This is a genomic window from Streptomyces sp. H39-C1 (genome assembly GCF_027158125.1).
Taxonomy (GTDB): Bacteria; Actinomycetota; Actinomycetes; order Streptomycetales; family Streptomycetaceae; genus Actinacidiphila; species Actinacidiphila fildesensis.
In genome coordinates this window covers 1-57,333 of record NZ_JAPVLS010000051.1, presented here as the reverse complement: position 1 = coordinate 57,333, position 57,333 = coordinate 1, and the positions used below count along the sequence as shown (strand labels likewise).

Annotated in this window: 49 protein-coding genes and 2 tRNA genes (1 of these 51 only partly in view); 19 read left to right on the top strand and 32 right to left on the bottom strand. The window is 70.6% G+C overall.

Annotated elements, in window-relative coordinates:
- The 8 genes from mrdA to O3W51_RS29270 all read right to left on the bottom strand — a co-directional run.
- On the bottom strand, positions 1–1,605 hold the 5' portion of the coding sequence (gene mrdA, locus O3W51_RS29305; protein ID WP_164295732.1) for a penicillin-binding protein 2. Its footprint begins 609 nt before the window's first position; 1,605 of the gene's 2,214 nt are visible here — the first part of the coding sequence; its start codon is at positions 1,603–1,605; its stop codon lies beyond the left edge, outside the window.
- Positions 1,606–1,680: 75 nt separating this feature from the next.
- Positions 1,681–2,310 carry a rod shape-determining protein MreD gene (mreD, locus tag O3W51_RS29300; protein WP_198357359.1) on the bottom strand — a complete coding sequence of 210 codons (630 nt, stop codon included), beginning with the start codon at positions 2,308–2,310 and terminating at the stop codon, positions 1,681–1,683.
- Positions 2,311–2,312: 2 nt separating this feature from the next.
- Complete coding sequence (gene mreC / locus O3W51_RS29295) at positions 2,313–3,260, bottom strand: rod shape-determining protein MreC (protein ID WP_138357753.1); 948 nt, start codon at positions 3,258–3,260, stop codon at positions 2,313–2,315.
- Between the two features lie 128 nt (positions 3,261–3,388).
- Positions 3,389–4,414 carry a rod shape-determining protein gene (locus O3W51_RS29290; RefSeq protein ID WP_138357776.1) on the bottom strand — a complete coding sequence of 342 codons (1,026 nt, stop codon included), beginning with the start codon at positions 4,412–4,414 and terminating at the stop codon, positions 3,389–3,391.
- A gap of 310 nt (positions 4,415–4,724) precedes the next feature.
- Complete coding sequence (ndk, locus tag O3W51_RS29285) at positions 4,725–5,138, bottom strand: nucleoside-diphosphate kinase (protein ID WP_138357754.1); 414 nt, start codon at positions 5,136–5,138, stop codon at positions 4,725–4,727.
- 50 nt (positions 5,139–5,188) lie between these two features.
- A complete protein-coding gene (locus O3W51_RS29280) occupies positions 5,189–5,524 on the bottom strand; it encodes a DUF4233 domain-containing protein (RefSeq protein ID WP_138357755.1) in 336 nt (111 codons plus the stop codon).
- Between the two features lie 9 nt (positions 5,525–5,533).
- Positions 5,534–7,021 carry a bifunctional tetrahydrofolate synthase/dihydrofolate synthase gene (gene folC, locus O3W51_RS29275; protein WP_232485012.1) on the bottom strand — a complete coding sequence of 496 codons (1,488 nt, stop codon included), beginning with the start codon at positions 7,019–7,021 and terminating at the stop codon, positions 5,534–5,536.
- Between the two features lie 189 nt (positions 7,022–7,210).
- Positions 7,211–9,841 carry a valine--tRNA ligase gene (locus O3W51_RS29270; protein ID WP_138357757.1) on the bottom strand — a complete coding sequence of 877 codons (2,631 nt, stop codon included), beginning with the start codon at positions 9,839–9,841 and terminating at the stop codon, positions 7,211–7,213.
- Positions 9,842–9,961: 120 nt separating this feature from the next.
- Here O3W51_RS29270 and O3W51_RS29265 point away from each other — a divergent pair, with 120 nt between their 5' ends.
- Positions 9,962–10,888, top strand: a complete 927-nt coding sequence (locus O3W51_RS29265) for a hypothetical protein (protein WP_138357758.1) — start codon at positions 9,962–9,964, stop codon at positions 10,886–10,888.
- 89 nt (positions 10,889–10,977) lie between these two features.
- On the top strand, positions 10,978–11,775 hold the full coding sequence (locus O3W51_RS29260; RefSeq protein ID WP_138357759.1) for a hypothetical protein: 798 nt from the start codon (positions 10,978–10,980) through the stop codon (positions 11,773–11,775).
- 82 nt (positions 11,776–11,857) lie between these two features.
- On the opposite strand, the gene clpX is transcribed toward O3W51_RS29260, so the two are convergent.
- The 5 genes from clpX to O3W51_RS29235 all read right to left on the bottom strand — a co-directional run bounded on the left by clpX (position 11,858) and on the right by O3W51_RS29235 (position 16,607).
- Positions 11,858–13,141 (bottom strand): ATP-dependent Clp protease ATP-binding subunit ClpX, encoded by a 1,284-nt coding sequence (gene clpX, locus O3W51_RS29255; RefSeq protein ID WP_138357760.1) that lies wholly within the window; start codon positions 13,139–13,141, stop codon positions 11,858–11,860.
- A gap of 174 nt (positions 13,142–13,315) precedes the next feature.
- Positions 13,316–13,954, bottom strand: coding sequence for an ATP-dependent Clp protease proteolytic subunit (locus tag O3W51_RS29250; RefSeq protein ID WP_138357777.1), 639 nt, complete (start codon positions 13,952–13,954; stop codon positions 13,316–13,318).
- Between the two features lie 106 nt (positions 13,955–14,060).
- Positions 14,061–14,666: an ATP-dependent Clp protease proteolytic subunit gene (locus O3W51_RS29245; RefSeq protein WP_164295743.1), complete on the bottom strand. Its 606-nt coding sequence runs from the start codon at positions 14,664–14,666 to the stop codon at positions 14,061–14,063.
- Positions 14,667–14,927: 261 nt separating this feature from the next.
- Positions 14,928–16,337 carry a trigger factor gene (gene tig / locus O3W51_RS29240; protein ID WP_138357762.1) on the bottom strand — a complete coding sequence of 470 codons (1,410 nt, stop codon included), beginning with the start codon at positions 16,335–16,337 and terminating at the stop codon, positions 14,928–14,930.
- Between the two features lie 193 nt (positions 16,338–16,530).
- A tRNA-Pro gene (locus O3W51_RS29235) sits at positions 16,531–16,607 on the bottom strand.
- A gap of 159 nt (positions 16,608–16,766) precedes the next feature.
- Between O3W51_RS29235 and O3W51_RS29230 the strand changes: the two genes are divergently transcribed.
- Both O3W51_RS29230 and O3W51_RS29225 read left to right on the top strand, forming a co-directional pair.
- A tRNA-Gly gene (locus O3W51_RS29230) sits at positions 16,767–16,837 on the top strand.
- A 263-nt stretch (positions 16,838–17,100) separates the two neighbouring features.
- Positions 17,101–17,472, top strand: coding sequence for an arsenate reductase family protein (locus O3W51_RS29225; protein WP_138357639.1), 372 nt, complete (start codon positions 17,101–17,103; stop codon positions 17,470–17,472).
- Between the two features lie 22 nt (positions 17,473–17,494).
- On the opposite strand, the gene O3W51_RS29220 is transcribed toward O3W51_RS29225, so the two are convergent.
- Entirely contained in the window at positions 17,495–17,947 is a 453-nt protein-coding gene (locus O3W51_RS29220) for an Lrp/AsnC family transcriptional regulator (protein ID WP_138357640.1), read from the bottom strand.
- 117 nt (positions 17,948–18,064) lie between these two features.
- On the opposite strand from O3W51_RS29220, the gene O3W51_RS29215 reads away from it, so the two are divergent.
- Positions 18,065–19,078 carry an asparaginase gene (locus tag O3W51_RS29215; protein WP_138357669.1) on the top strand — a complete coding sequence of 338 codons (1,014 nt, stop codon included), beginning with the start codon at positions 18,065–18,067 and terminating at the stop codon, positions 19,076–19,078.
- Here the strand turns inward: O3W51_RS29215 and O3W51_RS29210 are convergent.
- Together O3W51_RS29210 and O3W51_RS29205 are read right to left on the bottom strand one after the other, a co-directional pair.
- A complete protein-coding gene (locus O3W51_RS29210) occupies positions 19,043–19,237 on the bottom strand; it encodes a hypothetical protein (protein ID WP_138357641.1) in 195 nt (64 codons plus the stop codon). The two genes, O3W51_RS29215 and O3W51_RS29210, sit on opposite strands and share 36 nt — an antisense overlap.
- A 229-nt stretch (positions 19,238–19,466) precedes the next feature.
- Entirely contained in the window at positions 19,467–20,609 is a 1,143-nt protein-coding gene (locus O3W51_RS29205) for a PP2C family protein-serine/threonine phosphatase (RefSeq protein WP_269287729.1), read from the bottom strand.
- Between the two features lie 112 nt (positions 20,610–20,721).
- On the opposite strand from O3W51_RS29205, the gene O3W51_RS29200 reads away from it, so the two are divergent.
- The 3 genes from O3W51_RS29200 to tgmB all read left to right on the top strand — a co-directional run bounded on the left by O3W51_RS29200 (position 20,722) and on the right by tgmB (position 23,301).
- Positions 20,722–21,954: a GNAT family N-acetyltransferase gene (locus O3W51_RS29200; protein ID WP_138357643.1), complete on the top strand. Its 1,233-nt coding sequence runs from the start codon at positions 20,722–20,724 to the stop codon at positions 21,952–21,954.
- Between the two features lie 200 nt (positions 21,955–22,154).
- A complete protein-coding gene (gene tgmA, locus O3W51_RS29195) occupies positions 22,155–22,346 on the top strand; it encodes a putative ATP-grasp-modified RiPP (RefSeq protein ID WP_138357644.1) in 192 nt (63 codons plus the stop codon).
- 13 nt (positions 22,347–22,359) lie between these two features.
- A complete protein-coding gene (tgmB, locus tag O3W51_RS29190; RefSeq protein WP_138357645.1) occupies positions 22,360–23,301 on the top strand; it encodes an ATP-grasp ribosomal peptide maturase in 942 nt (313 codons plus the stop codon).
- A 126-nt stretch (positions 23,302–23,427) separates the two neighbouring features.
- Here the strand turns inward: tgmB and O3W51_RS29185 are convergent, their stop codons facing one another.
- Both O3W51_RS29185 and O3W51_RS29180 read right to left on the bottom strand, forming a co-directional pair.
- Positions 23,428–24,249 carry an Fpg/Nei family DNA glycosylase gene (locus O3W51_RS29185; RefSeq protein ID WP_138357646.1) on the bottom strand — a complete coding sequence of 274 codons (822 nt, stop codon included), beginning with the start codon at positions 24,247–24,249 and terminating at the stop codon, positions 23,428–23,430.
- A 7-nt stretch (positions 24,250–24,256) separates the two neighbouring features.
- A complete protein-coding gene (locus O3W51_RS29180; RefSeq protein ID WP_269287728.1) occupies positions 24,257–24,742 on the bottom strand; it encodes a ribose-5-phosphate isomerase in 486 nt (161 codons plus the stop codon).
- Between the two features lie 148 nt (positions 24,743–24,890).
- On the opposite strand from O3W51_RS29180, the gene O3W51_RS29175 reads away from it, so the two are divergent.
- A complete protein-coding gene (locus tag O3W51_RS29175) occupies positions 24,891–26,336 on the top strand; it encodes an amino acid permease (RefSeq protein WP_138357648.1) in 1,446 nt (481 codons plus the stop codon).
- A gap of 56 nt (positions 26,337–26,392) precedes the next feature.
- Here the strand turns inward: O3W51_RS29175 and O3W51_RS29170 are convergent, their stop codons facing one another.
- Complete coding sequence (locus O3W51_RS29170) at positions 26,393–26,995, bottom strand: biotin transporter BioY (protein WP_138357649.1); 603 nt, start codon at positions 26,993–26,995, stop codon at positions 26,393–26,395.
- 337 nt (positions 26,996–27,332) lie between these two features.
- On the opposite strand from O3W51_RS29170, the gene O3W51_RS29165 reads away from it, so the two are divergent.
- Positions 27,333–28,733: an amino acid permease gene (locus tag O3W51_RS29165; protein WP_269287725.1), complete on the top strand. Its 1,401-nt coding sequence runs from the start codon at positions 27,333–27,335 to the stop codon at positions 28,731–28,733.
- 84 nt (positions 28,734–28,817) lie between these two features.
- Positions 28,818–29,459, top strand: coding sequence for a superoxide dismutase (locus tag O3W51_RS29160; protein ID WP_138357651.1), 642 nt, complete (start codon positions 28,818–28,820; stop codon positions 29,457–29,459).
- An 88-nt stretch (positions 29,460–29,547) separates the two neighbouring features.
- Here the strand turns inward: O3W51_RS29160 and O3W51_RS29155 are convergent, their stop codons facing one another.
- Positions 29,548–29,940 (bottom strand): VOC family protein, encoded by a 393-nt coding sequence (locus tag O3W51_RS29155; protein ID WP_138357652.1) that lies wholly within the window; start codon positions 29,938–29,940, stop codon positions 29,548–29,550.
- On the bottom strand, positions 29,940–30,578 hold the full coding sequence (locus O3W51_RS29150; RefSeq protein ID WP_269287724.1) for a mycothiol-dependent nitroreductase Rv2466c family protein: 639 nt from the start codon (positions 30,576–30,578) through the stop codon (positions 29,940–29,942). The genes O3W51_RS29155 and O3W51_RS29150 overlap by 1 nt, the downstream gene beginning before the upstream one ends.
- 151 nt (positions 30,579–30,729) lie before the next feature.
- On the opposite strand from O3W51_RS29150, the gene pepN (O3W51_RS29145) reads away from it, so the two are divergent.
- From pepN (O3W51_RS29145) to O3W51_RS29135, 3 genes are all read left to right on the top strand, one after another.
- On the top strand, positions 30,730–33,306 hold the full coding sequence (pepN, locus tag O3W51_RS29145) for an aminopeptidase N (protein WP_269287723.1): 2,577 nt from the start codon (positions 30,730–30,732) through the stop codon (positions 33,304–33,306).
- A gap of 248 nt (positions 33,307–33,554) precedes the next feature.
- Positions 33,555–34,562, top strand: a complete 1,008-nt coding sequence (locus O3W51_RS29140) for a hypothetical protein (RefSeq protein WP_138357655.1) — start codon at positions 33,555–33,557, stop codon at positions 34,560–34,562.
- A 155-nt stretch (positions 34,563–34,717) separates the two neighbouring features.
- Complete coding sequence (locus O3W51_RS29135) at positions 34,718–38,035, top strand: S8 family serine peptidase (RefSeq protein WP_232484966.1); 3,318 nt, start codon at positions 34,718–34,720, stop codon at positions 38,033–38,035.
- A gap of 80 nt (positions 38,036–38,115) precedes the next feature.
- Here O3W51_RS29135 and O3W51_RS29130 read toward each other — a convergent pair whose 3' ends face one another.
- Positions 38,116–40,644 carry an FtsX-like permease family protein gene (locus O3W51_RS29130; protein WP_269287722.1) on the bottom strand — a complete coding sequence of 843 codons (2,529 nt, stop codon included), beginning with the start codon at positions 40,642–40,644 and terminating at the stop codon, positions 38,116–38,118.
- Positions 40,641–41,510, bottom strand: coding sequence for an ABC transporter ATP-binding protein (locus tag O3W51_RS29125; protein WP_138357657.1), 870 nt, complete (start codon positions 41,508–41,510; stop codon positions 40,641–40,643). Before O3W51_RS29125 ends, O3W51_RS29130 begins: the two co-directional genes overlap by 4 nt.
- A 185-nt stretch (positions 41,511–41,695) precedes the next feature.
- Here O3W51_RS29125 and pepN (O3W51_RS29120) point away from each other — a divergent pair, with 185 nt between their 5' ends.
- Positions 41,696–44,275, top strand: a complete 2,580-nt coding sequence (gene pepN, locus O3W51_RS29120; protein WP_138357658.1) for an aminopeptidase N — start codon at positions 41,696–41,698, stop codon at positions 44,273–44,275.
- Positions 44,276–44,409: 134 nt separating this feature from the next.
- A complete protein-coding gene (locus O3W51_RS29115) occupies positions 44,410–45,831 on the top strand; it encodes an ATP-binding protein (RefSeq protein WP_138357659.1) in 1,422 nt (473 codons plus the stop codon).
- Here the strand turns inward: O3W51_RS29115 and O3W51_RS29110 are convergent.
- Positions 45,815–46,756 carry a DMT family transporter gene (locus O3W51_RS29110; RefSeq protein WP_198357355.1) on the bottom strand — a complete coding sequence of 314 codons (942 nt, stop codon included), beginning with the start codon at positions 46,754–46,756 and terminating at the stop codon, positions 45,815–45,817. The genes O3W51_RS29115 and O3W51_RS29110 overlap by 17 nt on opposite strands.
- A 96-nt stretch (positions 46,757–46,852) precedes the next feature.
- Here O3W51_RS29110 and O3W51_RS29105 point away from each other — a divergent pair, with 96 nt between their 5' ends.
- Positions 46,853–47,527, top strand: a complete 675-nt coding sequence (locus tag O3W51_RS29105; RefSeq protein WP_203218435.1) for a class I SAM-dependent methyltransferase — start codon at positions 46,853–46,855, stop codon at positions 47,525–47,527.
- A gap of 658 nt (positions 47,528–48,185) precedes the next feature.
- Here O3W51_RS29105 and O3W51_RS29100 read toward each other — a convergent pair.
- Genes O3W51_RS29100 through O3W51_RS29090 form a run of 3 tightly spaced genes read right to left on the bottom strand, consistent with a single transcriptional unit; the run spans position 48,186 to position 49,464 of the window.
- Positions 48,186–48,386 (bottom strand): DUF397 domain-containing protein, encoded by a 201-nt coding sequence (locus O3W51_RS29100; RefSeq protein WP_138357661.1) that lies wholly within the window; start codon positions 48,384–48,386, stop codon positions 48,186–48,188.
- 9 nt (positions 48,387–48,395) lie between these two features.
- On the bottom strand, positions 48,396–48,602 hold the full coding sequence (locus tag O3W51_RS29095; RefSeq protein ID WP_187144880.1) for a DUF397 domain-containing protein: 207 nt from the start codon (positions 48,600–48,602) through the stop codon (positions 48,396–48,398).
- Between the two features lie 10 nt (positions 48,603–48,612).
- Positions 48,613–49,464, bottom strand: coding sequence for a helix-turn-helix domain-containing protein (locus O3W51_RS29090; RefSeq protein WP_187144881.1), 852 nt, complete (start codon positions 49,462–49,464; stop codon positions 48,613–48,615).
- 192 nt (positions 49,465–49,656) lie between these two features.
- On the opposite strand from O3W51_RS29090, the gene O3W51_RS29085 reads away from it, so the two are divergent.
- The gene (locus O3W51_RS29085; protein ID WP_198357354.1) at positions 49,657–50,127 is read left to right on the top strand and encodes an ATP-binding protein; all 471 of its coding nucleotides are present in this window, start codon (positions 49,657–49,659) and stop codon (positions 50,125–50,127) included.
- On the opposite strand, the gene O3W51_RS29080 is transcribed toward O3W51_RS29085, so the two are convergent.
- Together O3W51_RS29080 and O3W51_RS29075 are read right to left on the bottom strand one after the other, a co-directional pair.
- Positions 50,013–50,969 (bottom strand): EamA family transporter, encoded by a 957-nt coding sequence (locus tag O3W51_RS29080; RefSeq protein ID WP_269287721.1) that lies wholly within the window; start codon positions 50,967–50,969, stop codon positions 50,013–50,015. The two genes, O3W51_RS29085 and O3W51_RS29080, sit on opposite strands and share 115 nt — an antisense overlap.
- 231 nt (positions 50,970–51,200) lie before the next feature.
- Positions 51,201–52,496, bottom strand: coding sequence for an MFS transporter (locus O3W51_RS29075; RefSeq protein ID WP_269287720.1), 1,296 nt, complete (start codon positions 52,494–52,496; stop codon positions 51,201–51,203).
- 116 nt (positions 52,497–52,612) lie between these two features.
- Between O3W51_RS29075 and O3W51_RS29070 the strand changes: the two genes are divergently transcribed.
- Positions 52,613–53,167 carry a MarR family winged helix-turn-helix transcriptional regulator gene (locus O3W51_RS29070; protein WP_138357666.1) on the top strand — a complete coding sequence of 185 codons (555 nt, stop codon included), beginning with the start codon at positions 52,613–52,615 and terminating at the stop codon, positions 53,165–53,167.
- Between the two features lie 45 nt (positions 53,168–53,212).
- On the opposite strand, the gene O3W51_RS29065 is transcribed toward O3W51_RS29070, so the two are convergent.
- The 3 genes from O3W51_RS29065 to O3W51_RS29055 form a co-directional block, all read right to left on the bottom strand.
- Positions 53,213–53,398: a hypothetical protein gene (locus O3W51_RS29065; RefSeq protein WP_232485007.1), complete on the bottom strand. Its 186-nt coding sequence runs from the start codon at positions 53,396–53,398 to the stop codon at positions 53,213–53,215.
- Between the two features lie 179 nt (positions 53,399–53,577).
- Complete coding sequence (gene malQ, locus O3W51_RS29060; protein ID WP_138357668.1) at positions 53,578–55,644, bottom strand: 4-alpha-glucanotransferase; 2,067 nt, start codon at positions 55,642–55,644, stop codon at positions 53,578–53,580.
- Positions 55,645–55,735: 91 nt separating this feature from the next.
- On the bottom strand, positions 55,736–57,142 hold the full coding sequence (locus O3W51_RS29055) for an amidase (protein WP_269287719.1): 1,407 nt from the start codon (positions 57,140–57,142) through the stop codon (positions 55,736–55,738).
- Positions 57,143–57,333 lie beyond the last annotated feature (191 nt).

Sequence of the window (57,333 nt, the reverse complement as noted above, 5' to 3'; positions counted from 1 at the left end):
CGAGTAGATCCGCGCCATCTGGACCGGGGTGACGAGGGTGTCACCCTGGCCGATCGCGAAGTTCACCGAGTCACCGGCGCGCATCACATTGCCGTCGACGCAGTTCTCGCGGGCGATCTGGGTCGCGTAGTCCTGCTTGTTGGTCTTCCCCTCCCGGCACCAGTAGTCCACGTTGGCCTCGAAGTAGGCCTGCTTCCACTGGCGGTCCGGGACCCGGCCCTTGACCTCGCCCGGCAGGTCGATGCCGGTCTTGGCGCCCAGGCCGAACTGGTGGGCGGTCTTGTAGAAGAAGTCCTTGGGGTTCTTGGGCTTGGTGCCGCCGTCCGCGAGCCACTGGTTGTACGAGAGCCCGTAGAAGACGGTGTCGCAGGAGATCTCCAGCGCCTTGCCGAGGTTGATCGCGCCGAAGCTCTCGCCCTCGAAGTTCTTGAACACACGGCCGCCGATGGTCATCGACGAGGTGCAGGGGTAGGCGCCGTCGAGCGGGTATCCGGCGTTGACGGCGGCCGACGTGGAGATCACCTTGAAGGTCGAGCCGGGCGCCGACAGGCCCTGGATGGCCCGGTTCAGCAGCGGGTAGTTCGAGTCCTTGCCGGTCAGCTGCTTGTAGTCGGCCGGCGAGATGCCGCCGACCCACGCGTTCGGGTCGTACGTCGGGGCGCTGGCCATCGCGATGACCTGGCCGGTGTGCACGTCCATGACCGTGACCGCGCCCGAGTCGGCCTTGTAGTTGGTGCCCGTGACGGTGTCGAAGGTCTTGCGGGCCTCCACCATCGCGTCGTTCAGCTCCTTCTCGGCGACGGCCTGGACGCGCGAGTCGATGCTGGTCACCAGATTGGCGCCGGGTTCCGCGGGCGTGTCACCGGCCCGGCCGATCACCCGGCCGAGGTTGTCCACCTCGTAGCGGGTCACGCCCGCCGTACCGCGCAGCGCCGCGTCGTACTGGCGCTCCAGGCCGGAGCGGCCGACCTGGTCGGAGCGCAGCAGCGGCGTGCCGTTCTTCTGCGAGGAGGCGATCTCGTCGTCCGTGACGGGCGAGAGGTAGCCGAGCACCTGTGCGGCGTTGGCCTTGCTCGGCGCCGGGTAGCGGCGGACGGCGGTCGGCTCCGCGGTCACACCGGGGAAGTCCTCGCGGCGCTCCATGATCTGCAGCGCCTGCTGGGTGGTGGCCTTGTCGGTGATCGGGATCGGCTGGTACGGCGAGCCGTTCCAGCAGGGCTGGGGGGTCTTGGCGTCGCAGAGCCGGACCTTGGCGATGACGTCGGCGGGCGGCATGGCCAGCACCGCGGCGAGCCGGGTGAGGACGGCCTTGCCGTCGTCCTTCTGCTTGAGCAGCTCGGTGCGGCTGGCGGATACCACCAGCCGGGTCTCGTTGTCGGCGATGGGCACACCGCGCGCGTCCAGGATCGCCCCGCGGACCGCGGGGGTCACGACCTGCTGGATGTGGTTGCTGGCGGCCTTCTCGGTGTACTCGTCACCGTTGCGGATCTGCAGGTACCACAGGCGTCCGCCGAGGGTGAGCAGCAGGGAGAAGACGAGGATCTGCAGGATGACCAGGCGGATCGTGACGCGGGAGGTGCGGCCGGTCTCGGGAATGTTAGACATCGGCGCGCGGCGCCTTCCTCGCGGGATTCGTGGCGGTGGGGTTCCCCGTGCCGGAGGCCAGGGGAGGGCGGGCGCTCACAGCCTGCGGCCTCCCTTGGCGATGGAGCCGACCCGGCTGCCGCGGCCGACCCGGCCGAGCAGGCCGGCGCGCTGGCTGCCGATGCGGCTGCCGTAGCCGCCGGCCGCGTCCTCGGCGAGCGGGTCGTGGTCGAAGCGTCTGGCCAGTGCCATGACCAGCGGGACGATGAACGGGGCGAGCAGCAGGTCGTAGACGGCCGCGGTGAAGATCAGCTTGGCGAGACCCACATGGGCCCCGGCGGTGTCGCCGACCAGGGCGCCGACGCCCGCGTAGAGCAGGGTGCCGCCGATGGCCGCCGCGACGACGACGAGCATCGGCATGGCGGCGGTCCGCAGCTGCCCGGTCTCGGGCTTGGCGAGGCCCGCCAGATAGCCGATGACGCACAGCACGAGCGCGTACCGGCCGACGGCGTGGTCGGCGGGCGGTGCCAGGTCGGCGAGCATGCCGGCGCCGAAGCCGACGAGTGAGCCGCCGACGTGGCCGTAGGTCAGCGCGAGGCCGAGCACGGTGAGCAGCAGCAGGTCGGGTACCGCGCCGGGCAGGTGCAGCCTGGCGAGCACGCTGACCTGGACGACCATCGCGACGACGACCAGGACGGTGGAGAGCAGGATCCGGTTGAGTCGCATGGTCAGCTCCTGGTGGTGGGCGCACCGGAAGGGGTGGCGCCCGGTTTCCGCGCCGGCGGGGCGACCTTGGCCGCGGTGGGCGACGGCGTGGGCTTCGGCGGCAGCACACTGTCGCGCGGGTCCGTGCGCGGGCCCTCGACGACGACGCCGACGATGTCGAGCCGGGAGAAGCCGACGTACGGCTCGACCTGGACCGTACGGGTGAGGCTGCCCGCGGACGGGTCGATCGCGACGACCCTGCCGACCGGGACGCCGGGTACGAACGGCTTGCCGGCCTGCGAGCCGAAGGTGACCAGCCGGTCGCCCTTCTTCACCTTGGCCTTGCCGTTGAGCAGCTGGACGCGCATCGGCCGGTCGCCCTGGCCGGTCGCGAAGCCCAGTTCCATCGAGCCCTCCATCCGGGTCCCGACGGTGAAGTCCGGGTCGTTGGCGAGCAGCACGGTGGAGGTGGAGGGTCCGACGGTGGTGACCCGTCCGACCAGGCCTTCGCCGTTGATGACGGTCTGGTCGCGGAGGACGCCGTCAGCGCTTCCGGCGTCGATGGTGACCGTCCAGGAGAATCCCTGGGCGGCTCCTATGGCGATGATCTGAGCGCCCTTGATCGCGTACTGGCCGGCTCCCGCGGTCTTCAGGAGCTGGTCCAGTTCACGGGCCTTGTTGCGGGTGATGTCCTTGCTGCCGAGCTGCTGCTTGAGCTCCGCGTTCTCGCGTTCCAGGCGGCTGATCGTGCTGTGCCGTCCCCCGGAGTCGCGCACCGCGGAGATCGCGTTGCCGACCGGGTCGACGGCGGACGCCACACCCTTTTCGACAGGTCCGAAGGCCGAGGCCGCCGCCTGTCGGGGGCCGTCCATCGGTGACTGTTCGCCGCCGCGGATGTCCACGGTGATCAGTGCGAACGCGATCGCGATCAACAGCACCAGCAGAAGCCGGCTCTCTCGTGTGTCCCTCACGGGCGCCAGTCCGTGCCTTCCTCGAACGGACCGGTCGGCTGCGGTCCCCGGCCGGTCGAAGTGTGTGACGCAGTGAGAACGATCCCGCGTGCCGGCGGGCAGTCACCCGCACGCAGGACCTTGCGAACTCATCTGCGCGGCTGGGCGTCCAGAACCTGCTGCAACGCCTCGAACTCCTCGACGCACTTGCCGGCGCCGAGCGCCACGCAGTCCAGCGGGGATTCCGCGATGTGGATCGGCATTCCGGTCTCGTACCGCAGTCGCTCGTCCAGCCCGCGGAGCATCGCTCCTCCGCCGGCCAGCACGATGCCACGGTCCATGATGTCGCCGGAGAGTTCGGGCGGGCACTTGTCGAGCGTCGTCTTGACCGCGTCGACGATCGCGTTGACCGGCTCCTCGATGGCCTTGCGGACCTCGGCGGCCGAGATCACCACCGTCTTGGGCAGGCCACTGACCAGGTCACGGCCACGGATCTCGGTGTGCTCGTCCTTCTCCAGCTTCGGGTCGAAGGCCGACCCGATGGTGAGTTTGATCTGCTCCGCGCTGCGTTCGCCGAGCAGGAGGCTGTACTCCTTCTTGATGTGCTGGATGATCGAACTGTCCAGCTCGTCGCCGGCGACCCTGATGGACTGCGCGGTGACGATGCCGCCGAGTGAGATCACGGCGACCTCGGTGGTGCCGCCGCCGATGTCGACCACCATGTTGCCGGTGGCCTCGTGGACCGGGAGCCCGGCGCCGATCGCGGCGGCCATCGGCTCCTCGATGATGTGCACCTGGCGGGCGCCGGCCTGGGTGGTGGCCTCGATGACGGCGCGTCGCTCGACCCCGGTGATGCCGGAGGGCACGCAGACGACGACGCGGGGGCGGGCCAGATAACGACGCTTGTGGATCTTGAGAATGAAGTAGCGCAGCATCCGCTCGGTGATCTCGAAGTCGGCGATGACGCCGTCCTTCAGCGGGCGGACCGCGACAATGTTTCCCGGGGTGCGGCCGATCATCTTCTTGGCCTCGGCGCCGACCGCCAGGATGCCGCCGGTGTTCGTGTTGATGGCGACGACCGAGGGCTCGTTGAGGACGATCCCGCGACCCCTGACGTACACCAGCGTGTTGGCAGTCCCGAGGTCGACAGCCATGTCACGGCCGATGAACGACATGTTGTTCGCCATGTGGATACGTCTGGCCTTCCCGAGCTTGAGCGGAGATTCCATCGTAGTCGCGCCCCACGGGGCACGGGGTCCGGGGTTCCGACGTCATTGTCATCAGAACACACAGCGTCCGCTGGTAATGGTGACGACGTGCCGGAGAGATTGGTTCCCGATAAAGCGTTGCATATGCCGGAGGCGACCGGATTTCCCCGGTCGCCTCTGAGCTGATTGGGCGTCAGTCGACGAGCCTTCACCGCAGTTCAGAAGGGGTACAGCCGGTCAGCGCATACACCCGGAAGCGGGACGGCGGGCCGATTGTTCAGACCAGGCCCGGGAAGAAGAGCTTGATCTCCCGCTCGGCGGACTCCGGGGAGTCCGAGGCGTGGATGAGGTTCTCGCGCACGATGCTGCCGAAATCCCCGCGAATGGAGCCGGGGGCGGCGGCGATCGGGTCGGTGGGGCCGGCCAGCGCCCGTACGCCCTCGACGACGCGCTCGCCCTCGACGACCAGCGCCACGGACGGGCCCGAGGCCATGAACTCCATCAGCGGCTCGTAGAACGGGCGGCCGACGTGCTCGGCGTAGTGCTGCTCCAGGGTGCCGAGATCGAGCGTGCGCAGTTCGAGGGCGCCGATCGTCCAGCCTGCCTTGCGCTCGATCCGGCCGATGATCTCGCCGATCAGGCCGCGGCGGACGGCGTCCGGCTTGAGAAGGACAAGGGTGCGCTGGCTCACGGTACGGCTCCTACTGACGGTGACGGGTATGACGACATTACAAGGCGTGGTCAGGCCACCTGCGCCGAGTGCCTCGCCTTGGCCTCGTCGATCTTCCGGCCGTAGTGGACGGAGGCCCACCACAGGGCCGCGAAGACCACGCCCAGGAAGTACATCGTCCCGACCCAGTAGCCGCTCACGACCAGAGCGATCTGCAGCGCCCAGCCGACCGCGAGGGCCCCGGGGCGGGACAGCATGCCGCACAGCAGCACGCACAGCAGCATCCCTGCGCCGCACACCGCCCACACCGTGCCGGCCGTCAGATCGTCCTGCTTCATCGCGACGAGACCGGCGAAGCCGATCACGAAGAACTCACCGATCAGGGTGCTCGCGCACAAGGTCCGCATCGTGCCGCCTCACTTCCGGCCCAGCAGCAGCCGGGCCTCTCCCACGGTGAACACCGATCCGGTGACCAGCACGCCCGCCCCCGAGTACGCGCCCTCGTCCTCGGCGAGGGTGATCGCGGCCTCGATGGCGTCGTCCAGCCGCGCCTCGACCTGCACCCGGTCGTCCCCGAAGACCTCGACGGCCAGCGCCGCCAGCGCGTCCACGTCCATCGCCCGGCTGGTCGAGTTCCGGGTCACCACGATCTCCGCGAGCACCGGCTCGAACGCCTCCAGCAGCCCGCGGACGTCCTTCTCCGCACTCGGACCGACGACCCCCACCAGATGGGTGAAGTCGAAGACCTCGCTGACCGCGGCAGCCGCCGCCCGCGCGCCGGCCGGGTTGTGCGCGGCGTCCAGGACGACGGTCGGGCTGCGCCGGATGATCTCCAGACGGCCCGGCGACGTGACGGACGCGAAGGCACCGCGGATGGTGTCGATGTCCAGCGAGCCGACCCGTGTGGTGCCGATGCCGAAGAACGCCTCGACGGCCGCCAGCGCGACCGCGGCGTTCTGCGCCTGGTGCTCGCCGTGCAGCGGCAGGAAGATCTGCTCGTACTCGCCACCGAGGCCGCGCAGTGTCAGCAGCTGGCCGCCGACCGCGATCTCGCGGTGCACGACACCGAACTCCATGCCCTCGCGGGCCACCGTCGCGTCGACCTCGACGGCGTGCTTGAGCAGCACGGTCGCGGCGTCGACGGGCTGCTGGGACAGCACGACGGTCGCGTCCTTCTTGATGATCCCGGACTTCTCCACGGCGATCTCGCCGGGCGTCGTGCCGAGCCGGTCGGTGTGGTCGAGCGCGATCGGGGTGACGACGGCGACCGAGCCGTCGATCACGTTGGTGGCGTCCCAGCTGCCGCCCATGCCGACCTCGACGACCGCGACATCGACGGGCGCATCGGCGAAGGCCGCGTAGGCCATCGCGGTGAGCACCTCGAAGAACGACAGCCGGTGCGGCTGCGCGTCGTCCGTCATCTCGATGTACGGCTGGATGTCGCGGTACGTCTCGATGAACTTCTCGGCGCTGATCGGCTGCCCGTCCAGGCTGATCCGCTCGGTCATCGCCTGCACGTGCGGGCTGGTGTAGCGGCCGGTGCGCAGATGGAAGCCGAGCAGCAGCTGCTCGACCATGCGGGCGGTGCTGGTCTTGCCGTTGGTCCCGGTGATGTGGATGGCCGGGTAGGTGCGCTGCGGCTCGCCCAGGATGTCCATGAGTGCGGTCATCCGGTCGAGCGACGGCTCCAGCTTCGTCTCGGGCCAGCGCCCGGTCAGCTCCCCCTCGATCTCCCGCAGCTCACGCTCGGTCGCGGGGTCCTTGGGCGGGGCCGGTACGCCGTCGTCCGGCGTGAGCGGGACGGGCGTGCGCAGGGTACGGCTGCCTGCCTCGATCACCGCCATGTCGGCTTCCCGGACGGGCCCGCCGTCGGGGGCGTCGTCGTCCGGGGTCTCGTCGAACAGGTTTGCTGCCGCGTCGTCGTTCTGGGGGTGCTCGCTCACGCCGCCCAGTCTACGGAGCCGGTGCGGGTCCACATGCCCGGGTGAGCGGGCGGCGCACCGCGCGCGCCCCGGAGAACGCGACGGACGCGGGGGCCGGCCCGTGGCGAACGGGCCGGCCCCCGCGTCCCGAGGTCCGGGTGGTGCCGCGGGTCAGCCCTGCGGCAGGCCGTCCAGCTGGGCGGTGATGCGGGCGATGTCCGCCTCGGCCGTCGCCAGCCGGGTGCGGAGCTTGTCCACGACGTGCTCGGGCGCCTTGGCGAGGAACGCCTCGTTGCCGAGCTTGCCCAGCGCCTGCGCCTTCTCCTTCTCGGCCAGCCCGATGTCCTTGGTCAGCCGCTTGCGCTCGGCCTCGACGTCGATCGTGCCGGACAGGTCCATCGCGACGGTGCCGCCGGCGACCGGGAGGGTCGCGGTGGCGCTGAAGCCGGCACCGGCCGGCTGCAGGCGCAGCAGCTGCCGGATCGGCGCCTCGTGGGCCGCCAGCGCGCCCGGCAGCGTGAGCTGCGCGGGGACCTTCTGGCCGGGCTGCAGGCCCTGGTCGGCGCGGAACCTGCGGACCTCGGTGACCACCTGCTGAACGCCGGCGATCTCCTTCTCGGCCGCCGCGTCCCGGAAGCCGCTGTCCTTCGGCCAGTCGGCGACGACGACCGACTCGGCGCCGGTGAGCGTGGTCCACAGCGTCTCGGTGACGAACGGGACCACCGGGTGCAGCAGCCGCAGCAGCACGTCCAGCACCTCGCCGAGCACCCGGCCGGAGACCTCGGCGCCGCGGCCGCCCGCGAAGAAGGTGGTCTTCGACAGCTCGACGTACCAGTCGAAGACCTCGTCCCACGCGAAGTGGTAGAGCGCCTCGGAGAGCTTGGAGAACTGGTAGTCCTCGTAGAGCGCGTCCACTTCGGCGACGACCGCGTTGAGCCGGGACAGCACCCAGCGGTCGGTGGCCGACATCTCCTCGACGGGCGGGAGTTCACCCTCGACCGTCGCGCCGTTCATGAGCGCGAAGCGGGTCGCGTTCCAGATCTTGTTGGTGAACTTGCCGGAGGCCTGGACCCAGTCCTCGCCGATCGGCACGTCCACACCGGGGTTGGCGCCGCGGGCCAGGGTGAAGCGGACGGCGTCGGAGCCGTACTTGTCCATCCATTCCAGCGGGTTGACCGCGTTGCCGAAGGACTTCGACATCTTCTTGCCGAACTGGTCGCGGACCATGCCGTGCAGGGCGATGGTGTGGAACGGCGGGGTGCCGTCCATCGCGTACAGGCCGAACATCATCATCCGGGCGACCCAGAAGAAGAGGATGTCGTAGCCGGTGACCAGCACCGAGTTGGGATAGAACTTCTCCAGCGACTCGGTCTGTTCGGGCCAGCCCAGCGTGGAGAACGGCCACAGGCCCGACGAGAACCACGTGTCGAGCACGTCGGTGTCCTGCGTCCAGCCCTCACCGGTGGGGGGCAGTTCGTCGGGGCCGACGCAGACGACCTCGCCGGCCGGGCCGTACCAGACCGGGATGCGGTGGCCCCACCAGAGCTGGCGCGAGATGCACCAGTCGTGGAGGTTGTCGACCCAGCTGAAGTAGCGGGACTCCATCTCCTTGGGGTGGATCTTCACCCGGCCGTCGCGGACCGCGTCACCGGCGGCCTGGGCCAGCGGGCCGACCTTGACCCACCACTGCAGCGACAGCCGCGGCTCGATGGTCGTCTTGCAGCGCGAGCAGTGCCCCACCGAGTGCGAGTACGGGCGCTTCTCGGCGACGATCCGGCCCTCGGCGCGCAGGGCCGCGACGATGGCGCTGCGGGCTTCGAGCCGGTCCAGGCCCTCGAAGGGGCCCGGGACGGTGATGATCGCCCGCTCGTTCATGACGCTGAGGTTCGGCAGGTCGTGCCGGCGGCCGATCTCGAAGTCGTTCGGGTCGTGCGCCGGGGTCACCTTGACGGCGCCGGTGCCGAACTCCGGGTCCACGTGCTCGTCCGCGACGATCGGGATCCGGCGCCCGGTGAGCGGCAGTTCGATCTCGGTGCCGACCAGGTGCGCGTAGCGCTCGTCGTCCGGGTGGACGGCGACGGCGGTGTCACCGAGCATCGTCTCGGCGCGGGTGGTGGCGACGACGATGGCGTTGTCGCCCTCGCCGTAGCGGATCGAGACGAGCTCGCCGTCGTCGTCCTGGTACTCCACCTCGATGTCCGAGATGGCGGTCAGACAGCGCGGGCACCAGTTGATGATGCGCTCGGCGCGGTAGATCAGCTCGTCGTCGTAGAGCTTCTTGAAGATGGTCTGGACGGACTGCGAGAGGCCTTCGTCCATGGTGAAGCGCTCACGCGACCAGTCGACGCCGTCGCCGAGGCGGCGCATCTGGCCGGAGATCTGGCCGCCGGACTCTTCCTTCCACTGCCAGACCTTCTCGACGAACGCCTCGCGGCCCAGGTCGTGGCGGGACTTGCCCTCCTTGGCCAGCTCGCGCTCGACGACGTTCTGGGTGGCGATGCCGGCGTGGTCCATGCCGGGCTGCCACAGCGTCTCGTACCCCTGCATGCGCTTGCGGCGGGTCAGCGAGTCGATGATCGTGTGCTCGAAGGCGTGCCCCAGGTGCAGGCTGCCCGTGACGTTCGGCGGCGGGATGACGATCGTGTAGGGCGGCTTGTCGCTCTTGGCGTCGGCCTCGAAGTACCCACGCTCCACCCAGCGCTCGTACAGCTTCCCCTCTACCTCGGCCGGCACGTACGCGGTCGGCAGTTCGGGGGTGCTGTTCGGCCCGCCATGGGGGCTGCGCTGAGAGTTGTCGGTCACCCCGTCATTCTACGGGCGCCCCGCACCGCTCGTTACGAAGCCGTAGCGGGCCCGGCGTAAGCGGCGGGTAAGACATCCGGAAGGATGGGTGCACGGTCGTTTACGGAGGGGACGAGTCACATGAGCTACAACCAACCGCCGCCCGATCCCGGCTACGGCGGGCAGCCGAACCCCTACGGGCAGCAGCCGCAGCAGCCCGGCGGATACGGCCAGCCCCAGCAGGGCGGCTACGGACAGCAGCCTCAGCAGCCCGGGTACGGCTACCCGGCGCAGGTCCCCCCGCAGACCGGCCCGTACGGACAGCAGCCGCAGCAGGGCTTCGGCGGCTATCCGCCGCAGCCGCCGCCCGGCAAGAAGAACACGGTGTGGATCGTCATCGCCGCCGTGGTCGTCGTCGCCGCGATCGGTGGGGGCGCCTTCGCGCTCTTCCATGGCGGGGACGCGGACAAGGGCACGGTCAGCAGCAGCAGCGGCACCACCGGCGGCAACAAGGGCAGCGGAAGCGACGACGGCAAGAAGTACAAGCTGACCGCTCCGCAGACCGTCGCCGGTGACTTCCAGCTCAAGGACCCGCTGGACGACGACAGCAAGACCGAGATGAAGGACGTGCCCGGAGTCGTCAACCCGGAGCCGGCGGGCGGCAGTTACGAGAACAGCACCAAGAAGAAGATGCTGTTCAGGGGCGTGTGGGGCACGGTCGCCGATCCCGGGCGGGAGGTAGACGCGCTCTTCGTCAGCGGCACGAAGGACATCACCAAGGAGGGTGACGCCGAGCTCGTCGGGACCCCGGAGAAGGTCACGCCGGACGGGCTCGACGGCGGCGCCGTCATGAAGTGCCAGATCGTCAGGTTCAAGGCGCCCACCACCAGCACCTCACCGGTGAAGAGCGCGGATGTGCCGCTGTGCATCTGGTCCGACCGCAGCACCGTGGCCATGGTCATGGTCGTCGACCCGATCGCCGCCCTCACCGGCAGCGGCCCCAGCATCAGCGACACCGCGGCCACCACAGCGAAGGTGCGCAAGGACGCCCGCGTCGAGATCAAGTAGACCGACGCAGCAGGCCGTGACCACCTAGCGGTACGCGGTCACGGTCACACGAAGCAAGACGTACGTTCCACGAGGGGAATCACCCACACATGAGCTACAACCAGCCGCCGCCGGGTTACGGCCAGCCGCAGCAGCCGCCTCAGCAGCCCTACGGCCAGCCGCAGCCCCAGCCCGGATACGGCGGCTACCCCCAGCAGCCGCAGCAGCCCCAGCAGGGCTGGCCGCAGCAGCAGGGTTACCCGCAGCAGCCCCAGCAGCCGCAGCAGGGCTGGAACGGCCAGCAGCCCGGCCAGCAGCCGGGTTACCCGCCGCAGCCGCCCCAGGGCAGGAGCAAGACCGTCGGCGTGGTCATCGGTGTCGTGGTGCTCGCCGCCATCGGCGGGGGCATCTACTTCGCCACCAGCGGCGGTTCCAGCGGCAGTGGCGGCGGCTACAAGATCGCCTTCCCGGAGAAGATCGCCGACGGCAAGTACACCAAGTCGTCGGAGAACATCGGCACCCCCGAGACGGGCAAGTCGGACGCCGGCATCACCGACCCGACCAGCGTGCGGGGCACGTACAAGTCGGACAAGGAGACGGTCTCCCTCTCCGGCGGCGAGGGCAATGTCACGGACCCCAAGGCCGCGGTCGACAAGATCCTTTCGAGCGGTCTCAGCAAGAGCGGCGCCGAGGCCACCGAGCAGCACCCCGCCGGATTCGACGGCGCCGTGATGAAGTGCGCCGGCGGCGGCTCGTCCATGCCCTACTGCGTCTGGGGCGACGACAGCACCGTGATGATCTCGATGTACATCAACATCGACCTCAGCGGTACGTCCACGCCGCCCTCCGCCTCCGAGTGGGCGAACACCACGGCCAAGATCCGCAGCGAGATCCGCGTCAAGAAGTAGCCGCACCCGTGCGGTAGCCGTACAAAGCGAAGGGGGCGCCCCGCAGTTGCCGGGCGCCCCCTTCGATGTCAGCCGGTGAGCGCTATGCGCTCTTCTGCTCGCCCTTGCCGATGATGCGCGGCTCGCGCGGCACCAGGGTCGGGTTGACGTTGGAGTGCACGACCTCGTCGGTGATGACGACGCGGGCGACGTCCTTGCGGGACGGCACCTCGTACATCACGGACATCAGCACCTCCTCCATGATGGCGCGCAACCCGCGCGCGCCGGTCTGGCGGAGGATCGCCTGGTCGGCGATGGCTTCCAGCGCGCTGTGCTCGAACTCCAGCTCCACACCGTCGAGTTCGAAGAGCTTCTGGTACTGCTTCACCAGGGCGTTCTTCGGCTCCACGAGGATCTGCAGCAGCGCCTCACGGTCCAGGTTGTGGACGGAGGTGATGACCGGCAGCCGGCCGATGAACTCGGGAATCATCCCGAACTTCACCAGGTCCTCCGGCATGATCTCCTGGAACTGGTTCGCGGCCTGGATCTCGCGCTTGGAGCGGATCGTCGCGCCGAAGCCGATGCCCTTGGCGCCGGCCCGCGATTCGATGATCTTCTCCAGGCCCGCGAAGGCACCACCCACGATGAACAGCACATTCGTGGTGTCGATCTGGATGAACTCCTGGTGCGGGTGCTTGCGCCCGCCCTGCGGCGGCACCGAGGCCGTCGTGCCTTCCAGGATCTTCAGCAGCGCCTGCTGAACGCCCTCACCGGACACATCCCGCGTGATCGAAGGATTTTCACTCTTGCGAGCGACCTTGTCGATCTCGTCGATGTAGATGATCCCGGTCTCGGCCTTCTTGACGTCGTAGTCGGCCGCCTGGATCAGCTTGAGCAGGATGTTCTCGACGTCCTCGCCGACATAGCCCGCCTCGGTGAGCGCGGTGGCGTCGGCGATGGCGAACGGCACGTTCAGCATCCGGGCGAGGGTCTGCGCGAGCAGCGTCTTGCCGGAGCCGGTGGGGCCGAGGAGCAGGATGTTGGACTTGGCGAGCTCGATCGCGTCGTCGTGGCCCCGGCCGTTGTTCTCACCGGCCTGCACCCGCTTGTAATGGTTGTAGACCGCGACCGAGAGAGCCTTCTTCGCCGGCTCCTGGCCGACGACGTAGCTCTCCAGGAACTCGTAGATCTCCCGAGGCTTGGGCAGATCCTCCCACCGCACTTCGGAGGACTCGGCCAGCTCCTCCTCGATGATCTCGTTGCAGAGATCGATGCACTCATCGCAGATGTACACACCAGGCCCTGCGATGAGCTTCTTCACCTGCTTCTGGCTCTTGCCGCAGAACGAGCACTTGAGCAGGTCGCCGCCGTCACCGATGCGTGCCACGAGGTGTTTCCCCTTCGCCTGGGATCCGCCTAGTCCAACGGAACCTGGTGCTTCTCTCATCGACGGTACCTTGCCGCGCCCCCCGTGCGGGCCCCCCTTGGACCTACTCAGTCCAAGGAGGGCGGTAACGCTTCCGCACTGCGGTACCCCCATGGGGGTACCGCGATCCCTCCGTCAGACCGACGCGGAGGTCTTACGGGTGGAGACGATCTGGTCGACCAGACCGTACGCGAGGGCTTCCTCGGCGGTCAGGATCTTGTCGCGCTCGATGTCCTCGCGGATCTGCTCGATCGGCGTGGTGGAGTGCTTGGAGAGCATCTCCTCCAGCTGCGCGCGCATCCGGATGATCTCGTTGGCCGCGATCTCCAGGTCGGAGACCTGACCCCGGCCGGTCTCGCTGTACGGCTGGTGGATCAGGATCCGCGCGTTCGGCAGCGCCATCCGCTTGCCGGGGCTGCCGGCCGCGAGCAGCACGGCCGCGGCGGAGGCCGCCTGGCCCATGCAGACCGTCTGGATGTCCGGCTTCACGAACTGCATGGTGTCGTAGATGGCCGTGAGGGCCGTGAACGAGCCACCGGGCGAGTTGATGTAGACGGAGATGTCGCGGTCCGGGTCCATCGACTCCAGGCACAGCAGCTGCGCCATGACGTCGTTGGCCGAGGCGTCGTCGATCTGCACACCGAGGAAGATCACGCGCTCCTCGAAGAGCTTCGCGTACGGGTCGTACTCGCGCACGCCCTGCGAGGTGCGCTCGACGAAGCGCGGAATGATGTAGCGGGCCTCGGCGCCGAGCACACCAGGCGCCTCGGCCATCGTGCGCTCGTAGAGGCCGCTACCGGGGAAATTCAGGGAGTTCACTTTCACCGTCCTGGTGATGAGCAGTGGGCTGGGCGGGTTCGGCGGAGGGGGCCTGAGGTGCTCAGACAGCCCCGGTGCCGCCACCGCCCGGAACGCCGGAGGCGGTGAGCATGACCCCGTCCAGCAGGCCGTAGGCGGTGGCCTCCTCGGCCGAGAACCAGCGGTCGCGGTCGGAGTCCTTGGTGATCTGCTCGACGCTCTGGCCGCTGTGCTGCGCGATGAGCTCGGCCATCCGCCGCTTGGTGTGCAGCAGCTGCTCGGCCTGGATCTTGATGTCGGTGGCGGAGCCACCCAGACCCGCGGAGGGCTGGTGCATCAGGATCCGGGTGTTCGGCAGCGCGAAGCGCTTGCCGGGCGTGCCCGCGGTGAGCAGGAACTGGCCCATCGAGGCGGCGAGGCCCATGGCGATCGTCACGACGTCGTTCTTGATGAACTGCATCGTGTCGTAGATCGCCATGCCGGCCGTCACGGAGCCGCCGGGCGAGTTGATGTAGAGGTAAATGTCCTTGTCCGGGTCAGCGGCGAGAAGGAGCAGCTGCGCGGTGATCTTGTTGGCGATATCGTCGTCGACCGCCTGGCCGAGGAAGATGATCCGCTCGTTGAGCAGTCGGTTGTAGACCTGGTCGCCGAGTCCACCGATGGTCGGCTCGCCGGCGGCGGAAGGCATCGGAGTCGTCACGTATCCACCTGCTCGTTGTCGGACGGCCCGGGGCCGTCTCAGCGTCTTCGTCTTCGCGTCTTCGCGTCTTCGGGTGTTCTCGGGCGGCTCGGGGGTCAGTCCCCCAGCATCCCTACTTGGACCCTAACGCGCAGGTGGGGCCCAGCAATCCCCTACGCGAAACTGTTCGCTGTGAGCGCAGGCTCGGCGCCCGGGTAAGCAAAACGGGCCCGAACGCGGCTTCGCGTCGGGGCCCGTCGTGCGAACAGGTCAGGCCTTGTCGGAGGTCGCCTCGACGGCGTCCTCGACCTCGGTGGCGGTCTCCTCGTCGGAGCCGGCCTCCACCGTCACAGCACCCTCGTCCTCGACCTCGTCGTCCAGGTCGACCGTCTCACCGTTGGTGTCGGTGACCTTGGCGGCCTCGACGACCACAGCGAGCGCCTTGCCGCGGGCGACCTCGCCGACGAGCATCGGCACCTGGCCGCCTTCGACGACGGCCTGGGCGAACTGGTCCGGGCTCATGCCCGAGGAGGCGGCGCGGCGCATGAGGTGCTCGGTGAGCTCCTCCTGGTTGACCGACAGCTGCTCCTTGGAGACCAGCTCATCCAGGATGAACTGGGTCTTGATGCCCTTGGTGGCCTGCGCGCCGAGCTCCGCGTCGTGCTCCTCGGCGGTCTTGCCCTCGCGCTCCAGGTAGCTGTCCCAGTCCAGGCCCATGGCCGGGAACTGGTGGTGCTCCAGGTTGTGCTTGCGGGTCTGGATCTCGTCCGCCAGCAGCTTCTCCGGCATCGGGACCTCGACCAGCTCCAGGAGGGCGTCGAGCACCTTCTCCTGGGCCTGGGTGGCCTGGTCGTAACGCTTCATGTTCTCGAGGCGCTTGACGCTGTCCGCGCGCAGCTCCTCGAGGGTGTCGAACTCGCTCGCCAGCTGGGCGAAGTCGTCGTCCAGCTCGGGCAGCTCACGGGCCTGGACGGACGTCACGTCCACCTTGACCGACGAGGTCTTGCCGGCGGCGGAGCCGCCCTTGAGCTCGGAGTCGAAGGTGGCGGTGCCGCCGGCCTCGAGACCGATGACGGCCTCGTCGATGCCCTCGAGCAGCTGGCCGGAGCCGATGGTGTAGCTGACGCCCTTGGCGACGCCGTCCTCGAGGACCTCGCCGTCCACGGACGCTTCGAGGTCCAGGACCACGACATCGCCCTCGGCGGCGGCGCGCTCGACCGGGGAGGTCGAGGCGAAGCGCTCGCGGAGCTGCTCCAGCGACTTGTCGATGTCCTCGTCCGACACCTCAAGGGCGTCGACGGTGACCTCGATGCCGGAGTAGTCCGGGATCTCGATCGCCGGACGGATGTCGACCTCGGCGGTGAACTTGAGGTCCTGGCCGTCGTTGAACTCGGTGATGTCGACGTCGGGCTGGCCGAGAACGTTCAGCTCGCCCTCGCTGACAGCCTCCGTGTAGAACTTCGGGAGTGCGTCGTTGATGGCCTCTTCGAGGACCGAGCCGCGACCGAACCGCTGGTCGATGACGCGCGCGGGGATCTTGCCCTTACGGAAGCCCGGCACCGTGACCTGCTGGTTGATCTTCTTGTAGGCCGCGTCGAGGCTGGGCTTGAGCTCCTCGAAGGGCACCTCGACAGTGAGTCGAACCCGGGTCGGGTTCAGAGTCTCGACGGCGCTCTTCACGGTTGGGTCTCCTTGGGGCTGACATCAGGGGCTTTAGAGAATCGCGCCAACACCCGGTTCCCACCATGTGAGCGGAACCGGCGGCCGACGAGACGTACTACTCGGGGACTGCGCCCCTACGTCGCCCCGTATACAGGCGCCATTGCATAGTACCGGTACGACGGGCACGCCCGTCCCGCTCGGCAAAGTCATCTGGTCGGGGTGGCCGGATTCGAACCGACGGCCTTCCGCTCCCAAAGCGGACGCGCTACCAAGCTGCGCCACACCCCGCTGGTGCGAGACGTAGAGTACATGCCCTGGTACACGCGGGCGGCCAATATTCCGTCGCGACTTCAACTGAATCCCGGCCGGGTCGCACACCCGGATTTACCGGTGTGCGGCGGGGGTGTGCGAGCCGCTACGATGCGGTGTGCCAGAATCTGTGGCGCTGCGGGCGTAGCTCAATGGTAGAGCCCTAGTCTTCCAAACTAGCTACGCGGGTTCGATTCCCGTCGCCCGCTCTGTACGGCTCCGGCCCGTGCCCGAGGACTTCCGTCCCGGTCACGGGCCGGACGCGTTCCTGCCAGTGCGTTCTAGGGCGTGTTGCGAAAGTCCCGCCTGGCCCACGACGCCTGGCACGCGCCCTCGCCGCGTTGTCGGGCTCGTCCACGTACGTCCAATACAAGGACGACCCTCCGCCTTGCGAGCGCACGCACCAGACGCCGTGGACCACACCCTCCGGGCGAACGGCGCTCCTTTCGCAACACGCCCTAGGCTGCCGGGCATGGAGATCTGGATCAATCCCGCCTGTTCGAAATGCCGCTCCGCGCTGAGCACCCTGGACGCCGAGGGCGCGGAGTACACCGTCCGCCGTTATCTGGAGGACCCGCCGGACGCGGACGAGCTGCGGGCGGTGCTGGGGCGGCTGGGGCTGGAGCCGTGGGACATCGCGCGGACCCAGGAGCCGGCCGCCGCCGGGCTGGGCCTGAAGGAGTGGGGCCGCGGGCCCGGGGACCGCGACCGCTGGATCGACGCCCTCGCCGCCCACCCCTCCCTCATCCAGCGCCCGATCATCACCTCGGACGACGGCACGGCCCAGGTCGCCCGTACCGAGGACGCGGTACGCGACGCGCTGTCGCGCGGCGGGGCGGGCTGAGGCCCGCGGCGATCAGTGGCGGTCAGTCGACCGGGACGCCCTGGGGGGCCTTGATGCGTTTCATGATCATCTGGGAGTTGACGTCGCTGACGCCCGGGAGGGAGATCAGCTTCTCGGTCCAGAAGCGCTCGTAGGCCTCGCTGTCGGCGACGGCGATGCGGAGCAGGCAGCCGGGGGCGCCGTAGAGGCGGTAGGCCTCGACCACGTCCGGGGTGGACTGGAGCTGGGCCTCGAAGGCGGCGACGGAGTCGCGGTCGCGGCGGACCTCCACCGAGGCGAAGACCTCGAAGCCGCGTCCGACGGCGGCCGGCTCGACGACGGCGCGGTAGCTCCGGATCACCCCGTCGTCCTCCAGTTGGCGCACCCGGCGCAGGCAGGGGGAAGGGGTGAGGCCGACCCGCTGGGCCAGCTCCTGGTTGGTCAGCCGGCCGTCGGCCTGCAGCTCGCGCAAGATTCGTCTGTCGATAGCGTCCATGGTGACATTTTCTAGCACTGTCGTGCGCATTTCGCGCCGTAATCAGCAATCAAATGTTGTCAATATCCGCATATCCTTGCTGTGGACTTATCAGACAACACGCGGAAGCGGGTCACAGTGCCGCACATCGTCGTCATCAGCACCGGGGGCACGATAGCCAGCAGGTGGCAGGGAGCCGGTTACGCGGCGGAGGCCGCCGGCCTGGAAGTGCTGGCCGCGGGGGCGATCCCCGAGGGCGTCGACGTACGGGTCGTGGACCTGTTCACCGTCAACAGCTCCCGGCTGACCACCGCCCACCAGCTGGAACTGCTGCGTACGGTGCACGAGGTGCTGGCCGACCCGGCCGTCGACGGCGTGGTCGTCACGCACGGCACGGACACCCTGGAGGAGTCCGCCTTCCTGCTGGACCTGCACCACGCGGACCGCAGGCCGGTCGTGCTCACCGGGGCGCAGAAGCCGCTGGACGCGGCCGACGGCGACGCGGCGGGCAACCTCTACGACGCGCTGCTGACCGCCTCCACCGGCCGGGACATCGGCGCGGTCATCGCCTTCGGCGGGCTGGTGCACGCGGCCCGCGGCACGGTGAAGAAGCACACCGTCGACGTCCAGGCGTTCGCCGACCCGACGGGGCTGCCACTGGGCCGGGTGCAGTTCGGCCGGGTCACCTGGGGGCGGCACCGCCCCCGGCCCGAGGCGCTGCCGGTGCCCGCCGCGGGCGTACGGCCGCCGCGGGTGGACATCGTGATGCACCACAGCGACGCCGATCCGGTGCTGTTCGACGCCGCGCTGGCCGCCGGCGCCGAGGGCATCGTGCTGGTCGGGACCGGAGCCGGCAACGCGACCCCGGACTTCGCGGCCGCGGTCGGCCGGGCGGTGGCGGCCGGCGTCCTCGTCGCGGTCAGCACCCGGGTGGCGGCCGGCGCGGTGGCGCCGATCTACACCGGCGGCGGAGCCGTGGACCTGGTCGAGGCGGGCGCCGTGCTGGCCGGCACGCTGCGCGCGGGACAGGCCCGCATCGCGGTGCTGTCCGCGCTGCTGTCCACACCCGACCGCGCGGACCGCCCCGCCGCGCTGCGCCGGATCGTGGACTCGTCGTCAGAGCTTTATCTGGTTGATGGTGTCGGCAAGTGAGGTAAGGAAACGGTTCACCGAGGGCGCCATATTGGTCGACGCGATGAAGAAGCCGAACAGGGCGGCCACTATCGCGGGGCCGACCTTGATCGACTTCCCCCTGATCATGACCACCAGAATGACGCCCAACAACAGGACTACGGACAGGGAGATGGCCACAGCGGATCACTTCCTCTTCGGTACGCCGCAACGGTCCGGGGAGTCGCCGCGCCCCCGCGCCACATCCATCGTGCCACCAAGCACCGACACTATGGACCCGGGAACCACATCGTTCCACGACAACACGGCCACAAACAGGCGGCCTCAAGAACAGGGGTGGCGAACTGGCGTGCGGACCACCGGTGTTGGGGGGCGTGGTGACGGTGGTGCCGGAGGGGGCGCCGCGCCGTCAGTCACGGCACACGACCAGCAGCGCACGGTCGTCGTTGACGTCGTTGGCGACCGCCTCGATCAACCGCCAGGCGGCGCCGCGGAATCCCGTGGCGACGAACCGGTCGGCCTCGCCGATCAGCCGGTCGATGCCCTCGGTGATGTCCCGGTCCGCGGCCTCGACCAGGCCGTCGGTGAACAGCAGCAGAACGTCGCCCGACCGCAACGTTCCCTTGACGCCGTGGAATTCGGCGCCGTCGTAGACCCCCAGCAGCGGGCCCTCCGCCGCCATCTCCTCCCAGCGGCCGGTTCCCGCGCTGAGCTGGACGCCGGGCAGATGGCCGGCCGACAGCAACTCGTAGTCGCCGCTCTCGAGGTCGAGCACCAGATGGATGGAGGTCGCGAAGCCCTCGTCCCAGTTCTGGCGCAGCAGATAGCCGTTGGCGGCGGTCAGGAAGGCGTGCGGCGGCAGCGAGCCGAGCAGACCGCCGAAGGCGCCAGACAGCAGCAGTGAACGGGACGCGGCGTCCATGCCCTTTCCCGACACATCGGTCAGCACCGCTTCGAGCACCCGGCCGCCGAGCGTGCGGGTGGCGACCACGAAGTCGCCGGAGAAGGACTGGCCGCCGGCCGGGCGCAGCGCCATCTCGGCGTGCCACCCCGCCGGGAGCCTGGGCAGCCGGCTCTGCACCCGGATCCGTTCCCGCAGGTCGAACAGCATCGTGTGGCCGCCCCGCCAGGGCACGCCGACCCGGCTGCGGAACTGGGCGATGAGCAGTCCGGAGAGGGCGACGGCGGAGACCACCAGGACGATGCCCGGGGTCACCCGGGACGGGCCGTCCTGGTACGGGCCGAGGACCGCGGACTCGACGACCAGCGCGACCGCGGCGCTCGTGTAGAGCACCAGGAGACTCGCCGGGCGCAGCAGCAGGCCGCCGGTGAGGATCGGCAGGACGAGGGCGCTGGGCGGGCACCAGACGGGGATGCAGACGGTGGTGTAGGCGAGGGCCGGGACCGTGAGCATCAGCACGGTCAGCGCCAGCCAGTCCGAGGCGTCCCCGCGGAAGTAGTCGACGGCGGACTTGCGCAGGCCGAGGCGGACCCTGTGCAGCGACCGGCGCCACCGGGTGCCAAGACTGTCTCTTGCCGCGTCCTTACCCATGTTCCGGCGACCCTACCCACCCTTTCGGCGGCACGTCGATTCCCTGGACGGTGGGTCGCTGTCTGCGGTAAATGGGCTCGCATCACGGTAAGAGGGCTGGTAGGCAGGGTCCATGACGACCGAATTGCGGGTGCTTGACGCCGAGCAGTGGGACGACTGGTACGGGATGTTGGAGCGCGCCTTCGGAGGCCCTGCCGAGTCCCGGGACGAACGGGCGCTGTGGCGGGAGCTGACCGATTGCGAACGGTCGCTCGCGGCATGGGACGGGGACGAGATCGCCGGCACCGCGGGGGCGTTCTCGTTCCGGCTGTCGGTGCCGGGCGGCGCGCTCGTGCCGGCGGCGGGCGTGACGATGGTGAGCGTGCAGCCGACGCACCGCCGGCGCGGGGTGCTGACGTCGATGATGCGCAGACAGCTGGACGATGTGCGCGCGGCGGGCGAGCCGTTGGCGGTGCTCACCGCCTCGGAGCCGGCGATCTACGGCCGCTTCGGCTACGGGCAGGCCACGGACCAGATGCGGCTGGAGATCGACACCAACCGCGTCCGGCTGAACCTGCCCGCCGGGACCGACCGGGTCCGGCTGCGGATCGTGGCCCCCGCCGCGGCACGCGAGGTGTGCGAGACGGTCTACGCGCAGCGGGTCGCCGCCCGGCCGGGGATGCTCGCCCGGCAACCGGGCTGGGACCGGCTGCCGTTGCTCGACCCGAAGTCGAACCGGGACGGCGCCGGCGAGCTGCTGTGTGTGCTCGCCGAGGTGGACGGCGAGGTGCGCGGCTACGCGCGGTACGCGGTGCGGCCCATCTGGAGCCCGGCGACCGGGCCCGACGGCGCGGTGCTGCTGCGCGACGTCGAGGCGCTCGACCCGGTGGCCTACGCGGCGCTGTGGAACTTCCTGTTCGGGCTCGACCTGACGTCCTCGGTACGGATCCGCAACCGGCCGGCCGACGACCCGGTGCTCCACCTGGTCTCCGACGTCCGCCGGTGCGGCATCGGGCTCCGCGACGGGCTGTTCGTCCGGACGGTGGACGTCGGGGCGGCCCTGGAGGCACGGACGTACGCGGCTCCGGTCGACGTGGTGCTCGATGTCGAGGACGCGTTCTGTCCGTGGAACGCCGGGCGCTGGCGGCTGGCGGGCGACGCGAAGGGGGCGACGTGCGCGCGGACCGGCGACGCGGCGGATCTGGCGCTCTCGGCGCGGGAGTTGGGGGCGGCGTATCTGGGCGGCTTCTCGCTCGGCGCCCTGGCGGCGGCGGGGCGGGTGACGGAGTTGCGGCCCGGCGCGCTGGCCGAGGCGTCGGCGGCGTTCGGTTCCGACGTCAAGCCGTGGTTGCCGCACGGGTTCTGAGCGGCCTGGCGGCACCGGACACTCACCACAGGCAAAAAAGTGACGGAGAGTGTCGAACTCACTGCACTCGGACACGCATAGTTACCTTTGTCACACCGGCGCCGGGAACGCATGGGACGGCTGAGCAAGTCTCATACGTAGAGCCGTAGTTGGGCACGTGTGCCGGACACCGCCCGGCCCGGAGTGACAGAGGAGAAGCCATGAGAGCATTCGCGCTGTTTCATGCCCGGCCGACCACCCCGGACACCTTCACCACCCTGTACACCTACGACTGCGCGCAGCAGCTCAACGTCCTGCCCGACGGACGACCCGTCATCAGTGACCCCGTGATGCTGCTCGCCACCGGCTCCACCACGTCCACCGCCGGCTCCAAGACCCACTTCGACGACTGAGCCCCAGACGCCCATGACCGTCCTGATCCTGACCGTCCCGGAGGACGTGACAGCGGACCTGGTGGTGGCAGCCCTGCACGAGCGCGCGGTGCCGGTGGTGCGACTGGACCCGGCCGGACTGCCCGGCGAGGTCTCCATGTCCGCCGAGTACATAAGCGGCGACGTGCACGGCTTCCTGTCCGTACAGGGGCGCCTGGTGAGCATGAACAGCCTGCGCTCGGTGTGGATCCGGCGCCCCGGCACCCCGGGCGCGGATGCGACCCGGCGCTCCGAGCAGCCGGAGTGGCTGACCACCGAGGCGGAGCGGGCCCTGTACGGGGCACTGCGCTGTGTGCCCGCACCGTGGATGAACCATCCGGGCGCCGCCGAGCAGGCCCGCTACAAGCCCTGGCAGCTCTTCGCCGCGCACCGCGCGGGCTTCGCCGTGCCCGCCACCCTGATCACGACATTTCCGCAGGCCGCCCGGAAGTTCGCCGAGCAGCACCCGGAGCTGGTGGTCAAGTCCGTCTCCGGCACCCATCCGGGGAACCCGCCCATGGTGCTGCCGACCACGGTGGTCCCGCCGGACCCCGACTTCTCATCGGTCTCGGCGGGCCCCACCCTGCTCCAGGAGTACGTGCGCAAGACCGCCGACATCAGGCTGACCTGCGTGGGGGTCCGGCAGTTCGCCGCCGCCAAGAAGGCAGGCCCGGACCAGGTGGACGGCCGCTTCGGCAGCCCCGAGGACGCGCAGTGGTACCCGGTCGAACCGCCCGCGCGGATCGCGCGGGCGGTCCGGGACTACATGGACGAGGCCGGACTTGCCTACGGTGCCTTCGACTTCGCGGAGGACTGCGACGGCACCTGGTGGTTCCTGGAGTGCAACCAGTCGGGCCAGTTCGGCTTCGTCGAGCTGGCGACCGGTCAGCCCATCACCGCGGCGATCGCCGACTGGCTCGCCCGTGACGGGACCTGAGCCCCTTCCGCGCCGGCTCAGGACTCCCCGATCGCCCACCGTGAGCCGTAGGAGCAGTGCCGGAGGCGGGCGGTTCCAGGGCGTGTTGCGAAAGTCCCGCCTGGCCCACGACGCCTGGCACGCGCCCTAGCCTGCCGCCGAAGGCCCCTGGCAGTGCGGGCACCAGAACAGGTTTCTCGCTGCCAGGCCCGCCGTGCGGATCTCTCCGCCGCAGATCAGACAGGGCTGCCCGGTGCGGCGGTAGACGTAGACCTCGCCGCCGTGGTCGTCCTGGCGGGGCGGGCGGCCCATCGCTTCGGGCTCGTGTTCCGGGCGGACGGTGTCGATGCGGTTGTTGCGGACGCCTTCGCGCATGAGGGCTGCCAGGTCGGTCCACATCGCGTCCCATTGGGCGCGGGTGATGTCGCGGCCGGGGCGGTAGGGGTCGATGCCGTGGCGGAAGAGGACTTCGGCCCGGTAGACGTTTCCCACTCCGGCGATGATCTTCTGGTCCATCAGGAGTGCCGCGATAGTGGTGCGGCTGCGCGTGATGCGGTGCCATGCCTTGGCCGGGTCGTCCGCCGGGCGCAGCGGGTCCGGGCCGAGGCGGGCGTGTATCGCGTGCTTCTCGCCGTCGGTGATCAGCGCGCAGGTGGTGGGGCCGCGCAGGTCGGCGTACGAGTCCGGGTTGGCGAGCCGCAGCCGGACGGTGTCGGTGGGCGGTGGGGCCTTGCCGTCGCCGAAGCCGAGTTTGCCGAACAGGCCCAGGTGGATGTGGACCCAGCCCGTCCCGTCGAAGCCGAGGAACAGGTGCTTGCCGTGCGCGTCGACGCGGTCGAGGACCGCGCCGTCCAGCAGCGCGGCGCTGTCGGAGAACTTGCCCTGGGGGCTGCTCGCCCGCACAGGACGGCCGCCGAACCTCTCGAAGTGGTCGGCGGCCAGCCGGTGGATCGTGTGCCCTTCGGGCATGGTGCGGTCAGCCCTGCGGGTGGTGGGCCGGGATCGGGGGGAACTCACCGGTGTTCTCGTACGCGGTGAGCATGTCGATACGGCGGGTGTGCCGCTCCTCGCCGGAGTACGGGGTGGCGAGGAAGATCTCGACGAACTTGGTCGCCTCGTCCTCGGTGTGCATCCGGCCGCCGATGCTGATCACGTTGGCGTCGTTGTGCTCACGGCCGAGGGCGGCGGTCTGCTCGCTCCAGGCGAGTGCGGCGCGGACGCCCTTGACCTTGTTCGCGGCGATCTGCTCGCCGTTGCCGGAGCCACCGATGACGATGCCGAGGCTGCCGGGGTCGGCGGCGGTGCTCGCCGCGGCCCGCAGGCAGAACGGCGGGTAGTCGTCCTGGGCGTCATAGATGTGCGGACCGCAGTCCGTCACCTCGTGGTTGTTGGCCTTGAGCCACTCGACGAGGTGGTTCTTGAGTTCGAAGCCGGCATGGTCGGAGCCGAGATACACGCGCATACGGACGAGTGTGGCATGTCCGGAGGCGGGCAGAGGTCAGGGGGGCGTCGGGCGCGCTTGAGGGTTATTTGAGGTTAAAACAACGAATTGGCCTCAGCTGTCCTCCGCTGTTCCGTAAGTGGTCGTTCCGGGTATTGGATGCGACCCCATGAGCTCACTTCCCCCCTCAGTCGTGACCGACGCCCCCCAACAGGAAGACAGGACTCCACAGCAGTCGTCCGGCCTCCAGGCCGGACTCAAGAACCGTCATCTGTCGATGATCGCGATCGGCGGTGTCATCGGCGCCGGCCTGTTCGTCGGCTCCGGTTCCGGTATCGCGGCGGCAGGCCCGGGCATCCTGCTCTCGTACGCCCTTGTCGGCACGATGGTCGTGTTCGTCATGCGGATGCTGGGCGAGATGGCGGTGGCCAACCCCACGTCCGGCTCGTTCTCCGCCTACGCGGACCGGGCACTCGGCCGCTGGGCCGGGTTCTCCATCGGCTGGCTCTACTGGTTCTTCTGGGTCGTGGTGCTGGCGGTCGAGGCGACGGCCGGCGCGACGATCCTGCACGGCTGGGTGTCCTCGGTCCCGCAGTGGGCCTGGGCGCTGATCGTGATGGCGGTGCTGACCGCGACCAACCTGGTCTCCGTCGGCTCGTACGGCGAGTTCGAGTTCTGGTTCGCCGGGATCAAGGTCGTCGCCATCGCCGCGTTCATCGTTCTCGGCGGGCTCGCCGCCTTCGGCATCCTGCCGGGCTCCGACCACGAAGCGGTCGGTATGGCGAACCTCACCGGGCACGGCGGCTTCCTGCCGAACGGGCCCGGCGCGATCCTCACCGGTGTGCTGATGGTGGTGTTCTCGTTCATGGGCAGCGAGATCGTCACCCTCGCGGCGGGCGAGTCCCAGAACCCGCGCAAGGCGATCACCAAGGCGACCAACAGCGTCATCTGGCGCGTCGGCGTCTTCTACCTGGGCTCGATCCTCATCGTGGTCTCCCTGCTGAAGTGGGACGACCCGGCGATCACCAAGAAGGGCTCGTACGTCGCGGCCCTGGACTCCATAGGTATCGCGCACGCCGGCGAGATCATGAACGTCATCGTGCTGACGGCCGTGCTGTCCTGCCTCAACTCCGGCCTGTACACCGCGTCCCGGATGGCCTTCTCGCTCGGGCAGCGCGGCGACGCGCCGGCGCAGTTCGCGCGCACCAGCAAGGGCGGGGTGCCGCGGAACGCGATCCTGGGGTCGGTGCTGTTCGGCTTCGTCGCGGTCTTCTTCAACTACGAGTGGCCGGACACCGTCTTCAAGTTCCTGCTCAACTCGTCCGGCGCGGTCGCGCTGTTCGTCTGGCTGGTCATCTGCTTCTCGCAGCTGAAGATGCGCCGCATCATCGAGCGGGAGGAACCGGAGAAGCTCATTGTGCGGATGTGGCTCTTCCCGTACCTGACGTGGGCGACGATCGGCATGATCTCGTTCGTGCTCGTCTACATGCTCACCGACAAGGACGGCCGCCCGCAGGTGCTGCTGTCGCTGCTGGTGGCGGCCGTGGTCATCGCGATCTCGCTGGTCCGTGAGCGGATGCAGCGCGACCGCAAGGACGCTGTCGTCGGCTCGTAGCCGTGGAACGACGGCGGCCCGGTCCCTGAGGGGCCGGGCCGCCGTGCTGTCCGCGGTCAGCCGCGGCGGCCCACCAGCTGCCAGGCGGCGGGCAGCACGCCCATCGCGAGCGCGGCCTTGAGGGCGTCACCGAGCAGGTACGGCGTCAGGCCGAGCGAAACGGCCTTGCCGAAGGAGAGATGGGCGGCCAGCGCCAGGTACGGCACGCCGACCGCGTAGATGATCACGCTGCCGAGCACCATGGCACCGGCCGTCCGCAGCACGGTGCGGTCCGCACCGCGGCGGGCGAGCGCGCCGACGGCGGCCGAGGCGAGCAGCATTCCGAGGATGTAGCCGAAGCTCGGCATGGCGGAGCCCGACGAACCCTCCGCGAACCACGGCATGCCGGCGACACCCGCGACGGCGTACAGCGCCAGGGCCGCGAATCCGCGGCGGGCGCCGAGCGCGGTGCCGACCAGCAGCGCGGCGAAGGTCTGGCCGGTGACCGGGACCGGGGAGCCGGGGACCGGCACCGAGAGCTGCGCGGCCAGACCGGTGAGCGCGGCGCCGCCGAGCACCAGCGCCACGTCGCGCACCCGGGCCCGGGCGGCGGAGGACGCGGGGAGCAGATCGGCGAGGACCGTGCCGGTCCGGGTGTCAGAGACAACAGCGGTGCTCATCGGGACTCCGTGGGTGAGAGGTCGGCCGGGCCGGGTTCGTACAGGTGACGCCGCGACGCTAGCGCAGCGGACAACCCAAGATCACCGTCGGCAGACGACAAAGGCACGCTCGGCGTCTTGGAGGTTCCCTGCACCGGCCAGCTTTCGCCGCCGCGCTTGCGTTTCGCTTGTTTCAGCAGGTCACGTGATGCTCGTCACGGTCGGCGCGGGAGACCCCGCCCGACGCCGACGGGTTTTGCGGAGCGTGCCCGGGCACGGGGACACTGTGGGGTCCCACCAAAGCCCACCGATTCTTCCACCGTCCCCCCTCCCCCGATCCTGTGAGAGTTCGAGCACCGTGCACGAGATACCGCCCCCCGCCGAGCCGTTGTCGGCCGGGCTGAAGCAGCGCCATCTGACCATGCTCGGCCTGGGCGGGGTGATCGGTGCGGGGCTGTTCGTCGGCTCGGGCGCCGGGATCGCGGTCGCCGGGCCGGGGATCGTCGTCTCGTATCTGATCGCGGGTCTGCTCGCGATGCTGGTGATGCGGATGCTCGGCGAGATGTCGGCCGCGATGCCCGCCTCCGGGTCCTTCTCGGTGCACGCGGAACGGGCCTTCGGCCGCTGGGCCGGTTTCACGGTGGGCTGGCTGTACTGGCTGCTGCTGGTCGTGGTGCTGGCGGTGGAGGCGACCGGCGCGGCGAAGATCGCGAACGGCTGGCTGCCGTCGGTGCCGACCTGGGCGTGGGTGCTGCTGTTCATGGTGGTGTTCACCGCCGCGAACCTCGCCGCCGTAGGCAACTTCGGCGAGTTCGAGTTCTGGTTCGCGGCCCTCAAGGTCGGCGCGATCGTGCTCTTCCTGGTGCTCGGCCTGCTGGCGGTCCTCGGGCTGCTGCCCGACACCGACCCGGTGGGCATGGCCAACCTCAGCGGCCACGGCGGCTTCCTGCCGAACGGCTGGGACGGGGTGGTCTCCGGGGTGCTCGCGGTCGTCTTCGCGTTCGGCGGCCTGGAGGTCGTGACCATCGCGGCGGCCGAGTCGGACGATCCGGCGCGCGCGGTGGGGCGCGCGGTTCGCAGTGCGGTGTGGCGGATCCTGCTCTTCTACATGGGCTCGATGCTCGTCATCGTGACCCTGCTGCCGTGGAAATCCGTCGTGCCCGGGCAGAGCCCGTACGTCGCGGTGCTGGACCGGATCGGCATTCCCGGGGCAGCGCAGATCATGAACATCGTGGTGTTCGTCGCGCTGCTGTCGGCGCTCAACGCCAATCTGTACGGCTCGTCACGGATGATCTTCTCGCTCGCCGAACGGGGCGAGGCGCCGGCCGCGCTGACGAAGGTCTCGCGCGGCGGGGTGCCGCGCCTGGCGGTGCTGGCGTCCGTCGCGTTCGGCTTCGCGTCGGTGCTGCTCAATCTGAAGTGGCCGGACTCGGTCTTCCAGTACCTGCTCAACGCGGTGGGCGCGGTGCTGCTCGTGGTGTGGAGCCTGATCGCCGCGTCGCAGCTGCGGTTGCGGCGGCGGCTGGAGCGCGCGGCGCCGGGGGCGCTCACCCTGCGGATGTGGTGCTTCCCCTGGCTGAGCTGGGCGGCACTGGCGGGGATGGCCGCGGTCCTGGTGCTGATGCTGACCGACGACGCGGCGCGCCCGCAGGTGCTGTGGTCGGCGGGGGCGACGGGCGTGGTGCTCGCGGTGGCGCTCGGACGGGAGTGGCGGGACCGCCGGGACCGCCTGCGGAACCCGGGCCGACAGGGCCGGTAGGGGCACCCGGGCCGGGCCCACTTCTGCTGCTAGCGTGCACTTGCATACGACTTGCAATAACCTAGCGGCCGGAGGAACTCGCGCATGCCCACGTACACGCTTCCTGAACTGCCCTACGACTACGCCTCGCTGGAGCCCGTGATCAGCGGCGAGATCATCGAGCTGCACCACGACAAGCACCACGCGGCGTACGTGAAGGGCGCGAACGACACCCTCGACCAGCTCGCCGAGGCCCGTGACAAGGAGCAGTGGGGCGGCATCAACGGGCTGGAGAAGAGCTTCGCCTTCCATCTCTCCGGCCACATCCTGCACAGCATCTACTGGTCGAACATGTCCGGTGACGGCGGCGGCGAGCCGCTGGACAAGGACGGCACGGGGCAGCTCGCGGACGCCCTCGCGGAGAACTTCGGCGGGTTCGACCGCTTCAAGGCCCAGCTCTCCAAGGCCGCGGCCACCACGCAGGGCTCCGGCTGGGGCGTGCTGGCGTACGAGCCGCTCAGCGAGCGGCTGATCGTCGAGCAGATCTACGACCACCAGGGGAACGTCGGCCAGGGCAGCGTTCCGCTGCTCGTCTTCGACGCCTGGGAGCACGCGTTCTATCTTCAGTACCGCAACCAGAAGGTCGACTTCGTCGAGGCGATGTGGCGCGTCGTGAACTGGCAGGACGTCCAGGCGCGGTTCGCCGCCGCCAAGGAGCGGACGAGCGGTCTGCTGCTGGCGCCGTAGGGCGCCCCGAAGGCCGAAGGCCCCCGCGCGGTGGTGTCGCGCGGGGGCCTTCACCCTGTGCTGCCGAACCCTCTCCCGCAGACCTGCGTCAGCGGGGTTCGATGAGGTCCCAGCGGTTGCCGTACAGGTCCTGGAAGACCACGACGGAACCGTAGGCCTCGTGCCGGGGCTCCTCCTCGAAGACGACGCCGGCCGCGACCATGTGCTTGTAGTCGCGGTCGAAGTCGTCGGTGTTCAGGAACAGCCCGACCCGGCCGCCGGTCTGGCCGCCGATCCGCGCCTCCTGCTCGGGCGTCGAGGCGCGCGCCAGGAGCAGTCCCGTCCCCTGTCCCCGCGACCCGCGAGGATCCACGATCACCCAGCGGCTGCCGTCGTCACGCGCGGTGTCCTCGCGCAGCTCGAAACCGAGAGCGCCGGTGTAGAAGGCGATGGCCTCGTCGTAGTCGCGGACGACGAGGGTCACCAGTCCGAGGTGCGGCATCAGTCGAAGATCGGCCCGGCGGTCCGGGTGCGCTTGACCTCGTAGAAGCCGGGGGTGGAGGCCACCAGCAGCGTGCCGTCCCAGAGCCGGGCCGCGGCCTCGCCCTTGGGGGCGGGGGTGACGACCGGGCCGAAGAAGGCGACCTGCTCGCCGTCGGCGCCGGGAACGGCGATGACCGGGGTGCCGACGTCCTGGCCGACCTTGTCGATGCCCTCCTGGTGGGAGGCGCGCACCTCGGCGTCGTAGGTGTCCTTGTCGGCGTAGTCGATCAGGTCCGCCGGGAGGCCGACGTCCTCCAGCGCCCCCACGATCGCCTCCAGGGTCGCGCCCTCGCCGCGATTGTGGAAGCGGGTGCCGAGCGCGGTGTAGAGCTTTCCGACGACCTCGTCACCGAACTTCTGCTGGGCCGCGACGACCACGCGCACCGGCCGCCAGCCCTTCGGGCCGAGCAGCTCGCGGTACTGCTCGGGCAGCTCGTCGAGCTTGGGCTCGTTGAGGACGGCCAGGCTCATGACGTGCCAGCGGACCTCGACCGGCCGGACCTTCTCGACCTCCAGCATCCAGCGCGAGGTCATCCACGCCCAGGGGCACAGCGGGTCGAACCAGAAGTCGACGGGGGTCTTCTCGGCTGTGGTCACTTCTTCTTCTCCTCAGGAACAGGAACAACACGGCACGGGACTGCTCGTACCTCGGAAACCTCGGGATCAGGGGCGGCATTCCCGCCTGTCGCCCATTGGTGCGGCGTGGGAGTATGCGAATCGATCGACGATGCTGACAAAGGAGTCATCAGTGCCCGGTGAGAACCTGTCCCGCGACGAGGCCCGCGAACGCGCGCGGATCCTTTCGGTCGACGGATACGAGGTCGCGCTCGACCTGCGGTCGGCCACCCGGCCCGACGAGGACACGTTCCGCTCGGTGACCACGATCCGCTTCCGGTCCGCGCAGCCGGGCGCGGCCACCTTCGTGGATCTGCTGGCACCGTCCGTCGAGTCCGTGGTGCTGAACGGACGGGAGCTGGACCCGGCGGCCGTGTTCGACGGGACGCGGGTCGCCCTGGACGGCCTCGAAGCCGAGAACGTCCTCACCATCGACGCGCGGTGCGCGTACAGCCGCACCGGCGAGGGGCTGCACCGGTTCGCCGACCCGGAGGACGGCGAGACTTATCTGTACACGCAGTACGAGCCGGCCGACGCCCGCCGGGTCTTCGCCAACTTCGAGCAGCCGGATCTCAAGGCGCCCTTCACCTTCTCGGTGACCGCGCCCGTGCACTGGACCGTACTGAGCAACGAGGCTCAGGCCGGCCCCGCACGGGACGCCGACCCCTCCTCGGCGACCTGGGACTTCGCGCCCACCAAGCCGATCTCGACGTACATCACGGCTGTCGTCGCCGGGCCGTACCACCTGGTGCGCGACCACTACTCGCGGACCTTCGACGACGGCACCGTGCTGGACATCCCGCTCGGCGCGCTGTGCCGGGCCTCGCTCGCGCCGCACTTCGACGCGGACGACATCTTCACCGTCACCAAGCAGGGCCTGGACTTCTTCCACGACACCTTCGACTACCCGTACCCCTTCGGGAAGTACGACCAGGCATTCGTGCCCGAGTACAACATCGGCGCGATGGAGAACCCGGGCTGTGTCACGTTCCGCGAGGAGTTCGTGTTCCGCGGCAAGGTGACGCAGGCGGCGTACGAGGGCCGGGCCAACGTCATCCTGCACGAGATGGCGCACATGTGGTTCGGCGACCTGGTCACCATGCAGTGGTGGGACGACCTGTGGCTCAAGGAGTCGTTCGCCGACTTCATGGGCGCGTACTCGCAGGCCGAGGCGACCCGCTTCAAGGACAGCTGGATCACCTTCGCCAACCGCCGCAAGGCGTGGGCGTACCGGGCCGACCAGCTGCCCTCGACGCACCCCGTCACCGCGGACATCCACGACCTGCAGGACGCCAAGCTCAACTTCGACGGCATCACGTACGCCAAGGGCGCGTCCGTGCTGAAGCAGCTCGTCGCCTATGTCGGCTCGGACGCCTTCCTGGAGGCGGCCAGGCGCTACTTCAAGCGGCACGCGTACGGGAACACCACGCTGGCGGACCTGCTGGCGGTGCTGGAGGAGACCTCGGGCCGGGACATGGCGCAGTGGTCCCGCGCCTGGCTGCAGACCGCCGGGGTGAACTCGCTGACGCCGGAGGCCGTGTACGACGCCGAGGACCGGATCACCCGGCTGTCCGTGCTGCAGACCGCCGCCGCGTCGCACCCCGAGCTGCGGCCGCACCGCGTCGCCGTCGGCCTGTACCGGCGGGCCGCGGGCGGTGCGCTGGAGCGCTACGCCCGCGCCGAGACCGATGTCACGGGGTCCCGCACCATCGTGACGGAGCTGGCCGGCGCCGAGCGGCCCGATCTGATCCTGGTCAACGACGAGGACCTGACGTACTGCAAGATCCGCTTCGACCCGGACTCCCTCGACACCCTGCGCAAGCACCTGGGCGACCTGTCCGACCCCATGGCGCGGGCGCTGGCCTGGTCGGCGGTGTGGAACATGACCCGGGACGCGCTGATGCCGGCCCGTGACTACCTCGGGCTCGTGCTGCGGTTCGCCGGACAGGAGTCCGACATCGGGGTGCTGCAGTCGCTGCACCAGCAGGCGCAGACCGCGCTGCACCAGTACGCGTCGCCGAAGTGGCGCGCCGAGGGCGCCAAGGCGCTGGCCGACGGGGCGCTGACCGAGCTGCGGCAGGCCGAGCCGGGCAGCGGGCACCAGCTCGCCTGGGCACGCTTCTTCGCCTCGGTGGCGTCGTCGGCGGCCGATCTCCAGCTGCTGAGCGGGCTGCTCGAAGGCAGCGCCAAGATCGACGGTCTGGAGGTCGACCAGGAGCTGCGCTGGTCGTTCCTGGAGCCGCTGGCCGCCGCGGGCGAGGTCGACGAGGCCGTGATCGCGGCCGAACTGGCGCGCGACGACACCGCCTCCGGGCGACGGCACCAGGTGCGCTGCCTCGCCGCCCGGCCGTCGGCCGCGGTCAAGGCACAGGTGTGGGCGTCGGTCGTGGAATCCGACACCCTCTCGAACGCGCTGGTCGAGGCGAGCATCGCCGGGTTCGACCAGCCGGGCCAGGAGGAGCTGCTCGCGCCCTACGCCGACCGGTACTTCGCCGTGATCGAGCGGATCTGGTCGCAGCGTTCGATCGAGATCGGCATGGCGATCGTGCGGGGCCTCTTCCCGAGGTACCGGATCGCCCAGGAGACCGTCGACGCGGCCGGCGCCTGGCTCGACGCGCACGCGGACGCGGCGCCCGCGCTGCGCCGGCTCGTCCTGGAGGCCAGCGACGACCTGTCCCGCGCGCTGCGTGCCCAGGCGACCGACGGCTGACCCCCATCCCGGCGCACATCCCGGACCCCGCCGCGTCACCCCATCGAACGGTGACGCGGCGGGGTTCCGCCGTGTCATGGGCAGACTTCGACCGCTCGCCCACCGCACGGCTGCGGGATCGTCATCCGAATAGGTGAAAACCGCCCATCGGCATCCGAACGCCTGAACTTTAGTGCGGAGTTGTCCCGGTTTGTCGACGGCTGTGTAACAGCGGTTAGCGGGCGGTCCGGCGGCGGAACCAACCCGACATGAACCACAACGCACCGCACACCCCGCGCCCCCTGGACCACCTCTCCCGCACCCAGCAAAGGATCTTGACGACACGTCAGCTGCGCGAGCACGGCGTGACCGCGAGCACCCTGGCGGAACGCTGCCGGCCCGGCGGCCCGTGGCAGCAGCTGCTGCCGCAGGTGTTCCTGCTGCACGCCGGACCGCCCACCAGTGACGAACGGCTGCGGGCGGCGCTGCTGTACGCGGGCTGCGAGCCGGGCGGCACGGGCGGTCCGGGCGACGGCGAGGCGATGGTCACCGGGCTGGCGGCGCTGGCCCTGCACCGGTTCTCCTCGGTGCCGCCGCTGCTGGGGATCGACCGGATCGACGTCCTGGTGCCGCGCCAGCGGCGGCTGCGGGACGCCGGGGACGTGGCGATCCACCGGGCGCACACGCTGCCCCGGCCGCAGCAGGTGACCGGACTGCCGTGCGCCCCGGTGCCGCGTGCGCTCGCCGACGCGGTGGCGGACCTCGACGACGCCGAAACCGTACGGCGGCTGCTGACCGAGGCGGTGCGCGGCGGGCACTGCGAAGCCGCCGCGGTGGTCCGGGAGCTGAGCCGGGCCCGGCTGCTGTCCCGGCCGCACGTGGTGGACGCGGTGGACGCGCTGCTGGCGGAGGGACGGGCGCTCGCCGAGGGCCGGCTGTACGAGATGGTGACCTGCTACGGCCTGCCGGACCCGGTGTGGCACGTCGATCTGCGGCTGCCCGGCGGGCCGTCGCTGGGCGGCGTGGACGCGTACTGGCCGGAGCACGCGGTGGCGCTGGAGATCGACGCGCGCGGACCCCGCCAGGACGACGACGCCCTGTGGTCGCAGTACGCGCAGAAGCGCGAGCACCTGGAGGGACTCGGCATCACCGTCGTCCACCTCACCCCGAAGAAACTGCGGGACGCTCTCGAGCAGCAGGCGACCGTCGTGCGCACCGCGCTGATGGCTTCGTCGGACCGGACTCCGGCCGCTTACGTGGTCGTGACCCCGAGTTGACCGGCGCTTTACTCCTTTACGCGTGCTTTGCCGGTCATGGCGTATGGCGGAAATACGTCATGTCCACATCCTGCCTCGGACAACTCTCCACAAACACCGGTCGCTTACGTGACTCTTAGCGGTCAACCGGCACCGTTTTCCGAACAAGGATGCCCATGCCTCTCGATCACATACGCGCCAAGAGACGCGTGGCCCGCGTCGCGCTCGCCGCGGGCCTGGTGGCCGCACTGGCCGCGACCGGGTCCGCCACCGCGTTCGCCGACAACACCCCCAGCGGCACTCCGACCGGCGGCCCCGCTTCCGCCCCGGTCAAGGCTTCCACCGACAAGCTCGGTTCTGCCGACGCGGAGCTCCTGGCCAAGGCCAAGTCCGACGGCGACAAGACCGTGACGATGATGATCGCCACCGCTCCCGGCACCACCAAGCAGGTCGTCGACCAGCTCGGTGCCTCCGGTGCCTCGGTGGGGAGCACCTACGACAAGCTCGGCTACGTGCGGGCGACCGTCCCGACCGCCAAGGCGGACGCGGCGATCGCCAAGGCGCAGAAGCTGACCTCGGTCCACGGCATCGACCTCAAGCAGGAGATCGCGCTCGACGACCCGACGCCCGTGGCGGACACCGCCAAGGGCGCGAAGGCCAAGGGCAAGGCCGCAGCGAAGACCTACCCCGGTCCCAGCGCGAGCACCCCGGTGAAGAACCCGTACCAGCCCGCTTTCGAGACCGGCGCGGTGGACTTCGTCAAGAACCAGCCCAAGGCCGACGGCCGCGGCGTGACCATCGGCATCCTGGACTCCGGTGTCGACCTCGGTCACCCGGCGCTGCAGAAGACCACCACCGGCGAGCGCAAGATCGTCGACTGGGTCACCGCGACCGACCCGATAACCGACGGCGACGCCACCTGGCGCCGCATGACGGCAGCGGTCTCCGGCCCCACCTTCACCATCGCGGGCCGCACCTGGACCGCGCCGGCCGGTTCGTACATGTTCAACACGTTCTCCGAGGCCGCGACGGTCGGCGGCGACATGGCGGGCGACCTCAACCGTGACGGCGACACCACCGATGTCTGGGGCGTGCTCTACGACGCCGCCGCCGGCACCGTGCGCGTCGACCTGAACAACAACGGTGACTTCAGCGACGACGAGGCGCTCAAGCCGTACAAGAACGGCTTCCAGATCGCGCACTTCGGGACGGACAACCCGGCGACCGCCATCTCAGAGTCGATCCCGTTCGTCGTCCAGATCCGCAAGGACGTCCCGACGGACCCGTACGGCGGCGACTGGGTCGGCAAGAAGGCCGACTTCGTCAACATCGGCCTCGTCCAGTCCGAGCACGGCACCCACGTCGCGGGCATCACCTCCGCGAACGGCCTGTTCGGCGGCAAGATGAGCGGTGCGGCTCCCGGCGCGAAGATCGTCTCCTCGCGCGCCTGCACCTGGAGCGGCGGCTGCACCAACGTCGCGCTCACCGAGGGCATGATCGACCTCGTCGTGAACCACGGCGTGGACATCGTCAACATGTCCATCGGCGGCCTGCCCGCGCTGAACGACGCCAACAACGCGCGCGCCGAGCTGTACACGCGCCTCATCGACACCTACGGCGTCCAGCTGGTCATCTCGGCCGGCAACAGCGGCCCGGGTGCCAACACCATCGGTGACCCCGGCCTGGCCGACAAGGTCCTGAGCGTCGGTGCGTCGATCTCCAAGGACACCTGGGCGGCCAACTACGGCTCGCAGGTGGACAAGGCGTACCAGATGATGCCGTTCTCCTCGCGCGGCCCGCGTGAGGACGGTGGCTTCACGCCGACCATCACCGCGCCCGGCGCGTCGATCAACACGGTCCCGACCTGGGAGGCCGGCAGCCCGGTCGCCGAGGCCGGCTACAGCCTGCCGCCCGGCTACGCGATGCTGCAGGGCACCTCGATGGCCTCCCCGCAGGCCGCGGGGGCCAGCGCACTGCTGATCTCCGCCGCGAAGCAGAAGAACATCGCCCTGAACCCGGCCGCCCTGCGGACCGCGCTGACGAGCTCCGCGAAGCACATCGCGGGCACGCAGGCGTACGAAGAGGGCTCCGGTCTGATCGACATCAACGGCGCCTGGAACCTGATCAAGGCGGGTGTCTCGGCCAACGAGTACACCGTCAAGGCTCCGGTCGACACCGCGCTGTCGGCGTTCCTGAAGACCCCGGGCTTCGGCACCGGCATCTACGACCGGGAGGGCGGCCTCAAGACCGGCCAGACCCGGACGTACGACGTCACGATCACCCGCACCACCGGCTCCGACCGTCCGGTCAAGCACGCGCTGGCGCTGGTGAACAACGACGGCACCTTCAAGCTCGCCGGCAGCAGCGAGGTCTCGCTGCCGCTGAACGTGCCGGTCACCGTCAAGGTCACCGCGAAGGCGAAGACCACCGGTCTGCACAGCGTCATCCTGACCGTGGACGACAAGCGCACCAAGGGCACCGACCAGCAGATCCTGGCCACCGTCGTGGTCTCGAAGCCGCTGGCCAAGCCCGCCTTCTCCACCAAGGAGTCGGGCGTGGTGCAGCGCAACAGCACCACCTCGTACTTCCTGAACGTGCCGGCCGGCGCCAAGTCCCTGGAGATCGCCCTCGGCGGCATCCAGGCGACCAGCCAGACCCGGTTCATCGCGATCAACCCGTACGGCGTTCCGATGGACGACACGTCCACCCCGTCGTGCTACCTCAACTACGTGAACCCGAACAACAAGTGCCGTCCGGACCTGCGGTCGTACACCGACCCGCTGCCGGGCGTCTGGGAGATCGAGGTCGAGGCGCGCCGTACCTCGCCGCTGCTGAACAACCCGTACGCCGTCACGGCGTCGGTGCTGGGTGTGTCCTTCGACCCGGCCGTGCAGACCCTCGACGAGGCCACGGTCGGTACCCCCGCCGCGGTCAACTGGAAGGTCACCAACGGCTTCGCCGCCCTTGACGGCAAGCTGAAGGGCGGCGCCCTCGGCTCCGCGCTGACCGCCCGCCCGACCATCGCGCAGGGCGAGACGAAGGAGACGACGCTGGTCGTCGGCCCCGGCGCCTCCCGGCTCGACGTGGCGATCGGTTCCACCTCGGACACCGGCGCCGACCTCGACCTCGAGGTCTACCTCGGTTCCACCAAGGTCGGTTCGTCCGCGGACGGCGACTCCGAGGAAGCGGTCAGCGTCGCCAACCCGGCGGCCGGTACGTACACCGTCGTCGTGACCGGCTACTCGGTCCCGGCGGGCACCACGGAGTACAACTACAAGGACGTGTACTTCGCCGCCTCGCTCGGCCAGGTCAAGGTCGACGAGACCAAGACCGTCTCGCTGGCGAACGGCGCCTCGGCGTCCTTCTCCGCGCAGGTCGTGGCCGCGTCCCCAGCCCCCGAAGGACGTCAGTTCTTCGGTGAGGTGCAGCTGCTGAACTCCCGCGGCACCATCGCCGGAACCGGCAGCGTCATCATCAAGAAGGTCACCGGCTGACCGCCGGCTGATCAGCTGTAGAACCGCCTCGGGGCGGGTGCTCCCACGAGCACCCGCCCCGGCGTGTTCCCCGGCGTCCGCTACTCGCGGCCCGCGCCCGCCTCGATCGGGCGGGTGCGGAGCAGCGCCCGGGCCGGCAGGCCGGTGGCGGCCAGGCCCAGCAGGAGCACACCGCCGGCGATGGCGGCCGCCACGGTGGGCGGTACGTAGGGGGCGCCGCCGGTCAGCCCGCGGGCGATCGGGCTGAGCGTCGCCCAGGCGATGGCCGTTCCGATCACCAGCCCCGCGGTGCCGACGAGCAGCGCCTCCCAGCGCATCATCCCGAGCACCTGGCGGCGGGTGGTGCCCGCCAGCCGCAGCAGGGCGACCTCGCGGCGCCGGTCGAGGACCGTCATGACCAGGGTGTTGGCGGCAGCGACGGCGGCGAACCCGCCGAGCACCGCGGCCATCACGCGGTTGGCCCAGGCGTTGAGCTCCAGGTCCTTGTCGACCTGGGCGGTGTAGCCGGCCCGGTCGGTGACCGCGACGCCGGGGGCGTCGAGCCGCTGCAGCGCACTCGCGACGGCGGCCCGGTCGGCGCCCTCCATGTCACGGACCAGCACCTGGCTGTCGTACGCGACCGACACATGTCCGGCGACCGCGGCGCGCGGCATCAGTACCTCGCCGAGGCCCAGACCGCGCTCATAGAGGGCGACGACCCGGGGGTGCACCGTTGTGCCGTCGCCGAGCCGCAGTTCCATACGGTCGCCGACCGAGACCTTGGCGGTGTCGGCGAGCAGGCTGTTCAGCGCGACGGTGTCGTTCGCCGCCAGCCCGGTCAGCGAGCCCTCCTTGACGCCGACGTCGAGCACCTTGGCCAGGTCGGCCGGGTTCCCGGAGACCCCCAGCGTGGAGGCGCCGATGAAGGAGCCGGCCGAGCGGTAGAGGACCCCGGTGCGCAGGACGCCGACGGCCGCGTCCACGCCCTTCACCCGCGCCGCCTCGGCGGCGGTCGTGGACGGCAGTCCCGCGCCGGTGCCGCTGACGATCTGGTCGGCGACCACGCCGTCGCGCACCTGCTCCGCGGAGACGTGCTTGATGGTGCTCTGCATGAAGACCAACGTGCCGCAGAAGGCGATGACCAGCACGATCGGGGTGATCGCGGAGGCCAGCCGGCGGGAGTTGGCACGGGCGTTGGCGGCGGCGAGCGCAGCGGGCGCGGCCCCCGCTCGCAGCGGCAGTCCGAGGACGGTGGCGGCGAGCCAGGCGACGACGGGTCCGAGCAGCGCGACGCTGAGCATGAAGAGCATCACGACGCCGAGCGCGATGTTGGCCGCGTCCTCCCCCGTGGCGTGGGCCGCGAGCGACGCCGTGACGATGCCGCCGGCGAGGGCCGCCACGCCGAGCACCGTACGGACGGGCCCGGGGCGTCCCCGCTCCACCGCCGCCTCGCCCAGCGCCTGGCTGGGCCGGGCCTTGGAGGGCCGGCGGGCGGCCAGATAACCGGCGACGAGCGAGCCGAGCAGGCCCGCGCCGACCGCGCTGACCATGGGGATCCAGCCGGTGGAAACCTCCAGTCCGGCAGGCACCGCGCCGCGGTCGGCGAGCTGGCCGAACCACCAGTGGGCGAGCGCCAGTCCCGGCAGGATGCCGGCCGCGCCGGCGAGCGGGGCGACGATCATCGCCTCGGTGGCGACGGTGCGGCGGATCTGCCGTGGGGTCGCGCCGATCGCCCGCAGCAGGGCGATCTCCCGGCTGCGCTGGCCGATGGCGAGGGCGACGGTGCCCATGACGACGAAGATCGCGGTCATGGCGGCGATGCCGCCGAAGGAGCCGCCCAGTCCCACCAGCATCTCCTTGCCCCCCGCGAGTTCGGGGTGTTCGACCTCACCGCGGTCGTCCCCGGTCTGCACCAGGGCGTGCCCGCCGACGGCGTGCTCGACCTGTCCGGCGAGCTGCTCGGTGCTGACACCGGTACGTGCGTAGACGGCGATGGCGTCCGCCTGACCCTGGTGGCCGGCGAGCCGGCCCGCCGCCGCGTCCTCGAACCAGGCGGTGGCGGAACCCGACCCCTCCGCCGTCAGACCGGAGATCCGGTAACCGCCGGTGCCGGCGGGCGTGACGAGGGTGACGGTGTCGCCGGTGCCGAGCTTCGCGGCGTGCGCCGTCGCGGCGTCGAGGGCGACCTCGCCCGCCGCCGGGGCGCGACCCTCGGCGAGCGGTTTCGCGGCCGGGGCGGTGCCGATCGCGGTGGCCGACCAGTCGCGGCCGGTCAGCGCCGGCAGCGCCTTGCTCTGCACGGGGAAGGCCACGTCGGGCACGGCCGCGGCGACGCCCGGTTCACGGGCGATACGGTCCGCGAGCCCGGCGTCGACGCGGGCCCGGTCGGGCAGCGGCTCGGCCTCCTCGTCGCGGTCCTCGCCGTGGCCGACGGTCATCCGGGCGTGCTGGTCGGCGGCGACGACCACCGGGGCACCGGCGTAGCGCTCGGGCGTGAGGTGCGCCACGATCCCGGTCTGCAGCAGGGTGCCGCAGGCGGTCATGATGGCGGCGGCGAAGAGCAGGGCGATGAACGTGCCGGCGAAGGACGCCGGCCGGAAGCGCACGGAGGCGCGGGCGAGACCGTTCACGCGGCGGCCCTCGCAACGCGCTCCGGGCGGCCGCCGGTGGTCAGCGCGACCATGTGGTCGGCGATCTCCGTCGGCTCCGGGCGCTCCAGGTGGCCGGCGAACGAACCGTCGGCGAGGAAGAGCACCCGGTCCGCGAAGGAGGCGGCGACCGGGTCGTGGGTGACCATGACGACGGTGGCGCCGAGCCGGTCCACGGCGTGCCGCAGCAGACCCAGCACCTCGCGGGCGGTGTTGGTGTCCAGGGCGCCGGTCGGCTCGTCGGCGAACACCACCTCGGGCGCGGTGATCAGGGCGCGGGCGATGGCCACCCGCTGCTGCTGGCCGCCGGACAGCTGTCCGGGCCGCCGGCTTCCGTACCCTTCGAGGCCGACCTGCGCGAGCAGCTGGGCCGCCCGCCGCCGGTCGGGGCGGCCTCCGGCCAGCCGCTGCGGCAGCAGCACGTTCTGCTGCACGGTGAGCGACGGCAACAGGTTGAAGGACTGGAAGATGAAGCCGATGCGGCTGCGGCGCAGCTGGGTGAGCTTGTTCTCGTTGAGACCGGTGATGTCGGCGCCGCCGAGGTGCACGGTGCCGGCCGTCGGCTTGTCGAGCCCGGCGGCGCACTGCAGGAAGGTGCTCTTGCCGGAACCGGAGGGGCCCATCACCGCGGTGAAGCTGCCCCGCGGCAGCGCCAGGTCGATGCCGCGCAGCGCGTGCACGGTGGAGTCGCCGCGGCCGTAGGTACGGCGGACCGAGCGCAGCTCGACGGCGGCACCTGAGCCCGTCCCGTTACGGCCGGGCGCGGTGTCACCGCTGGTCCGCGGCGGGTACTGCGGCGCCGCGGGGGCCGTGGGGGCGGTGCTGGAGTGCTTCGACCGGAGTCGCATGATGTCCTCTGTTTCGGTTGCCGACGACCCTTCCGAAGTTACGGATCACCCGGGGTCCCGGACCATGCCGGTTCCCGGCGTCTTGGGGGTGGGGAAAACCCGAGGCCGGAGCTGGTGCAGACCCTGATCCCGGCCCGCGCAGCGTGCGAGGATGGCGGTCAGTCTTCATTAAGGAGTGGCCTACCGTGCCTGGCACGAACCTCACCCGCGAGGAGGCGCAGCAGCGTGCTCGCCTTCTCACCGTGGACGCGTACGAGATCGACCTCGACCTGAGCGGCGCGCAGGACGGGGGCACCTTCCGCTCGGTGACCACGGTGCGTTTCGATGCCGCGACGGCGGGTTCCTCATTCATCGACCTGGTCGCCCCGACCCTGCACGAAGTGGTGCTGAACGGCACCGCGCTCGACCCGGCGGAGGTGTTCGCGGACTCGCGCATCGCCCTGCCGTCGCTGCCGGCCGGCCGTAACGAGCTGCGGGTCTTCGCGGACTGCGCCTACACCAACACCGGTGAGGGCCTGCACCGTTTCGTCGACCCGGTCGACAAGCAGGCATACCTGTACACCCAGTTCGAGGTGCCGGACGCGCGCCGCGTCTTCGCCAGCTTCGAGCAGCCCGACCTCAAGGGCACCTTCCGGTTCACGGTGAAGGCCCCGGCGGGCTGGACGGTCATCTCCAACTCCCCGACGCCCAAGGCCGAGGACGTCAAGGACAACGTCTGGCGCTTCGAGCCGACGCCGCGCATCTCCTCGTACATCACCGCGCTGATCGCCGGCCCGTACACGGCCGTGCACAGCACGTGGGAGGGCGAGGGCCGCAGCGTCCCGCTGGCGATCTACTGCCGCCCGTCGCTGGCCGAGTTCCTGGACGCGGACGCGATCTTCGAGGTCACGCGGCAGGGCTTCGACTGGTTCGAGGAGAAGTTCGACTTCCCGTACCCGTTCGCCAAGTACGACCAGCTCTTCGTACCGGAGTTCAACGCCGGCGCGATGGAGAACGCGGGCGCGGTCACCATCCGTGACCAGTACGTCTTCCGTTCCAAGGTGACGGACGCGGCGTACGAGACGCGCGCCGAGACCATCCTGCACGAGCTGGCCCACATGTGGTTCGGCGACCTGGTCACCATGGAGTGGTGGAACGACCTCTGGCTGAACGAGTCGTTCGCCACGTACACCTCGATCGCCTGCCAGGCGTACGCGCCGGGCAGCAAGTTCCCGCAGTCGTGGACCACGTTCGCCAACTCCATGAAGACCTGGGCGTACCGGCAGGACCAGCTGCCGTCCACCCACCCGATCATGGCGGAGATCAACGACCTCGACGACGTCCTGGTCAACTTCGACGGCATCACGTACGCCAAGGGCGCCTCGGTGCTCAAGCAGCTCGTCGCCTACGTCGGCATGGACGAGTTCTTCGCCGGCGTGCAGGCGTACTTCAAGCAGCACGCCTGGGGCAACACCCAGCTGTCCGACCTGCTCGGCGCGCTGGAGAAGACCTCCGGCCGCGACCTGAAGAGCTGGTCGAAGGCGTGGCTCGAGACCGCGGGCATCAACATCCTGCGCCCGGAGATCACCCTCGCCGAGGACGGCACGATCACGTCCTTCGCGGTCCGCCAGGAGGCCCCGGCACTGCCGGCCGGCGCCAAGGGCGAGGCCGTGTTGCGGCCGCACCGCATCGCCGTCGGCTGCTACGACCTCCAGGACGGCAAGCTGGTCCGCACCAGCCGTATCGAGCTGGACGTCGACGGCGAGCTGACCGAGGTGCCGTTCCCGCAGAACACCGCGCGCCCCGCGGTGATCCTGCTCAACGACGACGACCTGACGTACGCCAAGGTCCGCCTCGACGACGAGTCCCTCGCCGTCGTCCGCGACCACCTCGGCGACTTCACCGAGTCCCTCCCCCGTGCCCTGATCTGGTCCGCGGCCTGGGACATGACGCGTGACGGCGAGCTCGCCACCCGCGACTACCTGGAACTGGTGCTCTCCGGCATCACCAAGGAGTCGGACATCGGCGTCGTCCAGTCGCTGCACCGCCAGCTCAAGCTCGCGCTCGACCTGTACGCGGACCCGGCCTGGCGCGACACCGGCCTGGCCCGCTGGACGGAGGCCGCGCTGGAGCAGCTGCGCGCCGCCGCCCCCGGCAGCGACCACCAGCTCGCGTGGGCCCGCGCCTTCTCGGCGACCGCCCGCACCCCGGAGCAGCTCGGGCTGCTCGCCGGGCTGCTGGACGGCACGCAGGTCATCGACGGCCTGGCCGTCGACACCGAGCTGCGCTGGTCCCTGCTGCACCGGCTCGTGGCGACCGGTCAGGCGGACGAGGCGGCCATCGCGGCGGAGCTCGCCCTCGACCCGACCTCGGCCGGCGAGGAGCACGCGGCCGGCGCCCGCGCCGCCCGTCCGACCGCCGACGCCAAGGCCGCGGTCTGGGCCGCGGTCGTCGAGGACGACAAGCTCGCGAACTCCCTGCAGGAGTCCGCGATCGGCGGCTTCGTCCAGACCGACCAGCGTGAGCTCCTCGCGCCCTACACCGAGCGGTACTTCAGCGCGGTCAAGGGCGTCTGGGACTCGCGCAGCCACGAGATCGCCCAGCAGATCGTGATCGGTCTCTACCCGGCCCTCCAGGTCTCCCAGGACACCCTGGACGCCACCGACGCCTGGCTCGCCTCGGCGACCCCGGTGCCGGCCCTGCGCCGGCTCGTCATCGAGTCCCGCTCGGGTGTGGAACGCGCCCTGAAGGCCCAGGCGGCGGACGCGGCGGCGGCCACCGCGTAGTACCGGCTCCGCGTGAGGCCCCGGACCCCAGGTCCGGGGCCTCACGCGTGTCCTGAGTGACGCAGAACACATCCATTTCTGGTATGTTCAATTTTGGTTGTACCACATATGGACCTATTGATCAGGTGGCCGCAATGGACAACTTCATCGGCCGGGAGCCGGAGCTCGCCGCGCTGAACCGCATGCTGCGGCGCGTCGCGGACGGCGGGCGGACCGGGCGGCCGGGCAAGGCGATGCTGATCCGCGGCCGCCGCCGGGTGGGGAAGTCACGGCTGGTCGAGGAGTTCATCGAGCGCTCCGGGCTGCCGAGCGTCTTCTTCACCGCCTCGCAGCAGTCCAACCCGGAGGCGGACCTGCGGATGTTCGTCGAGACCGCCGCGGCATCCGACCTGCCCGGCGCCGCCACCCTGATCGGCCAGTCGCCCAGGGACTGGGACGCCGCCCTGCGCCTGCTGGTCGCCGCCCTGCCCGACGACCGGCCGAGCGCCGTCGTCCTCGACGAGATGCCGTACCTGATAAAGAACGACGCCGGCTTCGAGGGCACCCTCCAGAAGCTCTTCGACCGGGAACTGTCCAGGAAGCCGGTGCTGCTGCTCTGCGTCGGCTCCGATCTGGCGATGATGGAGCGGCTCAACGACTACGACCGCCCGTTCCACCAGCGCGGCACCGAGATGGTGGTTCCCGCGCTGAGCCCCGCCGACGTGGCCGAGATGCTGCAGCTGCCGCCCGCCGACGCCTTCGACGCCTTCCTCGTCTCCGGCGGGCTGCCGCTCGTCCTGGAGGAGTGGCCCCGGGGCGCGGGGGTCTTCGACTACCTCGCCGAGGTCGTCGAGGACCCGACGTCGGCGCTGCTGGTGAGCGGGGAGCGGTCGCTGGCCGCCGAGTTCCCGGCCGACGCACAGGCGCGATTGGTCCTGGGGGCCATCGGTTCGGGTGAGCGGACCCGCACCCTGATCGGCCGGGCGGCCGGCGACCTCCCCCCCACCAGTCTCAACCGTTCGCTCCAACTGCTCACCGCCAAGCGGGTGGTGGAGGCCATCACCCCGCTGTCGACCCGCCCCTCCAAGGAGACCCGCTACTACGTCGCCGACCCGCACCTGCGCTTCTGGCTCGCTCTGCTCGGACCGTACATGTCCGAGATCGAACGCGGCCGGGGCGATCTGACGTTCGCGCGCATCCTGCAGACGTGGACCTCGTGGCGCGGGCGGGCGATCGAACCCGTGGTGCGTGACGCCCTCTTCCGCATGCGGGTGGGCGGCGTGCCGGACGACACCGGCGCGGTCGGCGGCTACTGGACCCGCAACAACGATCCCGAGATCGACATCGTCGCGGCCGACCGGGGGCCGATCGCCAAGCGCATCACGGCTGTCGGCTCGGTCAAGTGGCTGGAGAAACGGCCCTTCGACGCGCACGACCTCGCGAAGCTGATCGTCCATCGCTCCCGGCTGCCCGGCGCGGACACCTCGACGCCGCTGATCGCGGTGGCGCGCAGCGGCGTGTCGGTGGACGGCGTCCAGGCCGTGGTGCCCGAGGAACTGATCACCGCCTGGCGGTGACCGGACCGGAGGCGCCGAGCGCGACACCGGCCAGGATCAGCGCCATGCAGAGGATCTGCAGCGGACCGGTGCGTTCGCCGAGCAGGGCGAACGAGAGCAGTGCGACGCAGACGGGCTGCAGGTAGTAGACGATTCCCGCGCGGGCCGGGCCGATGAGCGCGATGGCCTTGTTCCAGGCGAAGAAGGCGACAGCCGAGGAACACACCCCGACGTAGAGCAGCGGCCCCACCGTCCCGGTGGAGAGCGCGAAGCCGCCCTGCGTCACGAGACTGACGACGTACACCGGCGCCAGGAGCGTCGCCCCGAGCGCGAAGGTGGCCAACAGGAACGGCAGTTGGCCGATCCGGGCCGGCTTGCGGCGCAGCAGCGCGCTGTACCCGGCGAACGACAGGGCGGCGGCGAGCATCCACAGATCGCCGGTGGTGAAGTCGAGGCGGAGCAGCGCCGCCGGGGAGCCCTTGCACAGCAGCGTGAGCACACCCACGAGCGCGATCACCAGCCCCACGGCCCGCCGTCCGCCGATCCGCTGCCGGGCGAAGACGGCGATCAGCACCGGCGCGGCCGCCATGATCATGCCCATGTTGCTCGCGGAGGTGGTGACCCCGGCCTGGTTGACCAGCGTGTTGTACACGGTGATGCCGAGCAGTGCGGCGAGCGCGACGTACCCGAAGTGACGTCTCAGCAGCGCCCGTTCCCGCCACGCCTGCCGCACCGCGAACGGCGCGACCGCGACCAGCGCGATCACCCACCGCCAGAACGCCGCCTGCACGGGCGGCACACTGTCGTGCAGCGCCCGGGAGACGACGAAGCTCCCGGACCAGACGACGGCCGCGAGGAGGAGCCCGGATCCGGATCCGGATCCGGATCCGACTGGGGTGCGGGTCGGGCGGGTGGCGCTCGTGCGGGAGTGGTCCAGGACGGTCACGTGGCTCCTTCGGTGGGCGGTGTCCCCACTGTCACCCCGGCCAACCGATCAGGTCCATCGAATGTTTCTGACGAATACGTTCAGTAGACCTAAACAATGCACCACTCCCCCTCCGGTGCCATCCTGGAAGAGGACGCGGAGGTCGTGATGGGAATCTATGGCGAACAGGTCGTGCCGCGGATCATCAACTTCGCGTGCGGGATGAAGGTGGCCGTGCCGCTGCGACAGCGGGTCTGCGAGGGCCTGGAGGGCGAAGTCATAGAGATCGGATTCGGCACGGGGCACAACGTTCCCTACTACCCGGCGACCGTCACCGGCGTGACCGCGATCGAGCCCTCCGACGTCGGCTGGCGGCTCGCCGCGGACCGGGTCAGGGCGGCAACGGTCCCGGTACGCCGCGCCGGCCTGGACGGCCAGTCCCTGCCCTTCGCCGACGACAGCTTCGACGCCGCCCTCTCCACCTGGACCCTGTGCACCATCCCCGACGCCGACGCCGCCCTGCGCGAGGTCCGCCGCGTCCTCAAGCCCGGCGGAACCCTGCACTTCGTCGAACACGGGCTGGCTCCGGAGACGGACGAGAACGTCCGCCGCTGGCAACGCCGCCTGGAGCCGATGAACAAACGCCTCCTCGGCGGCTGCCACCTCACCCGCCCGACCGTCGAGATGCTGACGACCGCCGGTTTCACCATCAGAGAAGTCGACACCTTCTACGAAGAAGGCGCCCCCAAACCCATGGGCGCCGCCGCACTGGGTGTGGCGGTGGCGCCGTAGCGGGCGCGGCCTGCGGCAACGGGTTCGACCTCTTGCGGTCATGTGGTGGCTGGGGGCAGAGCAGTACGGAGTGGTTTTCTGCGTCGCTTCGCGCCTTGACCGGGCGGAGGGGGAGGCCCCGGCGCTGCGCGCCTGCCAGTGAGTCCGACCCGCTGCGCGGCCCGGCGTCGCGCAGGGAATCCGGTCCGCTGCGCTCCCCGGCGCGAAGTGAGGCCGGTCCGCTTCGCTCTCCGGGCGGGGCACGCTCCCGCGCCCGGTGGGTGGGGGCGTACCCCCTGGCCGCCCGCAAAGGATCAGTCCGTGGGGGCGGAGTTCCGCCATCTTGAGTTCTGGCCGTCGTTAGTGATCCACGTCTGCCGGTAGACCGCCCCACACGTCCCGTTGGACATCACTCGTCACACCCGCCCCACATTCCGGCTTGGAGAGCGGTTCAAGCTCCGCCCCTGCCCAAGAGCACCACCCGCAGGGCACCCCGGCCCCAACTACCCCACCACCCGGCAAGGGGAGCGCATCGGACCGCCCCCACTCCGCTCCGGGGCGCGCAGCGAACCCGGCCCCACTGGCAGGCGCGCAGCGCCGGGGCCCTCCCCTCCGCCCGGTCAAGGCGCGAAGCGACGCAGAAGGGCACTTCGCACTGCTCTGACCCCAGCCACCAGGTTCACCGCAGGATGTCGAACGCTCCGGCCCTGACATCCCGCAGGAACGCGCGGAGCGCGGCAGGGGTTGTGGTGACGATGACGCCGGGATCGTCGCTCTCCCGGAGGAGGACCGCGCCGGCTAGGGACGCGAGCTCGACGCAGCTGTTGCCCTCATCGGCGCCGGAGAAGGACGACTTCTGCCAGGCGAGCTGGTCGATCATGAGGACCCCTCAGGTGAGCAGGAGATCGTCGAAGGCCCCATCCTTGAGCGCGTCGAGGAAGGCGCCGACGGCCGCCGGGTTGGTGGTGACGATGACCCGGGGATCGTCGCTTTCACGAAGGAGGACCGCGCCGGCTAGGGGCGCTAGCTCTACGCAGTTGTTGCCTTCGTCGGCACCGGAGAAGGACGACTTCCGCCAGGCTGGCTGGGCTACCACAGGGATCCCCTCACATCTCTTGGACGATTGCGCGGATTCTCTGCCTCGACAACTCCGTGCTGAGTGCGGCTTGTTCCATGGCGGCGAGCAACGCTCGATACTTGGCCAGCTGTGCCTCAGCGTCAAGAAACCCGCTGCCGATGACGGCATCAACCTGCACTGTGTCCATCTGCGGGATCGGGCCGCACGCGTAGAACATCGACTGTGCGGATCCACTGAGTTCGTCAGCATCGAAGGGGATGAGGCGGACGGTGATGTTCGAGCGCTCAGCCATCTCGGCGAGGTAGCTGAGCTGGGCGCGCATGATCTCGCGGCTCCCGTAGCGGATGCGGAGGGCTGCTTCATGAATGATCAGCTCGAACTCCTTGAGCGCGGCCTGATCGAGGACTTCTCGCCGTCGCATACGAAAATCCACGCGTAGGTCGATTTCGGCGGGAGGGAGTTCCGCCACGCCACCGGCGAACACCGCCCGAGCATAGGCCTCGGTCTGCAGCAGGCCTGGCATGTAGAGCATTTGAACCGTGTGCATACGCGTCGCGTGATGTTCCAGTTCGGCCAGATCGAGGAACCCGGCGGCCAGGGAGTCCCGGTACTCCTCCCACCAACCCTTCCCGCGCTCCTCCGCCATCGCCACCAGCGCTTCGACCAGAGCCTGATCCGTAGCCGAGTAGTGCGCGGCGAGCTGGCGGACTCGGGTGCCGCTGACGCCGTAGCGGCCCGACTCGATGTGGCTGATCTGGATCTGGTTGCCGCCGAGGGTGGAACCCGCCTCGCGGCCCGTCATACCGGCGCGCTCGCGGAGCTTGCGGAGCTCCGCGCCCAGGCGCTGCTGGCGGGCGGTGGGGAAGCTCCTCGGTGGCATCGCTGACCCTTCCGGTCCGATCAGTGCGGAGTGCAGCGTAACTCTGTCACGGGCGCACTCGTGGGGGCGAAATTCACGTACCAGACTTGTGCCGTAACGAAGTTGGGCCCTACCGTCGGTAACGACCCACCCACTTCAGGGAGTTGAAGGCTCTCAGCTGCCCAGTCGAACCCGACGCCACGGGAGACCCTCATGATCGCTGCACTCGCCCCCAAGGCTGACCCCGGCTGGAGTTACTCCCTCCAGTTACCGAACAACCTGCGCTGCGCGGGCGTTGCCCGCGTCGCTCTGCGGGCGATGCTCGCCGCCCATGGGCGGCCGGAGCTGACCGAAGTCGCCGAGCTGCTGGCGTCCGAGCTCGTCGGGAACGCGCTCGAGTACTCCGACGGAGTCGTGACGCTGCGCGTGCACTGGCGGGAAGAGACGCTGCGGCTCGCCGTATTCGACGACTCGGCCGAGCCACCGGTGTACGAGGCGGTGGACCCGGCCGAGTCGGAGAGAGGGCGAGGGATGCATCTGGTGCGGGAGCTGGCGGAGGACTGGGGGTACTACCTGGTCGGCGAGGAGATCCTCGGTGTCTCCGGGAAGCTGGTCTGGTGCGACATCGGCACGGAGACCAGCACCGGCACCGACGCCGGCACCGGCGCCACCCGCCGCTGGTAGTGCAACTGTCCCAGCGGCGTTCCGGTGAACGCGACGGCCATGCCGAGGAGTTGGACGGGAGTCAGGGACTGGTCCAGGATCGCCCAGCCGATGGCGGCGGCGGAGAGCGGGCTCAGGAAGCCGAGGAGGGAGACCGAGGGTGCGGGGAGGCGGCCGATGCCGCGGAACCAGAGCCAGTACGCGGCGGCGGTGTTGGCGACGGCCAGGTACGCGTAGCCGGTGACGGCGCGGGCGTCGAGGGCGGGCGGGAGGCCCTCGACGAGGAGGGCGACCGGGGCGATCAGCAGGCCGCCGGCGGTGAGCTGCCAGCCGGTGAAGGCGAGCGGGCCGACGCCTTCCGGGCGTCCCCAGCGCTTGGTCAGGACGGTCCCGGCCGACATGCTCGCGGAGCCGGCGACGCCGGCGAGCAGGCCGAGGGCGTCGAATCCGGCACCGGCCCGCAGGACGACAAGGCTGACGCCGACCGCCCCGATGACCGCGGCCGTGAGCGTACGGGCGCTGGGGCGTTCGCTGAGCAGGGCCGCCGCGAGGCCTGCCACGAACAGCGGGCCCACCGAGCCGACGACGGAGGCGACGCCGCCGGGCAGCCGGTAGGCGGCGAGGAACAGCAGCGGGAAGAAGGCGCCGATGTTGAGGGTGCCGAGCACCGCCGACTTCCACCACCAGGCCCCGCGCGGCAGCGCCCGGGTGGCGGCGAGCAGTACGAGCCCGGCGGGCAGCGCCCGCATCAGCCCGGCGAACAGCGGGCGGTCCGGCGGAAGGAGCTGGGTGGTGACCGCGTAGGTGGAGCCCCAGGCCAGCGGGGCGAGGGCGGTGAGGGCGATGGTGGAGAGACGGGACATCTGCGGACTCCTCACAGGAACAGTGGTCACAGCGGTCACAAGGGCAGGGGCCGCGAGAACGAAAGCCGGGCGACGACCAGGCGATGAAGCGGTCAGGCGAGCGGGCAAGCGGGCGGGCGAGCGGGCGGGCGAGCGGACGACCGGACCGTCAGCCGAACAGGCGATCTGACGGGCGGGCCATCAGGCGAGCGGGCCATCAGGCGAAAAGGCGATCAGGCGAACCCGCAGCGATCAGGCGGCCGGCACAAGGTCCGGCTTCGGGGAGGCGGCCACCGGGCGCGGGGCCGCCGGGTGGACAGCGTCCGATGCCAGGTGCGGCTCCAGCCGCACCAGGAGGAGCGCCGCGCCGAGCGTGGTGCCGATGAGCAGCAGCCACGGGAGCCGGCCGTCGACGGCCATCAGGCCGGTGAAGAGCGACGGGGCGATGGCCCGCACCAGCTGCCAGGAGAACTGGTAGGCGGCCATGTACCGGCCGCGTACCGCGTCCGGGGCGGCGGCGATGGCCAAGGCGCCGGCCGACGGGTTGTGCACCATCTCGCCGATGGTGTGCACCGTGATGATCACGGCGAGGCCGGCGCCGATCGCCCAGCCGGCCTGCGGGCGCACCGTGCCGAGCACGATCTGTCCGGCGAAGGCCACCGCGAAGAGCACCGCGCCGAGCGCCGCGGACCGGTTGCGGCGGGCGCCGCGGCGGCGGACGAAGGACGCGACCAGGACGCCGCCCGCGGCGCACAGCACGGTGTTGACGGTGAAGGCGGCGCCGGTCAGGGACTCGGGGCCGTGCAGCCAGGTGGAGATGTAGAGCGGGTACAGGACGGGCAGCGCGGTGTAGCCCAGGGCGATGAGGAAGTTGGCCGCGGTCAGACCGAGGAACGGGCGGTCACGGAGCACCAGCCGGTAGCCGGCCCTCTGACGGGCGACGGCGGCCGCGTCCCTGACCACCATGACCGGGCGCACCCGCCACATCAGCAGCGCCGAGAGGATGAAGCTGGCCGCGTTGAGCCAGGCCGCCGCGGTGAAGCCGGCGTCGCCGCCGAAGCCGACGACGAGCGAGGCGAGCAGCGCGCCGGCGCCCATCCCGCCGTTGCTGAGCGCCCGGGAGGCGGCCTGCAGCCGGTCCCGGTCGGCGCCGCGGGCGATCTCGCCGAGGAAGGACTGCTGGACGGCGGGGAAGGCGCCGTCGCCGATGATCGTGACCAGGGCGACGACGGCGAAGGCGGGCACCGACTGCGCGAACGGGTAGAGCGCGAAGCCCAGCCCCCGCACCCCGAAGAGCACCAGCTGGACGCGGCGCGCCCCGAAGCGGTCGACGGCGGTGCCGGCCAGCGGCAGCGTGGTGAGCCCGATGAGCCCGGCCACCGTGAGCACCGCGCCGACGGCGGCGAACGACAGGCCCGTGACGTGGTGGAAGAAGATCAGGGTGAAGGGGAGGTACATCCCGGAGCCGACCGCGTTGACGGTCATCGCGGCGAGCATGGACCGCTCGCCGGGTATCCGTGAAGTGCGTGTTCGCGAGGTGCTGGCCATGTCCGCTCCTGGGATCGTCGCCCGAAGTAGCTCGGTGATAAGTAGCTTACTCCTAAGTGACTTACCGTCAAGCTACTTTCTTGCCAGCGACTGTTCTTCGTCCGATACTGATGTGTATGACCACCCCGGCCCCGGACTCCCCGGACCTCCCCGACGCCCCGGACCCCGCGAACACCCCGGATCCGGATCCCCTGGACAGGATCACCGCGCAGTGGAACGAGGTCCGCCCCGACCTCGACACCGTGCCGATGGCGATCTTCGGCCGCATCTACCGCATCGCGCGGGCGGTCGGCGACCGGATGGAGAAGGAGTACGGGCGCTTCGGCATCAGCCGCGGCGAGTTCGACGTACTGGCGACGCTGCGCAGGGCCGGTGAGCCGCACACCCTGTCACCGCGCGAGCTCTCCTCGACGCTGCTGCTCACCACCGGCGGCATGACGGGACGGCTGGACAAGCTGGAGCGCGCCGGCCTCGTCGAGCGCAGCCCGGACCCGCACGACCGGCGCGGCCTGCGGGTCACCCTCACCGAACGCGGCCTCACGCTGCTGCACGAGGCGGTGGGCGCCGGGCTCGCCGTGCAGAAGGCGGCTCTCGGCGCGATGGACGACGAGCAGGCGGCGCAGCTCTCCGGTCTGCTGCGGCAGCTGCTCAGCTCGTCGGAACAGCACTGAGCCCCCTGCCGCGCATGCGGTCAGGGGGCCAGCAGGAGAAAGGCGTCAGCCGCGCTCTTGCTGCTGCTTACGGGTCTTGTCGGTCGCCATCACCACGCCGGCGATGATCGCGAACAGCGCGATCGGCGCGAGCACGAAGAGGCCGAGGGTCTGTACGACACTCAGGCCGGAACCCGGGTCGTCGCCGTCGTCGCGGGAGACCGCGAACGCGGGGGACGACATCAGCAGCATCAGCGTCGTCCCGGCGGTGATGACCCCGGCGCGCACGGCCTTCTTGTTGAGCTTCTTGTCCACGCCCTCAATGTAGTGAACGACCTCCGGGCCCGCACGCCCGGGGTGTCCTTATGGGGGTCCTTGCCCATGTCTTTACGCGCCCATGTCCCTGCGACCTGCGGCAACGGCAGACAGCGTTACTCAGGTCCGGTCTCCGGACCGGCCGCCAGCGCGGCCCGTACCTCGTCCAGCAGCGCGTGCAGCCGCGGCGATCCGGCCAGCTGCTCCAGCGTGACCGGCCGGCCCGCCGCGTCGGCCACCGGCAGCCGCCAGTTCGGGTACTGGTCCCAGGTGCCCGGCAGGTTCTGCGGGCGGCGGTCGCCGACCGCGTCCGGCAGCCAGACGCCGACCATCGCCGCCGGGGTGCGCGCCAGGAACCGGTGGACGGCCTTGACGACGGCCTCCTCGTCGGCCGCCCCCTCCGGCAGCAGCCCCAGCCGGCCGAGCAGCGCGATCCACTCCGCGACCTCCGCCGCGTCCTCCGCCTGCTCCTCGGCCAGCGGCCGGGTCAGCAGCCCCAGCCGGTAGCGCAGCTCGACGTGCTCGCCCGTCAGCCGGGCGGCCGTGCTGGGCAGATCGTGCGTGGTGACGGTGGCCAGACAGGCCGGCCGCCACGCCTCCGGCGCCAGCGGCTTGCCGTCCCCGTCGTGGTTCCGCTCGAACCACAGCACCGACGTGCCGAGGATGCCGCGGTCGGACAGCTCCTCCCTGACCCCGTTCTCCACCGTCCCCAGGTCCTCGCCGATCACCACCGCGCCCGCCCGGTGCGCCTCCAGGGCGAGCACTCCGAGCATCGCCTCCGCGTCGTACCGGACATAGGCGCCCTCGGTCGGCGGCCGGCCCTCCGGCACCCACCACAGCCGGAACAACCCCATCACATGGTCGATCCGCAGCGCCCCCGCATGCCGCAGCAGCCGGCTCAGCAGATCCCGGTACGGGGTGTACCCGGTGGCCGCCAGCGCGTCCGGCCGCCAGGGCGGCAGGCCCCAGTCCTGGCCGCGCGAGTTGAACGCGTCCGGCGGTGCGCCCACCGACATGCCCCGCGCCAGCGCGTCCTGCATCGCCCATGCGTCCGAACCCGACGGATGCACCCCGACGGCCAGGTCGTGCACGATCCCGATCGGCATCCCGGCGGCGCGCGCCGCCGCCTGTGCCGCGCCCAGCTGATCATCCGTCAGCCAGGTGAGCCAGCAGTAGAAGTCCACCCGGTCGAGCAGCTCGCTGCGTGCCCGCGCGACCTGCGGGGACCGCGGATCGCGCAGCCCGGCGGGCCACGCGTGCCAGTCCGGACCGTGCACCTCCGCGAGCGCGCACCAGGTGGCGTGATCGTCCAGCGACTGTCCCTGCTCGGCCAGGAAGTCGGCGTACCCGGCCCGGCGCCCCGGCTGCAGCGGCACCTTCCGCACCAGCCCCAGCGCCTCCAGCTTCAGCTCCCACACCGCGTCCCGGTCGATCAGCGCGTCCTTGTACAGCACGCCCGCCCGCAGCGCCGCCGCCCGGCCGGCCAGCTCCACGGCCTGCACCCGGTCGTCCGGCGCCAGATACGCGTACTCCGGGATGTCCTCGACCCGCAGATACACCGGATCGGGGAACCGCCGGGACGACGGACGGTACGGCGAGGGATCCGTCGGCCGCCCCGGCACCGCGATGTGCAGCGGATTGATCTGCAGGAACCCGGCCCCCAGCGCCCGCCCCGACCAGGCCGCCAGATCCGCGAGATCGCCGAGATCGCCCATCCCCCAGGAGCGCTCCGACAGCGTCGAGTAGAGCTGCGCCATGAAGCCGAACGTGCGCCCCGGCGGACCCGGCAGCCGCTCGGGCGCGATCACCAGATCGGCCCGCGCCGTCCGCCCGTCCAGCGCGGTCGCCCGCACCACGTGCCGGCCGAGCGGAATCCGCTCCCAGTCACCGGCGTCGAACACCTCGCCCGACTCCGCCTCGATCAGCACCCGGGTCCCCTCGGGGAGCCCGAGCGGCAGCGGCCGGCCGGTCCGCACCACCGTGCACGGAGGCAGCAGCCGCTGCCGGTCGCGGTGCTCGTACGCGGCCAGCGCGTCCCGCACCGCCTGCGGCGTCGAGGCGTCCACCCCCAGCGCGGCCAGCACGGCCACCACCGTCTCCTCCGGCACCCGGACCTCCCGGTCGGGCCCAGGGCGGTACGTCGTGTCCACGCCGTGCAGCGCGGCCAGCCGCTCCCGGTCCATCGGGCCTCCAAGATCACAGTGCGGGGTGGGGGTCACCCCAGCCTTACCCCACCGGACACCCCGTCAGACGCCGCCACCCCGCCCGGCAGCGCTACCAAACCACCGGCCGCCGCTCCCGCCACGGCGCCGCCGCCTCCACCTGGGCCGCGAGCGCCAGCAGCGGGCCCTCCGCACCGTGCGCCGCGCCGAGCATCATCCCGACCGGCAGCCCGCCGTCCGTCCACTCCACCGGCAGCGAGACCGCCGGCAGCCCCGCGATGTTCCACGCGCCCGTGAACGGCGTGAACGCGTACTGCGCCGCGAAATCCGCCGCCGGATCCGCGTCGTCGCGCAACGCCCCCACCAGCTGCGGCAACTGGGCCAGCGTCGGCGTCAGCACCGCGTCGAACGGCGCCACCGCCGCCGCGAACTTCCGCCCCACCGCCTGCATCGCCCCCAGCGCCGTCGCGAACCGCTCCCCCGAAGCCGCCCGGCCGCGCTCCCGCAGCCACCGCGTCAACGGCATCAACTCGCCCTCCCGCTCCGCGGGAACCGGCGCCAGCAGCGCCATCACCTCCCACACCGGATCGAACGACCCGTGGTCCCCGGGCCCGAGCGGCTGCTCGACGTCCACCACCTCGTGGCCCAGCCCCGCCAGCAGCGCCGACGTCCGCTCGTACGCCGCCAGCACCACCGGATCCACCGGCACATCGACATCGGGCCGCGCCCACCGCCCGATCCGCAACCGCCGCGGCTCCCGCTCGCACCACTCCAGGAACGACGTCCCCGACGCCGCCAGCGGCACCGGATCCCCGGGCACCGGCCCCGCCATCACATCCAGCAGCGCCGCGGTGTCCCGCACGTTCCGCGCGATCGGCCCCGTCTCCGCCAGCCCCGTCACATCCCCGTACGGCGCCGGGCTCACCCGCCCCCGGCTCGGCTTCAGCCCCACCACCCCGCAGCAGCTCGCCGGGATGCGGATCGACCCCCCGCCGTCGCTCCCGTGCGCGGCGGGCGCCAGCCCGGCGGCCACGGCGGCCGCCGCTCCCCCGCTCGACCCGCCGGCCATCAGCGCCGTGTCGTACGGGCTCCTCGCCGGAGGGGCCACCCGGCCCTCGGTGTACGCCGGCAGCCCGAACTCGGGCGTGTTCGTCTTCCCGAGCAGCACGGTCCCGGCGGCCCGCAGCAGATCCCCGACGTGCGTCCCCGACTCGGCGACCTGGTCCGCGAACACCGCCGACCCCGCCGTCCACCGCACCCCCGCCACCGGCGTCAGATCCTTCACCGGCACCGGTACCCCCAACAACGGCGGCAGCACCCCACCCTCCGCCAACCGCCGCTCCGCCCGCCGCGCGTCCTCGAGCGCACGCTCGGGCGTCACGGTCACATACGCCCCGACGGCATCGTTCAGCCGGTCGATCCGCCCGAGGTAATGCCGCGCCAACTCCGTTGGCGAGAGAATCCTGTCCCGGACCGCGGCGGCCTGCTGCAGCATCGTCAACTCATGAGGTTCGCCCATCCGGGCAGGTTAGTTCGGTACCGGCGGAAGCACGGGTACGCCGGCCCGTGCGAGCCGCTTCCGCCTACGGCGGGCTGTTCCACCCACCCGCCCTCTTCGCCTCACGGCGGGGCTCGGCCGCCCCGGGACGGCCGTTGCGCCACGCACCCGGCGGGGGTGCGGGTACGCGGGCGCCAGCGGCACCGTTGCGC

Coding starts and splice junctions, on each gene's coding strand:
- O3W51_RS29090 (WP_187144881.1), bottom strand. CDS start 49,464: ATGCCACCGAGGAGCTTCCCCACCGCCCGCCAGCAGCGCCTGGGCGCG.
- O3W51_RS29245 (WP_164295743.1), bottom strand. CDS start 14,666: ATGCCTTCCGCCGCCGGCGAGCCGACCATCGGTGGACTCGGCGACCAG.
- O3W51_RS29225 (WP_138357639.1), top strand. CDS start 17,101: ATGGAGATCTGGATCAATCCCGCCTGTTCGAAATGCCGCTCCGCGCTG.
- O3W51_RS29065 (WP_232485007.1), bottom strand. CDS start 53,398: ATGCTGCTGATGTCGTCCCCCGCGTTCGCGGTCTCCCGCGACGACGGC.
- malQ (WP_138357668.1), bottom strand. CDS start 55,644: ATGGACCGGGAGCGGCTGGCCGCGCTGCACGGCGTGGACACGACGTAC.
- O3W51_RS29080 (WP_269287721.1), bottom strand. CDS start 50,969: ATGTCCCGTCTCTCCACCATCGCCCTCACCGCCCTCGCCCCGCTGGCC.
- O3W51_RS29290 (WP_138357776.1), bottom strand. CDS start 4,414: ATGTCGTTCATCGGCCGTGACATGGCTGTCGACCTCGGGACTGCCAAC.
- O3W51_RS29170 (WP_138357649.1), bottom strand. CDS start 26,995: ATGAGCACCGCTGTTGTCTCTGACACCCGGACCGGCACGGTCCTCGCC.
- O3W51_RS29085 (WP_198357354.1), top strand. CDS start 49,657: ATGATCGCTGCACTCGCCCCCAAGGCTGACCCCGGCTGGAGTTACTCC.
- O3W51_RS29180 (WP_269287728.1), bottom strand. CDS start 24,742: ATGCGCGTGTATCTCGGCTCCGACCATGCCGGCTTCGAACTCAAGAAC.
- O3W51_RS29175 (WP_138357648.1), top strand. CDS start 24,891: ATGAGCTCACTTCCCCCCTCAGTCGTGACCGACGCCCCCCAACAGGAA.
- O3W51_RS29160 (WP_138357651.1), top strand. CDS start 28,818: ATGCCCACGTACACGCTTCCTGAACTGCCCTACGACTACGCCTCGCTG.
- O3W51_RS29125 (WP_138357657.1), bottom strand. CDS start 41,510: ATGCGACTCCGGTCGAAGCACTCCAGCACCGCCCCCACGGCCCCCGCG.
- O3W51_RS29100 (WP_138357661.1), bottom strand. CDS start 48,386: ATGATCGACCAGCTCGCCTGGCAGAAGTCGTCCTTCTCCGGCGCCGAT.
- O3W51_RS29135 (WP_232484966.1), top strand. CDS start 34,718: ATGCCTCTCGATCACATACGCGCCAAGAGACGCGTGGCCCGCGTCGCG.
- O3W51_RS29205 (WP_269287729.1), bottom strand. CDS start 20,609: ATGGGTAAGGACGCGGCAAGAGACAGTCTTGGCACCCGGTGGCGCCGG.
- O3W51_RS29140 (WP_138357655.1), top strand. CDS start 33,555: ATGAACCACAACGCACCGCACACCCCGCGCCCCCTGGACCACCTCTCC.
- O3W51_RS29250 (WP_138357777.1), bottom strand. CDS start 13,954: ATGGCCGAGGCGCCTGGTGTGCTCGGCGCCGAGGCCCGCTACATCATT.
- tgmB (WP_138357645.1), top strand. CDS start 22,360: ATGACCGTCCTGATCCTGACCGTCCCGGAGGACGTGACAGCGGACCTG.
- O3W51_RS29070 (WP_138357666.1), top strand. CDS start 52,613: ATGACCACCCCGGCCCCGGACTCCCCGGACCTCCCCGACGCCCCGGAC.
- tgmA (WP_138357644.1), top strand. CDS start 22,155: ATGAGAGCATTCGCGCTGTTTCATGCCCGGCCGACCACCCCGGACACC.
- O3W51_RS29155 (WP_138357652.1), bottom strand. CDS start 29,940: ATGCCGCACCTCGGACTGGTGACCCTCGTCGTCCGCGACTACGACGAG.
- O3W51_RS29200 (WP_138357643.1), top strand. CDS start 20,722: ATGACGACCGAATTGCGGGTGCTTGACGCCGAGCAGTGGGACGACTGG.
- O3W51_RS29280 (WP_138357755.1), bottom strand. CDS start 5,524: ATGCGGACCTTGTGCGCGAGCACCCTGATCGGTGAGTTCTTCGTGATC.
- O3W51_RS29055 (WP_269287719.1), bottom strand. CDS start 57,142: ATGGGCGAACCTCATGAGTTGACGATGCTGCAGCAGGCCGCCGCGGTC.
- O3W51_RS29220 (WP_138357640.1), bottom strand. CDS start 17,947: ATGGACGCTATCGACAGACGAATCTTGCGCGAGCTGCAGGCCGACGGC.
- mreD (WP_198357359.1), bottom strand. CDS start 2,310: ATGCGACTCAACCGGATCCTGCTCTCCACCGTCCTGGTCGTCGTCGCG.
- O3W51_RS29260 (WP_138357759.1), top strand. CDS start 10,978: ATGAGCTACAACCAGCCGCCGCCGGGTTACGGCCAGCCGCAGCAGCCG.
- O3W51_RS29115 (WP_138357659.1), top strand. CDS start 44,410: ATGGACAACTTCATCGGCCGGGAGCCGGAGCTCGCCGCGCTGAACCGC.
- O3W51_RS29105 (WP_203218435.1), top strand. CDS start 46,853: ATGCACCACTCCCCCTCCGGTGCCATCCTGGAAGAGGACGCGGAGGTC.
- O3W51_RS29075 (WP_269287720.1), bottom strand. CDS start 52,496: ATGGCCAGCACCTCGCGAACACGCACTTCACGGATACCCGGCGAGCGG.
- O3W51_RS29185 (WP_138357646.1), bottom strand. CDS start 24,249: ATGCCCGAAGGGCACACGATCCACCGGCTGGCCGCCGACCACTTCGAG.
- O3W51_RS29265 (WP_138357758.1), top strand. CDS start 9,962: ATGAGCTACAACCAACCGCCGCCCGATCCCGGCTACGGCGGGCAGCCG.